Raw genomic sequence first — 57,671 nt, 5'->3', positions numbered from 1 at the left:
CCGGCGACCATGGGTCGAAGATTGAGTCCATGTCGGTCAAAAGGAAAATCACCTCTTGCCATGGAGTCGATAGCCGACCGTTATCGGATCGAGAGAGACGCTTGGCGCCACCGCGGGCGCGCAGCGTTGCCCTCTGCACCGCCTCGCCCGACCAGAAACTCTCGGCCACCGAAAAGGTGTTCCACGTGCCTATCTGGATAAGCCTAAAGCGGTTATCGAGACGATCATAGCTTTACCGGTCCATTCCATGGCAATGACATTGGTGCCGCGAGCGCGGTCGTGAGGCCGAAGCGCCGCCGTACACCCGCCGCAATTAGAATTGGGAGTATAGCCATGAGCAAGTATCGCAGGACAGCCTGCCCTTGAACTCGAGCCCTACTGGATCGAAGCTCGGGGAAGGGAACGTTCGCCTCTCACGAGGAACTCGCCGCGCGCCACAGGCTTCTCTCTTCTTTCAGTGTTGGTGCGGTGGCTACCACTCGCACCGATCTCCAATTCTCCAGGGGTTGGCTCACGATCCCCGCAAATGAGGACCTCGGAAACGCCGCAGTCCAGACTGCATCGAGGGGCCTACGTCAATGCGCGCGACAAGTTGCCCTTCGACCAGTAGCGCTACGGCCCCGGACCCGTCGCCCACGAGGGCCATTCGTCGCGGGGAGTTCTTACCACCACTATGGCCCACTACCGCACCGGTGGCACACCGCGGTTCGTTGCCATCGGACGCAGATCACGCCTTCGCAGAGCGTTAAGGCTGGCGGAGCGTTTTCCTCTAGCGTAGGCCTCCAATACTCTCTGAAGGAGCCGAGCCTGCCGACAGCCGGAACAAATCTTGCTGAACTCAATCCCGAGCAGCGCCGTGGAGCAAAGCCAACACGCTAGCTCGTCGTGTCGCGCACCTTATTGTCAACGGCGCGGATCCGGGCCGAAGACTTCCAATGACCTTCTCGCGACAAGCGGCTACAGAGATGGCCGACCAAGTCCACGTCTTGTCGGTTAGCTCGGGAAGCAATCCATCGCTCTTGAGCGTAGCGCTAGCCGGAACTTTCCACGCCATCCCCTGTCTTTTGCGAAAATTTGCCGAGCGGATACGGTTCGATCCCGCCTTCACCATCTATGACCGAAAGACTCGGCCGACCCGATGAACTTGGTCCGGCTGAGCAGCGATTTTCCACCACTGAGTGCCAATGGCACTTGCCTCGCCATGTACTCACGTTCCGTGAACGCGGAAACGTCACGGAGGGGGCCCTGGACCGGTTCTCTCCTTGCTCCGCCAGTAGGACCAGTGAGCTGAAGCAACCGCTCGCAGCCTACGCGGAGGCAAAGCAGGCGCAGAACGCGAACTTAGGACTGGCAGAAGGGACTATCGACGTAAATTTCAGTGCTCTTCGCTCTTGAGCTCACCGACATGATTCTGGGTGTAAAGCTCGATCCCGATCCGGTTGATCAAATCAAGCTGCGTCTCGAGGAAATCGATGTGGTGTTCCTCGTCCGTCATCAGGTTCTCGAACAAGTCGCGGGTGACATAATCCTTCACGGAATGGCAATGCGTCGCCGCCTCTTGGTACAGCGCACGCGCGCTCATCTCGGCGGCGAGATCGCACTCGATGATTTCGTTGACGTTCTGGCCGATCCGCAAGGGATCGAGTATCTGCATGTTGGGAAAGCCCTCTAGGAATATCACACGGTCGGTGATGCGATCGGCGTGCTGCATCTCCTCGATTGATTCCTTGCGCCAGACCTTGGCCATCTCCGAGAGGCCCCAATTGGCCAGCAGCCGGTAGTGCAGCCAGTACTGGTTGATGGCAGTGAGCTCGTGACGCAATCCCTTGTTCAGATACTCGATGACTTTGGGGTCGCCCTGCATGGTGAACTCCAACAGTTGAGGCGGGTCTTGGACCCTAGGAGTTTAGAATGCTTCTGGCAAAAAACAAGCAAGCAGGCATTCCAGGCGCGAACCGAGCGGCAAATCCACCGAAGTCAGGGCGCTGCGGGCGCGACTTTGGGCTCATCCCCGGCGTCATCCATGATCTGGCTATGCGGGCAGCCGGCCTGACAGGCTAGCGCACATTCCCTGTATGCCTCGTTGATGATCGTCTTGATGGTGCGGGCGCAGCGGCCGCATTCAGCGCTACAACCAAGGCAGTCATAGATCTGCTTGGCATTGCGCGGCGCGTCGTCGGCCGTGTTGACGGCGTGGCGAACATCGTGGTCGCTGAGGACATTGCAGGAGCAAACGATCATGAAGCGCAAGAGACCTCCGGTGATGCGGCGTCGATACGGGACGGCGTCGGAGCGCGTTGAAGGTCCCAAACAACGCGGAGATGAGTGAATGGCGCACTCCAGGGAAAGTGAGCCCTTGATCCTTAGATCTCAGCAGAACTCTGTTTGATGACTCGCGGCGGCGGCCAGCTGCGGAGCCGACAGAGCACACGGCAGCGCGCCGTTGCGTATCGGCGAAAGGTTAATGTTCTCGGTCAGCGTAGACGACACAGCTGGAATCTGTTGGCCCTGGGTAGCAGCCACCACGGCGTTTCGCGTGTTGTTGAAGACCTCCTCGATTCCTTTCGAAGACCCGATGCGCTCAAGAAGAGCGGTCATCAGCTGGCTATGCAGTTCGTCCACGTCTTCGACGACTTGGCCAGGCGCCGCTGAGCTCAGGATGAGCGCGTTTTCACTCGTTTGAATAGGCGCAAGTCCGTGTGAGTAATTCCTGAAGCGTCGCTCGTAGGGATTGCGCCGCGAGGCCTCAATCACTACGAGCCGTACGCGTGCTCCGGAAGACTTGAGTTGCGAAAGGAGGCGGTCAATACTTACGCCTTGTCGGCGGACATCTTCTTCAGTCCAGATCTTCGCATCGACCGGAATCAGATAATTCTGTCCGTCAGATTGGACACCGTAACCTCCGAAATACACTAACACAATTGAGTTCAAATGTACTTTTGCCGTTAGACGATCAATTGCGCGGGTAATGTCGGGACGCGTCGCATTGTCAACGGCGTCGACCAGAAAACCGTCGTTGCGAAGAGCATTTGTCAAACCTTCCGCATCGCGTGTCATTTGAGAAAGAGGAGAGTCGGCATCGGGATAGGTTGAATTGCCAATCACTAGAGCTAGCCGATTAGTACCGACGGGGGCAGATTCACCCGACCCAATGCGCGCGCTCATAGACCGAGGCGTCTCCAACCGCATTGTCCTGTCGAGGCCGGTTGAGAACAAGCCGAGCAGGACTGCGATGCCGGCTAGTATTCTGGGAACTGTCATTTCATTACGGTCTCCAGTTCACCGAGGAAATGCTCCTTTGCGTAAGACTTGGCGTTAACAGCATTCGCGCACTCGCACCCGTCGCGTGCCCGCCGTCGCGTCCTTCAATTGCGGCGCGCGGTCCAGTAGCCCGAGCATCGTGCCATTCCTGAGTGGCCGCTCCAGGTCCCCCGACCGGACGTTGCGAACAATTTGCCCGCACCGGCGGCAACTTTGTCTTGGACCGTTACCGAAGCGCGAACCGCGCCGGACCTTGCGACGTAACCTCGAAATTTTACGAGATTGGGATGCGTGACAATTCCGTTAGTCACATCGACAGTAAAGCTGTAACTGGAATCGCAGGTTCCCCTTTGCGTCACGAAGACGAGGTCCCAAGAGCCGTCGTAGGCCGAGCGCCCATATGCTGCCGGTGCAAATGCAATGAAACAGCTTGTGGCTGTGATCATAAGCGAACGTTTTGTCATGATAGTTCTCCTATCTAGTTAGCAAGAGTTTGTCTCGATCGGTCCAGTAGTGGCGGGCATTCGCCCGGAACCGGTACGGTCTCGGATCAAAGCCATTGGGACGCTGGCGTGGAGATCGCTTCTCAGCTACCACGCGATGCGTACCCAGCCATTTAGGGCCAGGCTCACGCATATAATGACGTTCGGTCCGAAAGGGTTCACAGGCGGTCTCGAGGAGCTTGCTGCATCTGCTTTTGATACTCACCACGCATTGGCGAAGCGGCGCTATGTATGACTGAACCGCCGAGCATGCTGACTTCGATGCGACTTCTTGCCGTTTGCCGCACCTACGACGCGGACCGCCTTTGGATCGCCAACGGCACTTGCGATCATCGCGTATCAGCGTGTCTTGGCGAAGTGAAGCACTAGCAGTGACTTCCAGATGCCCTTCTGGAATGCGGAGCCGACGAGTTCGAGGCTCGATGTGGAAGGACCTCCGTGTGCCCGCCGAGAAATGGCTGAGCTGGTCCTCCGCGCGCTCAAGGATCGGGTGGTCAACAGCCTCCAAGAGTTCGCCAAGGCGCACGCGCTTTAGATCGAAGGGTTCCGAGGCCACCGCTAAGGTTTTGTGGCTCATGAGTTTAAGGGGGTCCCCCGGTGTTTCAACAGCTTTATAGAAAAACGTCACGTCGACCTCCGTTAGATTGACCGCGCCGTGTCAGCGTTGCGGCTTTCGGACGGGCCGTTGCTGTTTCGTACGCACGCGGTAGTCCTTCAAGCTTTGGGTATATTGAGGAGACGACTTCGAAGGCGTGAAGTGCACTTCAGGCTTTGGCGGGGGCACGATGTTTCCATGAACTCGGTCATCCTGTTTCGCTGTCGAGCTTGTCGAAGCATGCGAATAGCGGCTCGCTGGAAACGGCGATGTAGAGACCAGACTTCCTGTTGTCCCAGTATTCGTTGGAGAAGGGAACGCTCGGTCCCATCAGTCTGCGTCTCGCGATACTGCTCGGAGTCAACTTCGAGACCGCTTCGGCGGTGTTCCTGTAGGTCGGCATCCGCCGTACTCCGTGGTGTGCTACATTGAAGATATGTACCGGGTCGTCGACCGTCCAATCACCTCCAGCTATCGAAACGATGCCATGAGTTTGCGCGAGCGGTCGCCGGCGGCGACGGCGTCTGCTTCGATCCCGGCTGAGGTCGGGTTAGGCTCTTTGCGTCCTGCGAAGTACCGGCCGAGAAGTTTGTCGCGTTTGTTCTCGGGCATGTCCCCCGGTCTCACCGCGGGTTTAGGAAAGGCTGCGCGGTTTCGTGCGACGTATGCGCACCGCCCGCGCAGCGAGCGCGGGGGTCAATTCGCCCCCTGATGCTCTGAAGGATCATTTCTGAGCCCGGTGCCAGAGCCATCAAAGCGGTGACCGAGGCGAGCGCCGCCGCGGTCCATATCACGTGCCGGCATGCCTGAACAACAGTAACGGATGCAAAGGGCTGACGCGCAGTACAGGATCGGCAATGGCGGGGCCAACGACAGTGCCGCCGTCATGCTGATGGACTAGCCCAACGCCGGCGTCTCGAGATCTAAAGCGCTCGCGGAATTGAGAGAGTTGAAACACGACGCCGATCTGGCGCGGCGCGTCGCGTAACTTGGCAACAGCGAAGGTTGATCACGGGGTCTTGCTACGGCTTAAAGTGCCCGCAGCACATCACGCCCGCTTCCGCGAGCTCGAGCAAGCGCTGATCCGGTCAGGTACTGCATCTTTGACTGGAAGGCGAGATGGGGGCGTTCAGAGCCGCCGGTTCCACCCCGGTCAGCGCGGCGAGCAGCTGAGCACGAAGTCTTTGACTGCGACATCAGTGCCCGATCGGCGCTCGGCCGATGACCTGCCGTTATGGACTGCATGATCAACAAACATGAGCGCCGCGGTGCGACGCGTCCTAGTCTTCGAGGCGGTCCGGTCGCTACCGGTAGCTGAAAAGTCGGCGTTGGTTGCTTCGTCACCAACCGAATAATCGTTGGCGGTCTAATGGAGGATCAAATGCCACGCATTTCCATTCCGAAACGCGAGGACGCTCCGGCGGGCTCCAAGCCGATCCTCGACAACGTCGACAAGGTGCTGGGCTTCGTGCCCAACCTGCACCGCCTCATGTCGATCAGCCCGAACGTGCTCTCCGGCTGGGCTACCCTGATGGCATCACTTGCTAAGACGCTGGACATCAAGACGAGAGACGGGATCGCGCTGGCGGTGTCTGAGGCGGACGGGTGCGACTACTGCCTGGCCGCGCACAGCTTTATGGCGGGCAATCTAGCCAAAATCCCAGCGGATGAAATCGAGTTGAACAGGGAGGGCCGCTCGACCGATCCCAAGCGCCAGGCTGCGGTCGCCTTCGCGAAAGCGCTCATCGAGACGCGCGGCAAAGTTTCCGACGCCCAGTTTACGGCCGTCAGGGATGCGGGGTGGACAGACGCCAACATCGTCGAGATGATCGCGCTGACTGCTCAGTTCTTGTTGACGAACTTCATCAACAATGCGGTGCAGACCCCGATCGATTTTCCCGAGGTCAGTCCCGCGAAGGCGACCTAATGCGAGTTGCCCTCCTTTACGGAGGAGAGGACTGGAGAAACCAATGTCTCGACACTCCTGTCGGCTTGGTGTTAAACGTGTGTACGAGCTGCCCGAGGGCTCGGACGGCACGAGGGTGCTCGTCGACCGCATCTGGCCGCGCGGACTCACGAAGGAGCATGCCAGCGTGGACGTATGGCTGAAGGACATCGCTCCGAGCGGCGGCCTCAGGACCTGGTTTGGTCATGACCGGAACCGGTGGCGCGAGTTTCACAAGCGATACTTCGAGGAGCTCCGCGCCAATCGCGCCGCAGTCGAGCACCTGACAAATCTTGCATTGACGGGCAAAGTCACGCTGCTCTTCGGCGCGCACGATACCAAGCGCAACAACGCCGTAGTGCTCGCGGACTATCTCGCGGCCCGCTAATCGGGGGTGATGTACGGAATCGGAAGCTCGCTCAAGTTGTCGTCATAGCTTGCCGCCGGCCCGATGCCGACGTTATCGTTAGCGCGGATCTCGGCGCAAGGCCCAGCGTCCGCTTGGCGAGACACATGTTCGCAGCCTGCATCAGTTGTGCGCGGCCTCGTCGCCAGGCGTTCCTTCGAGCTTGATGGAGCGCTCGAAGCAGTCGCAGCCGCCATCCCTGACATGGTGGTACGACACGGCTACTGCGACGTCGGATAGCGGCATTTTCCGCCTTCGCGCCTGCAGCCGTGTGGTCATCGCCGTGCATGCGGCGAGCGAAGCACTTAGCAACTCGTCGGGGCCGCCCCCCGGTGCCGCCCCTGCTGTCGGGGCCGCGATTGAGAACACCGATGCGCCGGCACGGCCGTTAAGCGTGCCAGCGTCGTCAAGGTCTCCGGCCACCTCAGCCTGTGGCGGAGAGGTCCATCATCGTTCGAATTCGTCATCGTGCTTTCCTTTCAGAGTTTGACTTGGGTCTTGGCTGGCGAGCCGAGCAGGTCAGTGCACGATCGGTTTACACGGACCTTTCCGCGCGCCTCCGGCTCACGCTCGCTAACGACGAGAGCACGTAAGCCCTGATCACCACTGGACGACAGAAGGACGCTTCGAGGGATCGCCCAAGCCAGCGCAACGAGGCCGCTATGATGTTCGAGCGGAACACGATGAGGAGCCAGACGAGCGACGCGTTAGCAGACCCCGGATTTCAGCGATGCCTCGGCCTACGCCGTCCTCATTTCGGCGGGTCTCCTTGATCGTGTTCGTCGCTGTCACCTCGCGAGAGCGACGCTGGCTGCTCCGCGGCTCGCGACTTCGCCGACGCACGGTCTAATTCGCAGCTGGGCGGCCTTCACGACGGAGCGGTTTCAGGCGTAGAGGGTCTTACCGCCCTGGGCCTCTGCATAGTACTGAGGTGCCTCGCGACGGTCGTATTTGCCATAATCGCGTACGATCCGCACTGTCCGAACCCGTGCCGTCTCATTCGGCGCGTAAGCGTCCTCGTAGGCCCGCGCTGCACCGGCGTCCTTCCAGGATATGAGCAGAATCAGGTCGCCGGGCGTAAGTACGGCCTCGAAGATGTCCCAGGACGTGGTGTCGGGAGCCCACGGGTTCAGGCCGAGCCACTCGGCGCAATCGTACGGGTTGTCGGTTTGCTTCCACTCCCCGGGGCGAGTCGCGTTGATAAGCGTCACCGTCGTTCCCTCCCCGACTTCGGTCTCATCGAGCCTTTGCTCAGTGACTGCGTACCCCGTCGGCACCTGATTGTCGGCAGTGATCTGGCCGACGCGCAGGTGATAGTCCGCGAGGATTTCCTCGCGCCCCTTCTGCTGAACCTCATGATGACGCCGGTGGGAGCGCCAGCGGACAAGCGACTTCTCGTCCCGCCAGTTTGAAAGCGAAAGGATCCAGCCCTCGCGAATCAGGCTCTTGTATCGGATATTGTCGACGAAGCCATCGACCTGCTCCAGCTCGGGGTGCAGCCTCTTGGCGTTGTCGAAATAGTCATCCCGGCTCTCTTTGTTGGGGAGCATCTCAAAAATCACTGAAAACATACTCGTATCTCGCTCCTAGAGTGCTGCGACGCAGTCGATTCTCGACGTAGAATTGCCCGGTCGATCGAGGGTCTAAGCACGGCAGTGTAGCCGTTGGCCCCATCAGCCGCACGGAAACATGCTGTCCCTGGGTGTAGCCGGACGTTTCGGATACGGTTGCGAAAGAAGCTCTTCATAGCGGCGTCCTCCGGGATCTCGACCATCGCGCAGCTCTGCCATCGCCCGGGTTGCGAGAACCGCTTCAGTCATTCGCGTATGGCTGCTCTCTGCGGGCGAGAGCCGCGTAAGCCCGCTAAGCGGCCGTGCGCCGGATGAGCAAGGTACCGTTATGCACTTCCGCGCGGCGAATGAAAAATGACATCACGCCATGAAGTCGATAGTCGCTGGTTATGACCGCCCTCCGCCTTCCGCATCGGACTCGCGTGCACCCGACGCCGGCTCCTCCAGCAGCACGGTCAGCGTCCTGACCGCCTCCGTTAGCTTGAGGATTTCACGCTCGCGCAGTTGGTCGATCTTCTCATGCAACAACTCTATCTCGAGCTCCGCCTTCACGTTGATCCGTAGTCGTTCTCCGCCGCCTCGCGATCGATGTCCTGCTGCCGGTTGTGGCTCATCATGATGACTGGCGCGGCGTCGGCCGCCTGGAACGAAAGCGCGAGATTGAGAAGAGTGAGCGGGTAAGGATCCGAGCGCCTGATCGTCCCACCAGGTTGCCCATGTCCAGACGCACAGGATCACGCTCTGGATGATGATGAAGGTCCACGATCCCATGACCGCGGCGACCGCGTCCGCTATCCGTGTGGAGTCAGGAGCGCAACCGTCGGTGGCTCATCGATATCCTGAAGCCGACGTGAGCGGCGCGTTCGTCTGAGGTCGACGAGCAGGGTTTGCTCGGCCGGCTCCATGCCTCCGAGACGTCCCGCCTTGAATTCCACGCAGCTAGCACCCCTTCCGCTCGACCGCGAGGTCGACGCGGCCAGGCAACTGCCACGTTCTGATCGCGTTTGGTGAGCCGTGGAGGTTCGTGGCGGTCTCCGCGAGGGCGCGTCCCGGTACCTGGCGCCGGCAGCTGACGTCCTCCCCGAGCACGACGATCAGCTCGGATGCAGAGGCAACAGGCCGCACTCCCAACCGGCACTGGAGAAGTTTGCTGGCGTGCCCCCCGTCGAGCGAACACTCTGAGTGACGAGAGCCGATCGTTTATCTCTCGAGACGCTCGCGGCGAGCTACACGGAATCAGAAGCGAGCGCGAAGGCCGTCAGGATCACGATGGAGCGCGGCGGTGAACGCCACTTCACCGCAGACGGGAGCGATCCTAAGTCGCCGTGCCCGGCTGAATCGAAAAACGTCAACTGCGGTCTCGAGTGCAGCTTTCCATGCGTTTCAACTCTCCTCGGCGGGTCGATGCTCTCCGCTCCCTGGGGAGATGCCCGAGAACAAATTCGCCTGGCTAGTATTTCGCAGGACGCAAAGAGCCTCACCCGACCTCGGCCGGTCAAGGTTGAAGCTGACGACGTCGCCGCCGGCGACCGCTCGCGCGAACGGGCTGGATTCGCTTTCCGTGAAGACTTCCGCCCGGTGACGCCGTACCGCAGTCCCTGGTACACGCCTTCGCCGTAGCCCGATTCAAAGTCCTGTTGCAGCAGTGTCAGACCCGCCTCCTGGGAGAAGTTGAATAGGCCCTTGCAAATTGAAACACCTCCAATGTCGATCCTCATGGCATCGTTTCGATAGCCGGAGGTGATTGGACGGACGACGACCCGGTACATATCTTCAACAATGTAGCACACCACGGAGTACGGCGAATGCCGACCTACAGGAACAACCCCGAAGCGGTCTCGAAGTTGACTGCCGAGCAGTATCGCGAGACGCAGACTGATCGGATCGAGCGCTCCCTTCTGCAACAAATCCTGGGACAACAGGGAGTCTGGTCTCTGCGTCGACGTTTCCAGCGAGCCGCTCTTCGCATGCTTCGACGAGCTCGACAGCGAAACGGGATGGCCGAGTTTCACGGAAAGCGCGAGCGCCCGCCAAAGCCCGAAGTGAACTTCACGCCTTTGAAGTCGTCTTGTGCCCATTGCGTACGCCGTTTCTTGGTCAACGCGAAAGCGGAATGCAAGCAGCAGTCCTGACTTCACTCTACCAGAACGTCGGCGTTTTCCGCTCGCTTCTGCACTATCCCGGTGAGTCGTTCTTGAGTATGGCCGAGTGATTGGATGGTTGACACACCCAAGACTGACTCCACCCCAACGGCCCCAATCCAAAGGAGCCGGTTTTGGGAAGTCCGGATGAAGGGGACCGTAGTGTCGAGTGTTACCCCCGAAGAGAACTGCGGTCCTCTCATTTCGGCTTGTTACCTGATCGTCAGGTGCGTGCTCGCGAGCGCCCTAATGTTGACGATGAACCTGCCATCTTCCAACGGCCATGATGCAATGCACCCGGAGCTGAACCCGTGGTTTGCGAAACTCCGTAGTAAGTCTGGCCCCTGCTGTGATGGCTCCGACGCCCTACATCTGCGGGATGTCGAATGGACCACTCAAAACAAGAAGGAAAGCCATTACAGGGTTATGGTGCCCAAGACCGCCGACCTCTACAGATCCGCCTCCAACGGTCAGGACATGAAGAAGGGCGATACCGAGTGGGTTGATGTTCCCGACGATGCCCTCGTTACCGAGCCGAACATGGACCATAGCACGTTGGTATGGGTGTGGTATAGCTCCGGTTTTCAGATGACCGACCAACCGCACATTCGCTGCTTCATGCCGGGAGCGCTGACATGACCGGCGATGTTCATGATTGCGCCGCGCTCGAAATGAAAAGCGGCATCTCGAGGCCGCAAGTGTCCTCCAGAACGGTGACAGCTCGCAGGCATACACGGAGACAGAGGTCCGCTCCAAGCACTGAGACAGCCACCTCGGCCATATTTTACCTGACGGGGCGTTGCCACAAGGAAGGGCTGAGATACTGCGTCAACTCGGCCCCCCTTCGCGTAATCCACCGCGACCAATTGGGGTGTGAGCGATTCGGCGAGTACGTGAGGTTCTTTGCAAAGCAGGAGGCCTGAAAATGGCAGGGACTACAGAACGCGCGATCCTGGCAGGCGGCTGCTTCTGGGGGATGCAGCAGCTGGTGCGGCGCCTGCCCGGTGTGATCTCAACGCGGGTCGGCTACTCCGGCGGCGACGTCGAGAATGCCACGTACCGCCACCACGGCACACACGCGGAAGCGATCGAGATCACGTTCGATTCGAGTCAGACTAGCTTCCGCGACCTGCTTGAGTTCTTCTTCCAGATCCACGATCCGACGACTCTCAACCGGCAGGGAAACGACCAGGGTGCAAGCTACAGGTCGGCGATTTTCTACATAAACGAGGATCAGCACCGCGTCGCACAGGAGACCATCGCCGACGTCGAGGCCTCAGGGCTGTGGCCGGGCAAAGTGGTGACCGAGCTTTCGCCCGCTGGCGATTTCTGGGAGGCGGAGCCAGAGCACCAGGATTACCTGGAACGCTATCCGAACGGCTACACTTGCCATCGTGTTCGTCCACAATGGAAGTTGCCGCGCAGGAACGCCGCCTGACGGGCGATTGCGTTGTCGGTGGCCTGCGGCGCGCGCGCAGCCCCGCGGCGGGTGTGTCGTAAGCGTTTGCAAACTGCTCTCGCCGCTCCTGCGAAGTCGCTCAGAACGCGACAAGGTGGTGAGGTTTGGACGGCCGGGCAAGGCCTCAGATTCTCGGCCCTGGATCATTCCATGACGTTTGGCGTGCGCGAGTCTATGCGCGTTGAATGGCCCATTTGATTTCTCGTGAGGACTTGGAACTGCCTTTGCGCATCCGTTCCAATCGGCGCTCGTGCTCAGGTGGCCTTGAGCAGTTCTAGCGATAGTCCGGCACACGAACGAGTAGGACGGAAAACCGATTTCCGTCGCGGGCGCAACGGACCCAGTCGATGACCGATGCGGGCTCTGCGAACCTGGCACCTCACATACGCGACCTGCTTTTTGTGGCGATCGCTCTCGCTGATCTGACGGACTACGGCCATTCGATGAGCGGTTCACATTCCTGTTCAATGCCTAGTACGAGACACTGAGGCGCGGCTGCAGCGTCCTCGGCGCGTCATGATCACGCGGGCCGGCAATGGACGAAGTCTAATAGCGCGCGCATGTCGACCCGAGCAGTCGCTAACTTGGTTGCTCCCGGGCCGGGGAGGTCGCTGGGCTGATCGAGCTCGGATGTAACATGAGCGGCCTAAGGGCCGGTCGGGGCCGCGTAAGTGGCAGACCCCGAACGGCCAGCACGGGACGATGACGCTGAAGTCTCACCTCATCGATCCGACCCGCCCGTCGTGCACGTCAGCTACTTCGAGGCTCATGCGCTTGCCAGGTGCTCTGGAAATCGGCTGCGGAGCCAGAGCGCAAAGGGTCGAGATGGACGGCAACCTAGGCCCAAATCCGCGTCCCTACCGAAAGCTGGGATGCAGCAGATGTTCGACGACGTCTGAGAGTGGATGCCCAACCCACTCTCGCCTTACACGCGCTTCGGCGTGGTTGGTGAGTAAAATTAGGCCTTTTTGCGGGGCCGCTCTTGCGTGACGGCGCGGGGCCATGGCCGCGCGTAATGCATAGAAAAGCGCGAGACGGCAACAAGGAAGCGAACACGAAGCTGAAGCGGCTTCTGGCTGACGCCATGTTGACAATGCGGCCTTGAAGGATCTCCTGGGAAGGAAATGGTGACGCTCGCGGGGAAGCGGAAAGCTGTCGCTCATCTGGTGGATGCTCACGGGATGAGCGAACGGCGGGCGTGTAAAGCGGCTGCTGCCGCATGACCATGAGATATCAGACAACCCAGGCTGACGCTGCTAACCGCCGCCAGCGCCTGAGGGCGATTGCTCACGAACGCCGCCTGCATTCGCAGCTCGGATGGAGAACCCGTCCGAGTTCGCCATGACCTGCCGCCCGCGCCAGGATCTGGCGCTGCGCTACCCGAAAGGCTCCGCGCCAGCTCCCGTCGCTCGCACCGCCCAACCGGGCAAATCCGCCGGCAAGAGCGAACTCAAAACTGAAAAAACTTGGGGGCAACGTCAAGGGCAGAGCGGCGACGCGAGACGCGCCGCTGCCACAGGGAATTGGCAGTTAAGTGGGCAAGAGGTTATTCATCGGTGAAGCCTACGACCGGACAATTCACGAGATTCCCCGTCGTCTTCACGGGCCCGCCCGCAGGACTCACCAGCAAGCCTGACGCACTTTTTGCTTCGAGATCGTCGCCGTCAGTGATCAGTTTCCGTTGATCCTTCGAGATAGCCTCCTGGGTCCACTCGGCGAGTCGTACGTCCCACATCGGAGAGTATCCGGCGCTGATCTCCTTGAAGTGCGCGAGGATGTCGAGCGAGGGGCCCTCTCCGTTGATGGCACTGTCGAGCCCCTGGCGGTTCGGATCGTTCTCACCCATCTTGCCGTTCACAATCGTATAGATCACCTCAATCGCGCCGCTCTGAAGAATGTCGCTTTCCGCAGGCGCAAAGGTGGACGACTCGAGGGTCGCCGACTCCTCGGAGTTTGCGTCAAAACTAAGATAACGCAGGTGTTTGCCGTTTGCGAAGCCAAACCGGAGTTTCAAGTCAACGGTACCTTTGTCGGGACAGATGCTCGCCACGGAGTCCGTCACGACAGAGTAATCAGGACTGCCGTTGCAGAACGCGATTTTCGCGGGCTCGACATTAAAAGCGATGACTGGAGCGTTAAAGACAATGTCCTTGCGATTAGCCACCCGAGCCAATGGGCTGTAGTGCACATCCCCGACAGATCCGGCTCGGGCCGTCCTAGGCGGAAAAAAATGGGGCGCCTCCCCCCCCACCAACGTTTGTGACGGTGAGAAATCGACCCGGCCCGATTGGAACGTGAAGTTACCCGACTCATCCATTTCCGCAACCCGTGTGCTCGTCAAGTCTTTTGCCTTAGCGAGACTCGGCGCCCATGTGAGCCCCATGTCTTTCGAAGTAGCGTAGTCACTTACGTCGGTAAGCACGAACCAAACAGTTTCTCCCGAGGCAAGACGGCCGCGATGGAGCGGCAGGGTCACCACCTCCCGTACAAGGTCCACTTTGCCCGACGTGAGGAATTGCTTTGTGATTTTTTTGTAGGTTACCGGACCGGCTGCTAGACTCCCTTGGGGTGCCGAAAACGACAGAAGAAAGATCATCATCGATCCACAAATGCATCTGCTGAACTTTTTACTGTGCTTCATGACCCTACCTTTTTCTGCATCCAGTCTGGTATTACCCACGCATCTGGTCTTACCCACGACATCCAAGCGGACGTGGCTAACGATCCGTCACTTCTTTAGCCCGGGATAGCCATGGACATAGATCCAGTCAGTCGCCTTGGCTGGGATGTGGCAGCCCAGGCAATCTGAACGAAAGTTCGTTGAGGTCGTTTTCACGGAATCGCCCGCGTCGAACCAAGACCAGCCCCAGCCGTTGCCCCACAACTTATTATCGGGGTGGCTGTTCTTACCGTCCTTCACCATCATGAACCAACCTTTGAGAAGTTCTTGATGGCTGACCGTTCCAGTCGTCATATCCGAAGTGGCCGCGTCGTAAACCTCCTTCACCAGGATCGAACCTTGGGGAAATTCGCCCGTTGTGCGATAGCTTGCCGCAGTTCCGGGCGAAGCGTAGACGACGTGAATTTGCTTAGCGCCTTTGTCACCTGCGACAGACCAACTCCCAAGGAATTCGTAGGTGGTTCGGTAGTTCTTCGGGATATGCATGTTGCCTGCCGCATCAACAAGTTGTTCCTGCGCAGGGGCGGGCTGGCTGGCTACGGGCTGCGAAACAAGACACCCGACCGTAACTACGATGAATGACGCGGACGCCACGGCCGCACTTCTGAGAAATGTCATCACAGGGTTTCCTACTTTGTAATCGAAGGATTCTGGCTGGGCGGCATTTTTTTAGAAGAGTTCTGGCCAGGCGGCACCGGCACCTGGTCGAGCAACACGTAGAACTGCGTCCATACGTCATCCCGTTTCGCACTCGCAATGTGGCAATAGGCGCATTCCTCGATTGGCCGGACTTTCGCGGTGGCTGCCTTGGGTTCATGGTGGTTGAAGTTGTAGTAGCCCCAGCCGTTGGTTGCCTTATATCTCTCGCTGTCCTTGACCGTCACATCCGCGCCGTTGAAGGCGCCCGGGAAGAATCCCTTCCCAGATGGCTCAGTTCTCGAACCATCCGGATGAGTGGCGGGCTGCATGAGCTGCAGTTCTTTCACGAAGATTGTTCCCTCGGGGAACAGACCTGTTTTCTTGTAAATATCGTAAGAACCAGGCTCGATATAGACGTTGTGAAATTCAGGGAAGTTTGCTTGAGGGGGGTTTAAGAAGTTTGGCGTCAGTGGCGAACCGACATAAACCCATTCGTGGAAGTTCTTTGGCAGAATAAGCTCGCCATCTTTCGTGTATTCAGGAAGATACCGGCCGGTGGCGTGCCAATCGTCGGGTGGTGGTAGCTGTGGTTGCTGTGCGAAGACTGCGGTCGCTATAGCGCTAGCACCGAGGACGGCGGATAGTGCTAATACTGTGCGTCTCATGATCTCTCTCCTCTGACCAGCTATAATGTCACCGAATGCTGTAGTAGCGGCATTCGTGCGCAGGCGGTCTCATCAACTACGCACAAGTCAGATTAAACGTGCGTGCCTATGTGCGGAAGCAACGATGGGGCATGCAATTGATACCCGTCGGGAATGATGTCCTCTCGAACTACCTATGTTTGGCGATAACGAGCGTTTCGCCCGCGCAACGCATGCCGAAATGATTCGGAGTCACCGGCGTGACAATCGATTGATTGGAGAGATTGCGCTTTGGCAATCTAATCCGCGCGATGTTACTCACCGCGAAGCGTGCGGCGTTGTGCTCCATCGTCCAGCTAAAGCACTTCGTTTCGAGTAGGCCTGGTAGCGTAGCCTGCCCGAACTGTTTCGCGCTTCCTGTCCAGCTCAAGAGCCTGCTTTTGCAAGCATGCCTTGCATGCTCACCGCTAGTCGGCCGGCGAGCCCCACCTTGGCCTTGCTCATGTTGGCGATCCGCAGCGGCCCAGCTCTTCAGTTGTGAACAGCCCCTGAGCGGCTTGGTAGCATGATATGGGCAACATCGTAGAGTGCCATGCGCAACGAACCATTGCCCAGCTTGCTGATCCGGCCCGTGTAGTCCGATCTCGCTGGACTGATGCTATTCCGGTGCTCAGGACAACCTCGTGACCCTAGTGGCGTTTGCATCTGCGCGCCGAGCGCATCGTGCAAGGCCTCGAAGGACGAAGGCACAGAAGCGCTTCGCTGGAAACGAATGTTGATGCGACCCGCTTCGCCGCAACTGACCGCGCGACGCTGGATCCCAGCACCTCAGGCGGTAGTTCGCCCTCGTGCATAAGGATCTCGGATCTTCTCCGGCAGCATCGCCGAGAAGATCCGCTTTGTCGGCGGGAGGCCTGATCGACCAGGTGCGCAGGGCGTGACCAAAGCGGCAGCCGATTGTTTCACCACGCGCCGCCGCCAGAAGGATACGACACGTCGGTCGGCAGGCGCGGAGTGACTCTCTCAATCGGTCAACGCCAGCGCCTCGCTATCGCCCGCGCGATCGTGAACGGCGGCTTCCACGCTCGACTCGGGAACGAGCGAGTTGGAGTAGGCGCTGATCGCACAACGACTGACGCACCACGATCCTGGTTGCTCATCGGCTTGCCACCATACAAAGGGCGGACCATACCGTCGTCATGGAAAGGGCCGCATCGTAGAACAGGTATGCATTCTGACCTCGCGCAAGGCACGTCTCTACGCTCTGCAATTCAGCCGCTGTCACGGAGAGGACGGCAAAGCCGCCTCGCTGATAGTTGCACCAGAACGGGCGTGCGGTTTTCCGAAATGGACGCAGGCGGGCCAGTTGTAAGCTGGCTCAGGCGGCACCCGACCATAACCGGACCTCATGCAAACTATAACTAATACGAGCGCGAATGCGTGATGAGCTACGGTCGAGGGACGGTCAGGAGAGATTGAGATGGACGATCTGGACGTACCAGCGAGTTGGCAAGCAAGGCATCGGCCACACGGAAACGTCAGTAGCAGACGTTTGTGTGTGGACGTAGTGCCGGGGGAACGAGCATTGACGCCGCCCAACGGGACGTTCGCTGCGGACGATCACAATTGTGCGGCCGAAGCTTACGAGCGTCATTTCCACGGCTGTCTTGAGCGCCTGCACGGGGAGCAACGTTATCGCGTCTTCGCCGACATCGAACGGATCTCCGGCCGCTTCCCAGCCGCGAAATGGCGCCGGTCTGACGGAACTGTTAGGGAAATCACGGTTTGGTGCTCGAACGACTATCTCGGTATGGGACAGCACCCGGAAGTCGTGAGTGCACTGACCGCAGCGGCACACCGCTGCGGCGCAGGAGCGGGTGGAACGCGCAACATCGCCGGCAATAATTCCCCCTTGGTTGATTTGGAGGGCGAGCTCGCTGATCTGCATGGCAAGGAGGCGAGCCTCGTCTTTACCTCCGGGTACGTATCGAATCAGGCCAGCATCTCGACGATCGGTAAGCTGATCCCAGGCTGCGTGGTCTTATCTGATGCAGATAACCACAATTCGATTATCGAAGGCGTCCGCCAATCAAATTGCGAAAAGCGGATTTTCCGGCACAACGATCTCGGTCACCTTGAGTCGTTGCTGCGCGAGGCAGGAGACCGCCCCAAGCTTGTCGTGTTCGAGTCCGTATACTCGATGGATGGCGATGTGGCGCCGATCGGCGCCATCTGCGACCTCGCGGACCGGTATGGCGCGATGACCTACCTCGATGAGGTTCACGCGGTTGGCCTCTATGGCGGTCACGGTGCCGGGATCAGCGAGCGTGATGGCGTGATGCACCGCGTGACCGTGATCGAGGGTACCCTCGCCAAGGGATTCGGCTGCGTTGGCGGCTATATCGCGGCGTCGCGATCGATTTGCGACGCGGTGCGCAGCTTCGCGCCCGGATTCATCTTCACGACGGCACTCCCTCCACCAATTGCCGCCGCAGCCCGTGCGTCCGTTCGTTACCTGAAGCACTCGTCTGCCGAGCGCGAAGCACACCAACGGCAAGCCGCTGCAACGAAGCGGGCGCTCAAATCCGCCGGGCTTCCAGTCTTCCCGACCGACACCCACATCGTGCCTGTGATTGTCGGCGATGCGGAATTGTGTAAGGCGGCAGCCGATCGTCTTCTAGAGCGCCACGCCATTTACATCCAGCCGATCAACTATCCGACCGTTCCCCGTGGGACCGAGCGTCTCCGCATCACGCCCTCGCCATATCACGGCGATAGCCACATAGCGGAACTCGCAGCTGCGCTCGCTGAGACTTGGGAGACCCTCTCTCTTGCCTGAGACCCGTGCTTGGGAGCGCCCCCTTCGCAACCGCCTCCCCCAACATTGTGCATCGGAGGGGCATCGGCTACCCGGCGGGCGCGGACCGCGCTGGGAAGGCCTCGCGCCTCCCAGGTTGCGGCCGAGGCAGCCAAGTTGGGGCGACGGACCAGCCAAAGAAAGCCGTTTGAGGAGAGACCCGCCCCTTTTCGACACGCTTTCGGTTAAAAGATGTGATGCGACCCAATCCACTCCTTCTATCACGCTGCTACGTTGCGTGGGTCATCGCGTGGCAGATCTTGCTGCTTACGATCACAATAGGGCTCGCATTCTTCTGATGGGCAGCCCCGAAGAATTGACCTTCGTCATCCTGTTGGGCGGTTCTCCCCAACGGCGCCGCCCTTCGTTCGAACATGCTGATCCAGAATCGTTCATTTCGATAAGCCCTCCAACCCGGCGTTCGAAAGCGATCCGAGCGAGACAACGGGCAACCGGAAATAAAAATGGATATCACGCAGCGGTGTCATCTCTTGATCGAGGATCTGTCCGTCGCGCGCGGCGAGCGCGTGGTGTTAGGCGGAGTGTATTTGCAACTTGGCTCGAGCCAACTCGCCGAGGTGACGGGTCCCAATGGCGTGGGCAAATCCACTCTTTTGCGCGCTATCGCCGGTTTCTTGCCATTGGGATCTGGTCGCATGTCACTGGTGGAGTCCGAAGCCATGGATTCAGCGCCCTTGGCAGAGCGCCTCCACTACGTGGGTCATCTCGACGGGCTGAAATCAGCGTTGACCGCTCGCGAAAACCTCGAGATCGGCCTGGGAATTTTGGGCCAAGGTCGGCTAACCCCGTTAGACGCGCTGGAGCGTCTGGAGTTAGCCCACGTTCTCGATCTGCCCGTTGGCTATCTCTCCGCGGGGCAGCGTCGCCGTGTCGCATTGGCCCGGCTCCTGGTTGCCGATCGCCCTCTATGGCTGCTCGACGAGCCGCTAACCGCGCTAGACCGGCACGCACGAGCCTTGCTCAAGACTATTGTCGCCGACCATCTCGGAAGCGGAGGATTGATGCTCGCCGCGACCCACGAACCACTCGGTCTGCCGGGGACAATCCAAGTCAGGCTCGGAGCGAGGTGAGTGTCTTCCCGCTGAGGGGCGGCCGGCATCCTTATAGCCGTCTGTCTCAAGGTCGGGGGAGAAGAGGTCACGCCGCTTTTCCGAGTTCCCCGGAATGGTCTCGACGCAATGGCGACGCCGGATCGGGGCCATGATCCGTATTCTCCTCGTCGTCTTTCTTCGCGACGTCACGCTGGCGCGTCGCATCGGCGGAGGCGGAGTTCTTGGCCTGGTCTTCTTCCTCAGTCTCGTAACTGTGGTGCCTTTCGCGATTGGACCTGACCTGCGCTTGCTATCGCGCATCGGTCCAGCCATTCTGTGGATAGCGGCGCTCCTCGCGAGTCTATTGGGCCTTGACCGTCTGTTCCAGGCGGATCACGAGGACGGTTCGCTGGAGCAGATGTTGTTGTCGCCGACGCCGCTAGAACTCATTGTTCTGGTGAAGTGCGTGGCCCACTGGTTTGTTACAGGGCTACCGCTCGTTCTGCTCTCGCCTTTGTTTGGCCTGATGTTGGACTTGGACGGCTCGGCGCTCTGGGCGGTAGCAGCGACCTTGTTGGTGGGTACGCCAACTTTCACCTTCCTGGGAGCGATCGGTGCAGCGCTTACCGTCACGCTGCGGCGGGGTGGTCTTCTGCTTTCGATCCTCGTTGTACCGCTAGCCGTACCAGTGCTGATCTTCGGTGTCTCCGCCGCGCAGAGTGGCACAGCGCCCGTTCTGACACCCTTCCTGGTTCTCTGCGCTCTGGGACTTGCATCCATCGCCCTCGCCCCAATCGCCGCAGCCGCGGCACTTCGCGGGGCGGGAGAATGACAAGCGCATGCAGCGGAAGGGTTTGCTTGGGAGCTCCCCGTCGCGGAGCGACTCCGCACGCTTCCCAAGCTAAGACGACTTGATCATCGGGCAATGCCTATAGCGGAGTATCCGCGTCTAACAAGGCCGCGAGCCGATCCCGCTCGGCTTGGCTCAAGGGCGCCGCCGGCGTAGGTTGCAGGCGTCGCAATCTGAACAGGAGAGCGATCCCGCCCGCTGCGAGCACCAAAGCCGGCATTCCCCAGAGGAAGGTGGTTTCCAAGTCGAGCGGTGGTCTCAGCAGGATAAAGTTCCCATAACGCTTCACCAGAAAGTCGCGGACCTGCTCGTCGCTCTCGCCGAGGTTAAGGCGTTCGCGCACCAGCAGTCGGAGGTCCCGCGCGAACTCTGCTTTCGAATCGTCGATCGACTGGTTTTGGCAGACCAGGCAGCGCAGTCCGGCGGAAATATCGCGCGCGCGCGCCTCAAGGTAGGGGTTGGGCAGGACCTCGTCTGGCTGCACCGCCCTGGCCAAGCCAGGCGCGAGGCCTGCGTATACGATCGAAAGCAGAAGAATGCGACGAAGCGGCGTCATTCGGCGGCCTGCGGCGTTGCTGCCGGGTTAGCTGGGGCGCGGACGCGAACCGCGCGGCGCGCAAAGCCGATTCTGAGGCGTCTATCAGACAACGACACGATCCCTCCAAACGCCATGATGACGCCGCCTATCCAGATGGCCGTCACGAGCGGCTTCCAGAACATGCGCGCATCGATCGAACCATCCGCGTGCTGGTCCCCAATCGAAATGTAGATCTGGCCAAAACCCAGCGTCACGATGCCTGCCTCGCTGACGGTAGTCTGTCGTACGGGAAAACTGCGCTTGGCGGGCTCGACGGTGGCCACGGCCGCGCCGCCCCGGCTTATGACCGTGTAGGCCAGGACTTCGGAGTAGTTCGGGCCCTGTCGCGATTGTAGATTTTCGATAGTCGCTTGATAAGGCCCGAGATCGATCCCCTGACCTAGCTTGACGGTCGCGATCCGCTCCACGCCCCAACCGGTCGCCGCCAAGCCCATAAGTGTCACGCCAAGGCCAGCGTGAGCGATAGCAGCACCCCAGGCGGAGCGCGGCAGCCCGACCGCGCGGGCCAGCATCACTCGAATGGGCTGCCCACGTGCCCAGATACGCGACATCACATCGGCGAACGAACCGACTATGAGGTAGACGGCGAGGCCGAGGCCAACCGTGGCGAGGACAGGGCCGCCTCGGATGACGGCAACGAGCACAAGTGCGACCACGAGGCCCCCCAAGGCTGCAACCGTCGCCCGTTGCGCCGCGCCGAGCAGGTCGCCACGCTTCCAGGCGAGCGACTGACCGATCGGCATTAGCAGAACGATCAACGCTAGTAGCGGACCGAGGGTCAAATTGAAAAACGGTGCACCGACCGAAATCTTGTCCCCGGTCAGAGCCTCAAGCGCGAGCGGATAGAGCGTGCCGGTCAGGACCGTAGCGCAGCAGGCGGTGAGCAGCAGGTTGTTGACTGCGAGCGCGCTCTCGCGTGACACGGGCGCGAACAGACCACGTTGGCTCAGGGAAGGCGCACGCCAAGCATAAAGCGCGAGGGAACCGCCGATGAACATAGTCAGGATGATCAGGATGAAGACGCCGCGCGTCGGGTCGCTGGCAAACGAATGAACGGAGGTCAGCACCCCTGAACGCACCAGGAAGGTGCCGAGCAGCGATAGCGAGAATGTAAGTATCGCCAGGAACAGTGTCCAGATCTTGAGGGCTTCGCGTTTCTCCATAACGGCGGCCGAATGCAGGAGCGCGGTACCCGCAAGCCAGGGCATGAGTGACGCGTTTTCGACCGGATCCCAGAACCAGAACCCGCCCCAGCCGAGGGTGTAATAGGCCCAGTACGAGCCCATGGCTATGCCAAGCGTTAGAAAGATCCAGGCAATCAGTATCCAAGGCCGAACGTAGCGGGCCCAAGCGGCGTCCAACCGTCCGCTGATCAGCGCCGCCACCGCGAACGAGAACACGATCGAGGAGCCGACATAGCCGAGGTAAAGGAGCGGTGGGTGTATTGCAAGGCCCGCATCTTGAAGCAGCGGGTTGAGATCCTGGCCTTCAAAGGGCGCCGGAAACCGTCGCACGAAGGGATCGGAGGTGAACAGGATGAAGCAGAGGAAGGCAAAAGAGATCCAGCCTTGGACCGTTAGTGTATTGGCGCGCAATTCCTTTGCCATGCCGCGCCCGAGAATCGCAACTGCCGCTCCGAAGGCCGCGAGAATCAGAACCCAAAGCAGCATGGATCCTTCGTGGTTGCCCCAGACGCCGGCGAGTTTGTACACGAGTGGTTTGGTCGTGAGCGAGTTCTCGGCGACTGTCACGAGACTGAAGTCGGACACCACATGAGCGTAAGTCAGGGCCGCGAAGGCATAGCCCAACAGCAGGAACTGGGTGATTGCAGCCGGGACCGCAATGGAAGTCAGCCCAGAATCGCCACTGCGGGTCCCCCAGAGCGGCAGAACTGACTGAAGCAGCGCGACGGCGAGAGCCAGAGCGAGCGCGTAATGTCCGGTTTCGACGATCATCCTTTCGGTCCGTCCCGTTGTGGTGTTTCGTGGAAGGCCGCGCTATTGCGCCCACGCGGATTTTCGTTCCGCCAAATGCCTGATTGCTTGAGTTTGTCGGCTACGTCCTTGGGCATGTATCGCTCGTCGTGTTTGGCGAACACGGTATCGGCATGAAAGACGCCCGGTCCCTCCACCGTGCCCTCGGCCACGACGCCTTGTCCTTCACGGAAGAGATCCGGCAGCAATCCGGTGTAGCTGACCTGGATGTCGTACTTCAGGTCGGTCACCGCGAAGACGACAGTCGACGATCCACCATAGGTAAGTGAGCCACGTTTCACCAGGCCGCCGATGCGCAGACGGGTTCCTCGCGGCGGCGCCTTTTCGGCCATCTCGGTCGGCCCGTAGAAGAAGACGATACTGTCACGCAACGCAAACAGGACGAGCCCAACCGCGATGGCCAAGGTGAAGCCTGCTGCGCTGATGATAGCGATGCGCCTGCCCTTTCTGGTCAAAGTCTACCTCTTCAAACCAAGCTGACTGACGAGTTCATCGATGCGCTCTGGCGCTTGCGCATCTTCTGCTAACTGGGCGCGCGCACTTGCGACGGCCGCCTCGGCCTTCTGGCGTTCACCCAATACGACGTAGGACCTAATCAGTTGCAGCCATCCCTGAAGGTCATGGCCATCCTTCGAAAGCTTCTCGGCCAGTCCTCCCACCATCCCGCGGATCGCGTCTCTCCGCTGCTCCGGTGGAAGCGCCGCGACTTCAGCCCGGCTTCGGCCGGCTTCTGCTTTTGATTGAGTTGGCCTAGAAGACTTATCCAGGTGTTGGCGGACGGCATCCATCCACGGGGCGCCGGCTGGCGTATCGGCCTCCAGCGCCTCCCAAAGTTGTCTCGCCCGATCTGTGTCGCCATCTTGCTCTACTGCGAGCGCATGGAAGAATCGGGCCAGAGGCTGTTTGGGATCATCCACGAGCGCTTGGTCAATGGCACCGCGTGCTTCTGCAGTCACAACGCCGTCGGCAGCCATCGTCAGGGCCTGCCCAAGAGACGCACGCTCCTCCGCATTTTCGCCGAGCAGCCGTAGCGCCGCCCTATACGCATGCGCCGCATCCTGAAACCTTCCCATGCGCAGGTAAATTGGCGCGACAACCTGGAATCCGCGGCCATCATTGGGGTGGCCCTTCAGACGCGTCTCGACTTCGGAAATCGCGGCAGCGAGAGTGAAGTCCTCACCCGTGCGCCTCGATGCGATCGGCATATCAGGCTGGTTGGGAGCGCCGACCTTGAGATACGACGCGAGAGCCACGAGTGGCAGCACTAGGGCGATCGCCAAGGCCGCGGCAGTGCGTCTCGGCTGCCAGCGCGGCCACGCATGCGGCCGGCTCTCCGACGCGGAGTCGAGTGACGCAAGCAGCCGGCGCCCGATCTCGGCACGCGTGGCCATGGCATCCTCGGGCCCTACGAGTCCGCAGCGGACGTCATCATCCGCCTCGGCCAGAAGGCCGCGATAGAAGGCCACGTCGGAATCGTGACCGCCAAAGCTCTCACGCCGCTCGGAGAGCGACCGGGCCAGCGCCAGCACGATTGCAAAGGTCATCATTGCGAAGACGGCCCAGAGCACGTTCAAGGCCTCCGTCCGTTTTCGCCAATCCGTAACGTACCACGTTTTCGGGCATCCGGCGCGCTTGAAAATCGGACTGCTTCTATGTGTGCCGCTCCCATGGTCCGATCGGCCACTCCCGAATGATGTAAATGGACTTGCAAGGCAGTCGTCATGGACGCTCTGCCCCGGCAATTGCCGCCATCAAAGCAGGTCGACTTGCGTCCGAGATGCCTCCAACCAGCTTGTAGGCGATTGTGCCATCCCCCTTGACCACATAGGTCTCGGGGACGCCATAGACGCCGAAATCGATGCCCGTTCGGCCGGACAGGTCAGTGCCGACTTGTGCGAAGGGGTTCCCATTCGCGGCGAGATAGGCTAGCGCGTTTCTGGGATCGTCTTTGTAGACGATGCCGGTAAGCGTCACCCCCTGCCGCTGCAGCATCCGGTCGCTCGCCAACGCCATCAGAGCCCCTTGTTCTTCCCGGCACTCGATACACCATGATGCGAACACGTTCACAATTGTCACGTGCCCCTTCCGCAGATCGGCGCTCGACAAGCCGGGTGGACCAGGCGTGCGAAGCCCCTCGAGCGGCTCCAGTGCAAACTGCGGTGCCGGCTTGCCGATCACAGCGGAGGGCACGAGCGACGGGTCTCCGGCGCCGAGCCGCACCAGGAATAATACCGCGATTCCGAAGAAGACTAGAAGCGGGATAATCACCCACAGGCGGGCCAGCGCGCGTTGACGGGCCGTGGTGCTCGCAGGGAGGTGAATCGAAGGTGTGATGTTGCTCATACGCGGCCGCGCGGATCCGAGTGACCAAGTCGCAGACGACGCAGGGTACGGCGCTGAACGCGATAGTCGATGAGGACCGCCGCGATCATCCCGGCAAGCACGGTGCCCGTCACCAGAAAAGTCATTGTGATGAATCCGCTATGCTGCATCACAATCTGCTCAGGACGCCATTTCGACAGGCAGTATGCAAGCCATGGCAGGTTCACCCGCAGCCGCCATCGTGATCGCAAGCCGCCGGATACGGCGTCGCATGATTTCGTTACGGACTGCCATTACGTGGAGAGTCACGAACAAAAGCGAGTATGCGAGCGCCATCACAATCAGCGGCCATAACATCGTGCCGGCAATCGCCGAGCCCTCCATGCGAAATACCGATGCCGGTTGGTGGAGAGTGTTCCACCAATCAACCGAAAACTTCACGATTGGGATGTTGATGAACCCAACCAAGGTCATGATCGAAACTGCTCGTGCCGCCCTGTTCGGGTCCTCGATCGTCTGCCAGAGCGCGATTAGACCGAGATAGATCAGAAACAGAACCAACACGGAGGTGAGCCGGGCGTCCCAAACCCAATATGCGCCCCACATCGGTTTACCCCAGAGGGAGCCTGTGACGAGGCAGATAAAGGTGAAAGCCGCGCCAAGCGGCGCAGCCGCCTTTTGTGCTGCATCGGAAAGTGGATGACGCCAAACTAAGGATCCGAGCGCAAACACCGCCATGAACGTGTAGGCAAGCATCGCTGTCCACGCTGCGGGAACGTGGATGTACATGATGCGCACCGTCTCGCCTTGCTGGTAGTCGGGCGGCGCGGCGAATGTTCCAAGCAGACCAACTGCGAAGGCGAACGCCGTCGAACCCCAAAGCCAAGGCAGCAGCCTTGCGGCGATACGCACGAAATTACCAGGATTGCTGTACGCAGTGAAGTTCAGACTCAAATTCCGATCTCCTCGAACTCAACCTGCAGGCCGGGATTGCTCGCGCTCCCGACGAAAGTTCGTGCCACTCGGGCGTCTACAAGCCGATGAGTATCGCATCACACCGGAGACGATTTCACAAATTACCTCCAGTTATTGTTTTGATGCCCGCTAGGCGCCCAGAGCTGAGCGGCTCCGATTTGTATACTTGGAGTGCCGAAATCGTCCCGTGCAGACGGCACAGCAATTCGAGAGACCGATAGTAGGTGGGAGCCGCGCGCTATTCGATCGCGTGCGACGTCGAGATAGCGGTTAATGCCGCGCTCGATGCTCGTCGTAATGAGCTAAAAGTGACGGCGCTCGTCTCGTGTAAGCGGTCCGCTTCAAAGGGCGCCTTCTTCGTATAGGTCCCTTACTCCGTTTGGATGCCCGACCCGTACGTAGGGTCAATTGAGCAACAATCGCGATCGTCGTATCTATAACGCGTGCGGTGGCCCTCCCAGCTATCGCTGCCCACCTTGGGCGTTTCCTCCCTAGACTTAGGCCGCTTGTGGCAACGCAGGCGGCCCTTTTTTTGTGTGCACTCATTTGGAATTGAACCGAGGTCTGGTCGACCTATACCTCGGCAGGGTCACTTCATACCCTCGCGCAATGGCAACAACTAAGCGCTCGGTGCTACCAGATGATACGGAGCGAACAGCAACGGAACCGGCCCGCGAGCAGGCAGTTGCAGGACAAGGTCGGCCACGTAATGCTCGACCGGTCTTTCCCATCATCGAGCCGTATGTTGCCAGTAATTACTGTTTACTTCCATGGTTGCGGAGAGCCCCCCATGATAAGCATCGCCGATCTCTTAATCCGGTTCCGGCAAGGGAGCCGGCCCGCGTCCAATGCTCAAGTTGCGGTTGTGACCGATCGGGATCGATCCAGCATGGCCGAGTTTGTCCGCATCCTGCAGGCCTACGATCAAGGCCGGTACGGCAGGAGTTAGAGGGCGACCGCGTCTCAAGCAGCGAAGAAAATCCGGGACACGGGACCGTCCACACATGACTTCAATCAGTCATTTCGGTTTCGCAATGCAGGTGCCATCAGTTGCTAATCGGCGATCCGCTTTCGAGGCCATGATCGAATTCGTGACAAAGGATCGTCGCCCAACCACGATGAGCCGCGGCTAACGTTGTTGTGACCACGACAGCTCGGCGACGCGTTTCGGTCGCCCCGGTAGTAACTCGCAAGGCGAGCTGCTGAGGTGCCGTCGCCGCCGGATAATGGGAAATGCCCTGCGACTATCTATCCGATAGCCATTTATCATAAGCTTAATTCAGACGCGATCTCATCACGGCGGCGTTTGGCTGCCCTCACCACCTCGCCGTATGTTCAATCGGAGTTCTGTCCATCACCCTCAGATTCTTCCGGAACGTATCCATGCACTTGGCGAAAGGCACGGAGAAAGCTACTGTAGCTCCTGTAACCGACCGCCCGCGCGATCTGCTCAACTGAAAATGTCCTCGCGGCGAGCATATCGGCTGCACGCTTCATCCGTATTTGCCGGAGCGCTACCATTGGCGAACATCCTATCGTGCGCACAAAGCGCGCCATGAATGCGGATCGGCTCAAGCCGGCCTTTTGCGCCAAGGCCATGACAGAGTGATCGGCCGCCGGCCGCGCTAGCATATCGGCGAACGCAAGAGCGATTTGACGGTCACTCAAAATAGAGAAGCGTTCGAGCCAAACGCTGGTCGAATTGAGACTGCGACGGACGAGCGTGACGAGCACCTGCTTGAGAATGGCGGTTGTCATCGCCTGCATTCCAACCCGCCGGCCGCTGATTTCTGCCAACGCGGCCTGCAACTTTGACCCCACTTCATCGGCTGGTTCGAAGCGCTCGACAATCGGCGTGGAAAGGCCTGCAAAGAGGTCGATCGACGAGCCGTAGGTAGCGCGAAAGTACCCGCAGATCAGCATGACCATCGGGTCCAGGTCCCCGGCGACGAATCGCTGGATTCGCTCGCCGAAGCGCGGATCCCATTGCGCTTCGACCACATTCACTCTCTTGGCCGCTGTGCGGTCATCGACCTCGATGTGAAACGGCTTCTTGGCCGGTGTGATGACAAGGGTGTGAGGTACTAGAGGAAATGCGGAGAAGCCACCCACGACCATTCGTCCGGTCCCGGAAAGATTGTAGTGGATAGCCGGCGCCTCCGCGCTTCCGAATGACAGGCGCCAGCCTGGGCTAACCAAACACTCGATGAGCCCAATGACGTCGACATCCAAAGTTGCCATCAGCACATCGAGATGGGATCGAAGCAATGTAAGATTTGGACGATCGGACATGTGTTTCGGACTCTCGGATTGAGCTGATGTCCTAGTCTTAGGACAGGACAATTGCAAATCGTGGAACTGCATTATGGCTAGGATGATGCGCATCTGCTCGCCATGACCAACTGCCTAAGCGAAGTTGGGAACCTCTTCGACGAGCGTGAGCGTGCCGCGCTTCCCGCGGCCCTCATTTCACTGTCCAGAACTGACGCCTTAGGAGATCCCAAAATACAAAAAGCACTTAATGGAAAGGTAGGCGAGGCGATCCCAATGCAAACCTGACATTAAACTGGTCTCGCGTACGATGTTCTAGCAACCGCGACCTCAATAGGAAACAGCATCGATGCGAACGCTTTCAGCAAGACGCGGCCGGCAATTCCGAGCCGGCGCACAATACCTGTTTCCTCGGAAGCTCCGCGAGCAACCGCTTGATCATCACCCCTGCCTACTATGGCAACGAACCGAACGGCCCGTACCGCGGCAAATGTTTCGAGTATGACTATGCAGCTGCAACTTTATCAGGTGCGATATTTCTTAGCCCTAGCAAAGACGCTAAATTTTACGCGAGCTGCGGAGCAATGCAATGTGACGCAGCCGGCGCTGACAAAGGCGATACAAAAGCTGGAGCAAGAACTCGGTGGCGCGCTGATTCACCGTGAACGTCATCTCACCCAGCTCACCGATCTGGGCAAGATGATTTTGCCCACGCTGGAGAAAATATTTTCCGCCGCCGAGGCCGTACGGCTTCAGGCACGAGGCTATCAAAAGAAGACAATAGCCCCGCTTAAGATCGGACTGGTGCCGTCAGTCTCCGCCGCACTCATTACGGAATTGCTCGTGGAGCTCGCCAGGATCATCCCCGATCTTCGAGTCGATCTGCGCGAGGCCGATGCCAACGGGCTGGTTGCGATGCTTTTGGATGGCGAGATCAATGCCGCACTTGTCGGTGACGCCATGGAGCTGCCTGAGCGTATCGACCGCTGGCGCCTGTTCGAGGAACGCTGCGTGCTCATCTTGTCTCGGAAACATCCGATGGCCAGGCAAACCGTCATCCTGCTCGAAGACTTGCATGAGTTGGTCTTTCTCGAAAGGGTCGGATGCGACGTCGCAGACCGATTTAAGCGGGCTTGTTTTGCCGGCCACCCAGGCCCCAAGGTTGTGCACAGGAGCGATCAGGAAAGGCATCTTCAGCAAATGGCATTCGCCGGTTTGGGGGCCATCTTGGCGCCAGAGCACGCTCCCAGACTACCGTCGCTCGCCACTGTCGGAATTGAGGGCGACCCCGTCCGGCGGGAGGTGCAGCTTTTGGCCGTGGCGGGGAGGCAGTATTCGCCGGCGCTTGACGCCTTCATCAAGGTTGCTCGTGTTCGCGACTGGACGAGTGCGTTGGACAAACTCCGCCGCGCATCTGCCCCTGACTCGAACAAGGACAATGTTTGCACCGCTGATGCACAAGGTGCAGGTTCCTTGATCCAAATCACGGGCCCCGGCCCCGCCTCCTCATGCCCGAGCTTGGCACGGGCATCCAACCGTCGTTGCTGAAGTGACGCGAAGTCGTGGATGGCCAGGACAAGCCGGGCTATGACGCAGTTGCAGTGGCCCATGCGCAGCCTCTTGAATTGACTTGTCTCATTCCGGTCGGCTTCGAAGGACGAGGCTTAGGCCCATCCTATTTCGGACAGGGCAGCAAGTAAGGTTTCGGTCTGCGCTCCCGTGATGGAGTCCGGGCCGACAAACGCTCGACGGATGATCCCTCGTTGGTCGAGGACATAGATGGCCGGCATCGGCAACATCCAAAAGGAGAAGCCATGGGGAGCGCAGAGATCGAGTCCGAGCCGCAAGAGATGGCTCTTTACGTCCCCCGGCACCACGGACAACAGGCCGAACGAAAGGCTCACCCCAAGATCTAGGTCGGAGAGGAGTTCCAGATCCAGTCGGTGGTCGCGTTTGAAATTGCGCAGCAAGTCCCCTGTCTCGGGCGTTATCGCAATTACTCTGGCGCCAGCAGCGCGGATACTAGGGATGGCCCCGTGAAGAGCGCGTAGACCAGCTGCGCACATTGGGGACCAAGTCCCGTAAACGAAGATGACAATTAACGGTGCAGTTTGTCGCAATTCCAAAGATGAAACGAGCTTTCCATTTGCCTCGGGCAGAAGAAAATCGGGGGCAAGTTCGTTCGCCTTCAGGGCGCCGTCAGGAATACCGGCCTCTTGCAACCATGACGAAAGCAGGCGGTCGGTCCGGATGTCCAGCATGCGTAAACCGCTCAAGGTCTCCGCAGAGGGTTCGACCTGCGTACTAGCCGGGCGCCCCTTTGAAACTTCATCGCCCATTCTGGTCCTCCCCGGTGCGCCCACGGTACTTGGCAGCGGATGTTTCTTCCATGGTGACCGAGCGTTTTGGAAAGCGAAAATTCAACTTTGGAATGGTAACCGTCCACGAATAATCGTTAGGAATAGTCGCCGCCCCCAGTATCGCGATGCGCGCGGGCAGACGAACAAGTAGGCGCAGCTTCCGTTGAGGAGGTCACGACCCTTTCACCGCGCCAGGGCTCCTGCATACCGAGCGACACGATCGAGGAGAGACAATAGCTAAGCATCGAGCTGGACGAGCTGGTACACCAAGAGTGTCCTTCGAACCGATACCTGATCGCTGCACGACGCATTGGGTCCCATTTGCGGAGCGCGTGCCCTATTCGGCATTTTGTCAGGAGTGCTTCTGCAAGATGCAGCCGCGAGCCACGACAATCGGTGCAAGCCAACCTCCTCAGTCGAACATCTGTTGCTGATAACGTATGCCCCGACCGACAGAGGCGCCTTCTAGCCCGCACGGCGTTGAGGGAGACAGACGTAACCAAATTGAGGTTTGCTTGCCCGCCGCTTCAAAAATCAGAGTCGGTGAAGTGACGCCGCGCGCCAAATAGGTCGGAGCCGGGATATCCAAAAGTCGCAGCCCTGCTCCGCCAAAAGTCTAATCCCGTTTTGCCCTTTCTGTCAGACATGCAAACGCGAGTGCAATTGGCGACTTCCGTGTCGCAGGGCAGGCTCACCTCGCATCCCTTGTAGCAGCTTTCGGGGAGGATCTGCCGCTCGGCCCGGCGCGACGCCCTACTCCCAAAGCAGGCACCGCGATCGCGCAACGGTATGGATGAATGCAGTCCTGAATCGGAGTTCGAATTCCATGCGTCCAGCCAATGATGACCAGTTGATGCCACGAGTCAAATTCCAGCAGACGGGTGAAGCGATGTTGGAACGCCGCCGACCACTTTCGCCCTCCACGCCGCGACCCGAGCTCCAGCAAGTCCCTTTTTGCAAGGAGCTTGGAAAGCCACGCGATTGGCGCCACGGCCCTGAAGATCGGCAACAACTTTCAAGATCACGAATGTTGCTGCCGATAGCTCAATCTCCGATCATTGTTTGCGACCATGAGCCACTCATTTTCGATCCAATTCGCCAATTGGATGATCAGGTGCCGGCGGACTTGATCCATCCCGTTGTTGAAATTTCTCCTCGCGAGGCTGTGGCACGCCTCACCATAACGGGGCACGGCATGACGGCCGAATCTGTGCGATCCACAAATCGAGGCAAAATCCAACATCAGTATCGGGCTCCAATGCATATGCTCGTCATGTACGAGAAGGGGGAGCGCCGCGATGGAGAAACATTTGTGGAAGGTCTGCCGCCATCAGCCCTCCGGAACCTCGAGCGGAAGCTGACATTCGTTCCTGCTGGCCGCGAGTTTTACGATTGCCACGAGCCGCGCGGATCGCAGATGCGGCTCATGTACTTCTACTTCGACCCTGAGAGGCTGAGGGCTCTTTCTAAACGTGGCATCACCGGCCTGCCGGACTCCCCACGCCTACTGTTCGAAGACGAAACGCTATGGAACACCGCGCTCAAGCTGAAGACGTTCGTCGATAGCTCTGCAGGAGACCCGGTCTACTTCGAGAGTCTCGGTAGTTTGCTCATGCATGAAGTCGTGCGTTTCACTTGCGGGATGCCCAGCATTCAACGTCAACTCCAAGGTGGTCTTGCACAGTGGCAGCAACGGCTCGTCACAGCCTACATCCAGGAGCATCTCAATGAGCGGATACCGATTGGCACGTTGGCGCAGCTCGTTCGTCTTAGCCCGTATCATTTCTGCCGGGTGTTCAAGCAATCTCTCGGAATGCCGCCTCATCGGTACCAGACCAAACGTCGCGTTGAGCAGGCCAAATTACTGCTGGCAAACCGCGCAGGCTCTATGACGGAAATCGGTCGGGCGGTCGGCTTCAGCAGTCGTAACGCGTTCGCCACAGCGTTTCGGAAGGCGACGGGAATTGCTCCCGCGGAGTACCGCCGAAGCGTGGCCCCTCCGATAACCGTATGAATGAATTGCGCCGTCGCGCTCAACTTTGCCATTCGAAGGTAGCGTCTCGGTGTCACATTGCGATGAGGACGATCGGGCGTTGGATGCCCGTCAAGAAAGCAGGTTACGGACCTTAAGAAGGCATGCATCTGCCGCTGGTGGCGAAGAGAGGCAGAAAGCCCATCGCGGGACTTGGGCAAAGCGACCGAAAGCAAGCGGCGCCGGGAAAAGGACCCGCCCAGAGCGATCCTAGGGACGTTTCGCAAATCTGTAGCTGCTGATAGGCTGGGCGCGAGACTAGGTCGATTGTAGTCATCACCCCTATTTTAGTCCGACCGATGAAAGGTCAGATCATCTTCACGCGCAAACGATCGCGTTCCACGCTGGAACTCGCGGAGTGTCATTTGTTGAATGGTCTTCGTGAAGATGATAGTTTTACACGGAATCGTCGGTTTTGGCGGAGTATCCCGTGGCGCAGCATTCAATTCAAAAGCGTGCGGTAGCTGAGGAGCCAACTATCGTCGTGGTTGACGACGACAACGACTTCCGCGCCTCACTCGGGGACCTGTTCAACTCGGTTGGCTTCAAGGTCAAGATGTTTGGCTCGGCAGCGGAGCTGCTGCAAGGCGAATTGTTGCCCGACGCGGTGAGCTGCCTCGTACTTGACGTCAGATTGCCGGGCCTAGGCGGTCTCGACGTCCAAGCCGAGCTGTCGAAAGTGAACGCTTCCATTCCCATTATCTTCATGACCGGCCACGGCGACATTCCGATGTCGGTCAGGGCCATGAAGGCAGGCGCTGTGGATTTTCTAACCAAGCCATTCCGCGATCAAGACATGCTGGATGCAGTCACGATCGCGCTCGAGCGCGATCGGACGCGGCGGAAGACCCAGCAGTGGCTCACGGAATTGAACTCGCGTCTTGAGCGATTAAGCGCGCGCGAGCGAGAGGTGCTGGCTCTCGTGACGACTGGCTTAAAGAACAAGCAGATCGCTTTTAAGCTAGAGATAGCTGAGATTACTGTAAAGGCGCACCGCGGTCATGTTATGCAGAAGATGGGTGCGCAATCGCTGGCCGAGCTTGTCAAAATGGCGGAGACGCTCGGTATAAAGTCGCCCCGGTCTTAATCGCTTCCTGCTTGCACGTGGGTCCATCAGCTAAGAGGGTTATTGTTTGGGCAAATCAACTGACGGCTTAATCGCTTGCCGCTAGGCCCTGCTGCCGCGTCAAGCGCGACGGCCCGACATCAGCGCACGCGTTCGGACGCGGCCCAAACTGGGCTGAACTATTCACATGGTCTGCATCGATTATTCCTAAGTATAGCATCGGTTGTTCCAAAGTGTAGCACCGCCCGTCCGCCGTACAATCGCCAGTTCAGACCCTTGTCGTTAGGGTCCAATGGTGTCCGCGCAGTGCGCTTCCTGAGATGGACACGGAACGCGAGATGCGGCGGGCCACCTCCCCAGTGATGAAGGCGGGGATATGTCTAGCGAGATTCAAATTTCGATCATCGATGATGATGAACAATCTCGCTCAGCCTTAGCGGGTCTCCTGCAAGCGATGGGATTTACGACTGAGACCTACTCGTCCGCAGTGGAGTTTCTGGCGTCTCCAAACGTGCGCGATAGCTCCTGTTTGATCGTTGATGTCCACATGCCGCGCATGACCGGGACTGAGTTGCATAGCCGCTTGGTAGGATCCGGCTATAATATACCAACGATTCTGATCACCGCTTACCCCGACGACAGCGCGCGAACTCGGGCTCTGGATCAAGGCGTCGTTGGCTACCTGACCAAACCCATCGACGAAAAGGTTCTACTCGGATGCGTCGAATCGGCTCTACAGCGCGCGAAATCAGATGAAAATCCCTAATCAGCAATCGATCGGCTGCCGCGCAGGAAACGTACCCTTCAGCTCGAAAATCGTTGCTCTTTGAACGGGTCCCCGTAAATGTGAAATCCGTTAAATTCCCACAAGCCCGGCGATTCGCGATCCAAGAACTGGATCCCGCGCACCCATTTCACGCTCTTATAACCATAGAGGTTTGGAACCACGAGCCGGAGCGGGTAGCCATGTTCGGCCGTAAGGGGTTCGCCGTCATGCCGCAAGGCGAAAACCGTCGTCGGGAGCAGAAAGTCCGAGATTGGCAGGTTCGCCGTGTAGTTGTTCTCGCCATGGATCATCACGTGCCGCGCCTCTGGCCGCAACGTTACTCGCTTCATCAATTCTGCGGCGAGAATCCCTCCCCAATGGTTGTTGAACCGGCTCCAGCGCGAGACGGAGTGCAAGTCAGCAAACACTTCACTTTGCGGCAGTTTGCAGAGCTCTTCCCAGGAAAGCCGCAGCTGCTCCTCTACCCGGCCGAACACGCGAAAATCCCACGTCGTGGGAGCAAAGACCGGCACCGAGCCCACATGCAGCACCGGCCACTTGAGGGTCAGCGACTGCCCTGGGGGCAGCCGCCCAGCGTCACGCATCTCACGCTCCCGTTCGCGTCGCTCGTTCGGTTGCACGAATAGCTCCTCCGCAAAGTATAGCGCGGCCTAGTTGGCGCACGCGGTGATCTCCGGGGCATGAAGAGCGGTCACCCGGGTTGCGTCGGGCATCACGGAACATAGGTTCTTGGTACCCTACATTCCGAGAACCGAACTACCAAGGCTCTAGTCCAGCCCAAAGTGGCGAAGGAGGAGGCTCACTCCTCCCCGTCACCGATCTTGGAGTTAGAAATACTTGCAGGCTCGGAGAGTAAGCCAGGAACAGTCTTGCTGGTGTTGTGACGGAAAATGTTGACGGCTCCGATCACCTCGTCCTCGTCGTCGCGAATCGGAAAGACATTAACGAGGGCCAGAAGACGATTACCGTTGGGCTGTTCGCAGATGACATCGGCGTTCCGAACGGTGCCGCCGTTGTTGATCACCACGGAGGGGGGTGCAAGTTCGTGCGGCATCACTTCTCCCGAGGGGTAACGAAGAAGGTGTGACCCGCAATACTTTTCTGAGGTTCCCAGAGAAGGCGTGCGTCCCCAACCCGCGATTGCAGCTTTGTTGCACTTGACGACGGTGGCATCCTTTTCGAGAACGTACATCCCGACTGGGATAGAATCCATTGCCGCTTGGTCCGCAAGAATCCCTTTTGCGACGAGATGTCCGTCGACCAGTTCTCCTCGGAAGTCGATTTTGTCGAAGTCGCCATCCAAAATCATCTTGCTTGTTGCCATGTTCAACCTCCTTCTGCGAAAAAAAGCTCCAGTGCATTTAACGGAGTTTCCATTTCGCGGCCGTTGACTCAACCCCAACATGCTAACTTGCACAGCCGGCCGTCGGTACCTACCATTTTGTAGTCGCAGATAAACAATGAGAGGGCAGTCCTTTCGTTTCGTTTAGGCCAACTACGATCGGGTTCAGAACCCGGCCTCTTCGCTTATGCGACATTAGAAAAACGCCCGCTTCAGTTCATGAGCCCGCGCGGACCCGTGGGGCCTGGCAGCGGACTCATTGGGAGCGCAGATGGTGGAGCCATCCAAGTCTTGTGGTGGGGTCCAGATGAACGCCCGCATCACGCCAATGGGTTCCTCGAAGATGGTCAAAGAGTCACTTCGTTATATCGCCGCGCCCCTTCTGTTTCCCTGTGACGTGCTTCGCCGTGCGAGGCAGTCCTTCCGGGTCCGCGGGGTTTTCGTCATCCGCCTTGAGCCGATCCGCAATTCGTACCAAATCCGCCAGCGAGCGCGCGTCCATTTTTTGCATAATTTGGCTACGATGAACGCGGACAGTTACTTCGCTGACGCCAAGTTGGCCGGCAATCTGCTTGCTTACGCGCCCCTTTGCAAGCAAAGTCATGATTTCCGTTTCTCGATCGGTCAGGCGCGCAAATCGCTCGTGGATTTGCGCCCGAGCGCGTCCTTGCGCGGCGAGCGCACGGTGGCGTTCAATCCCTTGGCGTACCGCATCGAGCAGCTCTTGCTCCCGGAAAGGCTTTGACAGGAACTCTATTGCACCTGCTTTCATGGCCCGCACTGACATCGCGATATCGCCATGGCCGGTAATGAAAACAATAGGCGTATCGACGTGAGCCGCGACTAGTTGTTTTTGCAACTCAAAGCCGCTTGCACCTGGAAGTCTCACATCCAGAACGATGCAGCTCGGTAGTACCGGAGGGTTGGTGCCCAAAAACGCCTCAACTGACTTGAAGAGCGCGACCTTCACTGAGATCGTCTCCAGAAGGGCACCCAAACTTTCGCGGACGAATTCGTCATCGTCTATGACGGCAACGACGGGCTGGTCACTCTCGTTCATGGTGCATCTGCAATGGGTAAGCTGAATTGAAAAACTGCTCCAAATGGAGCACCTGGGGTCACCGAAATCTGTCCATCGTGGGCTTCGATTATCGAACGACAAATTGCCAAGCCCATACCCGTTCCGTTGTGTTTTGTCGTGAAGAACGCGTCGAAGAGTCGATCGATCACCGTGGAATCGAATCCAACGCCGGTGTCGTGGAATGAGATCTCAACCATTCTGTCATCCAGCACCCGAGACCTTATCGAAAGGGTCCTTGGACGATCCTTCACAAGCATCATTGATTCGATGCTGTTCAGTACGAGATTCAGAATGACTTGCTCCAATTGGACGCGGTCGCCGTTGATCCGCGGAACCGACTCGTGCAGATCAGCAAGCGTCGTTATACGGTGCTTGCGAAATTCCTCTTGCGTTAGCTTCATGACATCACGAATCGCCTCAATAATATCGAGCGGGGCCTTTCCAACCGGGGTTTTGTTCATCAACGCCTTAATGCGGGCGATTATATCGCTCGCGCGTCGCGCGTCCTTGGCCAACCGCTGGGCAGCCGCCTTCGCTCTGGTGAGATCCGGCTCCTCCGTGCTCAACCAGTGGAGGCACGTATCGCTATTGGCTGCAATGGCCGTCAGAGGTTGGTTGATCTCGTGAGCGATGGACGCAGACAGCTGCGCCATCGCAGTAAGACGGGTCACCCGGGTCAGCTCTTCCCGCGCTCCGCGTAGCGCCTCCTCCACTCGTCTCTGATCTGTCAAATCGCGCACAAACGCGGTGAAGTGCCAGGTTTCCAGCCGAATAGCAGTGACAGTCAGTTCGACGGGGAATTCATGTCCAGCGCTGTGGAGCGCCGTTATGTCGATGCGTCTGTTTAGTATCGGGCCTTGCCCGGTTGCGAGAAAATGCTCACACCCTCGCGAATGAGCCTCGCGATACTGCATGGGGATAATCGTATCCACGATCCGCCTGCCGACCGCTTCATCGCAGGACCATCCAAACATATGTTCGGCGCTTTTGCTCCAGCCCGTAATTATATCACGCGCGTCAATCGTGATGACGGCGTCGAGGGAGGAATCCAAGATCAATCGCGTTTGGTCCTCGGCCAGACGAAGGTGTTCCGCCGCGCTTTTGCGTAGTGTGACCTCCGTCGTGATGTGGGCGGTCGCATAGATTCGACCGTCCGCATCGACGATTGGGAACTTCTGAACTGCGCCCCAGCGCGGACCTATATCGGTCGTAGCAAGCTCCTCAAGCATCACTTCGCCCGAACGAGGCACTTCTCGATCGTTCGTTCGAAGTGCGCCCGCTCCGCGCAATTTAGATAGGTCATCCTCGGTTTTACCAATAATTTGATTGCGGAAGACACCGGTGACCTTTTCAAATTCGCTGTTGACCAGCAAAAAGCGACCATCAGGGTCCTTAAGAAAGATCGGGTTGGGGCTACCATCGATGATTGCGAGAAGCCGTCTCTCCCTATCCACCAGCGCGTCCCTCTCCGACCTCAACTCCTGAATATCCGAACTAGAGCCGACGAACCGGAGTACCTTGCCCCGGGCGTCTCGCACCGGGACCGCACGATCAAAGTGCCAACGATAGGAACCGTCTGCATAGCGAAACGGTGCCTCAAACGTCCAGCCTCCGCCAGATCGGACACCGTCCCAAAATATGCGGGACACACGTTCCTTATGGTCCGGATGCAAAGCGGAAAGAAAGGGCGGAAGATCGCTTGGACTCTTTCTCCACGTTTTTAGCGGCGCCGTGCAATAATCCGCCGATAGGCCGGTCGCATCCAGATAGAATTGATTGACAAAGTCACAACTGCCATGCCGCGTAACTGTCCACGCGACCGCGGGCAATTTATGCAAGACCTCGAGTTGCAACCGTGATCGATCGAGGACTTGCTTATACTGGTCTATTTCGTACGAAAGGGCTTCCGAAGCGGTTTTAACCTCGCCCATGCGACGGCGTTGGGCTCGTCGTTGAGCCATGATGTTCTTCTTTACGCTGCGGATCTGCTCGGGCGTTAAACTGCCTTCCTCCCAAGGCTGCCCTTGACCCTGCCCACTTCCGCTCGGTTTCGAGGAACCGACGTGGCGATCATCGACAGCAATCTTCTTGGAAGGTCGCGCCCGTTGGCGCGTTGCATTTGCGCGTCCGATTACCGTCCGCGTTTTCTTCCTCGACTTGGACTTCAAACGAGTCATTTGTAGCTGATCTCGTGTCCAGTATCCGCGCAGGGCTATTTTGCCGTCACGCTTGCACTCAAGTTACACACTAATCTCTTTTCGGCGCGTCGGCTCTGTCCCGGGCGACCTACCATGAACCTGCCGAGGAGCAGGCGCAAATCCGAAGGGCCTTGTTGCGGGCATTGCCCTTAAACGGCAGCGATGGATCATAACAGATCGCCCATCAAGATGAATTGAAGCGCCGGATCAAACTGCCGAAAGCCTACATATAACCGCTGGAAAGTCGATACGGGATGCGCCAGTTGCTCGCCTATTCCTATCTCATGGAACCGATATTTGGCCAATCTGCAGCAGTCTCGCTGGGATGCCAGTCCCATTCGAACTGGTAGCTAGTGGCGCAGGCTGCGACGCGGTGGGGCACAGAATGCGAGGCCCGCAAGCGCAGATTCTTCCATCGCCGCGCCCTTCAGGTCTCGTCGCGCGATTCCGGCGGACTCGTTGGGATTTCCCGCGGACGGGCGGCTTTGCTGTATCGAGCTACACCACCACCGGGGACACGACCTCGCCACGGATGATCATCTGGTCACCATGAGCCTGTGAAACAGCTCCATCCGCTCTTTGAGGCATTTGCAAATAGACAATCAGACGGCCGGCTTCATGTTATCGCATCTTGCCTCAGAAATGCGTTCCCTGAGCTGATCGCCGCAGTTCAGTTACCAAACGTTCAGACGAGTCACGCCGGAATGCTTGCGGGAGCTCTTCAACACTAAACCAAGTAGGTCTCCAATTGCAGGTTCAACAAGTTGCTGGAGGCGCCGCTGAGGCTATGCCGGAATATGGCCGACAAGCCACAATTCAAGAATCGGAGTTCTGTCCCGCAGCGGTGCTCCTGCTCACCAGGCAAGTGCGCCGGCTTCCGCCAACCCGCTGCGCAGTTGTCCGGATAAACTTCAGCCGGGCATTTGCTCATAAGACGGACCTAACTCTCGAGCAATCCCGTCGATGAAGAGACTCTTTTCAGCTCTTAGAAAGTTCCAGTTCGTTAGAAAGCTTGAACCAACTCTGCGGCCCCGCGGCCATTGATGTTTCTTCCCTGTTGACATCCTTTTAGCGTCCTGCCCAAATCAATGTTCCGAGGTCGTGATGCCATGGCAACAAGAATGTCACCTCTCGGGGTACGTGCTGGTGCCCCTGCGCGAAAGCGCGGAATTTACCCTTTACCGCGGCCGAAAGCACGACGACCCTTTGCCAGTCCTAGCGGTCGCACTCTTTGAACAGTCGTCGCCTCAGAGTGTCAAGCGGCTCATGCACGAATACTCATTCGCAGCCGAACTCGATCCCGCGTGGGCTGCCAAGCCTCTGGCCATTCTTCGTCACGAAGGGCGGACGATCCTCTTACTCAAGGATCCCGGCGGTCAGCCGCTGGATTGGATTCTTGAGCGTGACCATGGGCAACCGTTGGATCTGACTCGCTTCCTGAACATCGCTATTGGGCTGGCAAGAACACTGGGTCAAGTCCATCAGCAGGGCCTCATACATCGCGATATCAAGCCTTCGAATGTCCTCGTCGACGGCACCGGAAACGCATGGCTCACCGGATTCGGGATTGCGTCCCAACTTCCGCGCGAGCGCCAGTCGCCCGATCCTCCCGAGTTCATCGCAGGAACGCTCGCCTACATGGCACCCGAGCAGACGGGACGAATGAATCGTTCGATCGACTATCGGAGCGACCTTTACTCGCTTGGAGTGACTTTTTACGAAATGCTGACCGGGAGTCTTCCATTCACGGCCTCCGAACCGATGGAATGGGTGCACTGTCATATCGCGAAACAACCCGCCCCACCGAGAGCGCGGGTGGGAACCGTACCGGTCTCGGTCTCCGCGATCACGATGAAGTTGCTCTCCAAGACCGCGGAGGAGAGATATCAGACAGCGGTGGGAGTTGAGAGCGATCTTCGGCGCTGCCTATCCCAATGGGAGTCCCACGGAGGGATCGATGACTTCACTCCTGGCGCTTGCGACACCCCGGATCGCGTCATCATCCCCGAGAAGCTATATGGGAGGGACCGCGAAGTTGGCACTCTGCTGACCGCCTTCGACCGCATTGTTGGCGGTGGCCGAGCCGAACTGGTGCTGGTCTCCGGATACTCCGGCATCGGTAAATCCGCAGTCATTAATGAGCTCCATAAACCACTCGTGCCGCCACGCGGCTTGTTCGCGTCGGGCAAATCCGACCAGCACAAGCGGGATATTCCGCACGCCTCGCTGGCACATGCGTTTCAGAGCCTTGTCCGGCCGCTCCTCAGCGAGAACGAGGAAGACCTCCGCAAATGGCAAGACGCAATTCGCGAGGCGGTGGGTCCGAACGGACTGCTCCTCATCGATCTCGTCCCGGAATTGCGGCACGTCATTGGCGACCAGCCGCCAGTGCCGGAATTGCCGCCGCGGGAAGCGCAGAGACGGTTTCAGACCGTCCTTCGACGTTTCATTGGCGTGTTTGCGCGACCTGAACATCCGCTTGCGCTCTTCCTCGATGACATGCAATGGCTGGACGTCGCCACACTCGACCTCCTCGAAGATCTGTTAACACGCAACGATTTGCAGCATTTATTGCTCATCGGTGCGTATCGGACCAACGAGGTCAATGCCAACCATCCGCTGGTACGTAGGCTTCAGGCGATCCGTCAGGCCGGAGCCGCAGTGCAGGAAATCGTTCTCACACCACTCAGTCGCGACGATCTAGGTAAGCTGCTTGTGGACTCCCTTCACTGCCAAATGGAGCCCGCCGCCCCACTGGCAGACTTGATTTACGAAAAGACCACGGGCAACCCGTTCTTTGCAATCCAGTTCATTTCTACTCTCGCGGACGATCGCCTGCTGACATTCGATTATCGCGCGCGCCGTTGGGTATGGGACCTGCCCCGCATTCGTGCCAAAGGCTTCACGGACAACGTCGTAGAGCTGATGGTCGACAAGTTAAAGCGCCTTTCGCCGGAAACCCAGAGGGTACTGCAGCAGTTCGCATGCATGGGCAACAGTGCAGAGTTCGAGATGCTACGGATTGGGTATCAGGGCTCCGTCGAGGACATGCACGACCATCTATGGGAAGCAGTGCGATCGGGCCTGATCTTCCGCACGGACAATTACTACGGCTTCCTGCACGACCGGGTGCAGGAAGCCGCCTACTCGCTTATCCCGGCGGAGCTTCGTGCGGAGGCTCACCTGCGGATTGGAATGCTCCTCGCCGAGCATACGCCCGCAGAAAGACGTGAGGAGGCGATATTTGATATCGCCAATCAACTTAACCGTGGCTCCCATCTTATCAACCTTGTCGAGGATCGCGAGCGCGTCGCAGAATTGAATCTGATCGCAGGTCGGCGCGCGAAACTCTCGACAGCATACGACTCGGCTCTCATCTATCTCAGGGCCGGCCGCGCCCTTCTTACAGAAGAGACTTGGGAACGCAATTACCGGCTTATCTTCTCCATCGAGTATCTGACAGCCGAGTGCGAGCTGCTGACCGTCACGGTTGGCCTCGCTGCCGGGGATCCACTCGCGGAAGTGCAAGAGGAATGCGAGAAGGGCTTGGCATTTGCGAGGCGGGTGCGTTTCGGTCCGCTCATCGAGCGCTGCGGAGCCCAACTTGGTTTGATCCGCACCTTGCGCGGGCTGACTGAAACGTTCGGCTGCCTGGATCATGAGGGATATAGCCAACTCGATACCGAACGCCGCTTGGCCAACAGCCCCGATCTGGTGCTGGCGGAGTTCTATTACTGGACGCGAAAGCTGCAGGCGCATTTTTTCGCCGGAGAACTTGCGGCGGCGCTCGATGCATCGCTGCACGCGGAACCGCTGCTTTGGACGTCGGCGGCAACGTTCGAGTCAGCGGAGTATCGCCTCTATGCCGCGCTGGCGCATGCGGCGGTGTGGGATCACGCCCCACCGGAGCAGAGAACGACGCATTTCGCATCTGTGCTCGAGAACCACCGGCAACTCCATGCGTGGGCGGAGGTCAACCCCGAAACCTTCGAAGACCGCGCCGCCTTGGTCGGCGCCGAGATCGCCCGCATGGAGGGCCGAACACTGAACGCGCAGGAGCTGTACGACAAGGCGATCCGCGAGGCTCGCAAATACGGGTTCGTGCACATCCAGGCAATTGCCAACGAGATTGCCGGGCGTTTCTACGCAGAGCGCGATTACGAGAAGATCGCGGAAAGCTATTTGCGGGCCGCGCGGGCCTGCTATCAGCGCTGGGGAGCCGATGGAAAAGTTCGCCAACTCGAGGAACTTTATCCGCACCTCAAAGTGGACGAGTCGGTCCGGAATTCCACGGCGACCATAGTAACACCCTTCGAGCAACTCGATTTGGCTACCGTAATCAGAGTTTCGGAAGCGGTGTCAGGCGAGATCGTTTTCGAGAAGTTAATGAACACGCTCATGAGTTCGGCAATCGAACACGCGGGCGCGGATCGAGGTCTCTTGATTCTTCCGCGAGCCGACAAGTATCAAATTGAAGCAGAAGCCACGGCCAGCAGTGACAAGGTGACCGTGGTCCTGAAACAGGCCCGCGTCACGACCGCAGATCTACCAAACTCGGTCTTTCAATACGTGCTTCGCACAAAAAAAAGCGTTCTCCTGCACGATGCGTCCAGTCAGAACTTGTTTTCGGCGGATGACTATATTCGCGACCGTCGCTCACGGTCAATGCTCTGCCTGCCGATACTGAAGCAGGCCAAGTTGATTGGCCTGCTGTACTTGGAGAACAACCTTACGACTGCCGCGTTTACTCCTGCTCGGATGGTAGTCCTCACGCTGCTCGCTTCCCAGGCCGCTATCTCAATAGAGAACGCCAGCCTGTATCGCGAGCTAGCTGAGCGGGAGGCCAGAATCCGACGGCTAGTGGATGCCAACATCATCGGCATCTTCGTCTGGGATGTTGACGGTAGGATCATCGATGCCAACGAAGCGTTTCTCCGCATCGTCGGATACAGCCGCGACGATCTCGTCTCCGGTCGATTGCGCTGGCGGGATCTGACACCCACGGAATGGAGCGATGCCGACGACCGACGACTAGCCCAGCTGGAGGCAACCGGAGCCACGCAACCCTACGAGAAGGAGTACTTCCTGAAAAGCGGCGGTCGCGTGCCGGTGCTGGTCGGGGCAGCGACGTTCGGCGAGCGATCGGACCAAGGCGCGGCCTTCGTGGTAGACTTAACTGAGCGCAAGCGGGCGGAGGAGGAAATTCGTGAAAGCGAGCGGCGCTACAGTGAGGTGCAGATGGAGCTCGTGCACGCGAATCGAGTTGCAACAATGGGGCAGCTCTCGGCTTCGATCGCCCATGAAGTCAACCAGCCCATCGGGGCGACGCTCAACAATGCCTCTGCGGCGTTGCACTGGCTGAGCAAAGAACCAGCAGATCTGGAGAAAGCTCGGGAGGCTCTCAACCGGATCTTTGCAAATGGCAAACGCGTCAGCGAGGTTGTCGGCCGCATACGAGCGCTTTTCAAAAAAGCACCTCTACGGAAAGAAGACGTGGACATCAACGAAGCAATCCTTGAGGTGATCGCCCTGACCCGCGGCGAAGTCGTGAAGAATGGCATTTCGGTGCAATCACACCTCGGGGACGGTTTGCCGCTCATTCAAGGAGATCGGGTCCAGCTGCAACAAGTGATAATGAACCTGATCATCAATGCCGTTGAAGCATTGAGCTCGATCAGCGGGGATCCGCGAGAACTGGTGATCACCACCGGTAAGGGCGAGCCGGACGGCGTGCTGGTAGTACTGCGGGATTCCGGGCCAGGTCTGAGTTCACTGGGTCTGGAGCGCATCTTTGACGCCTTCAACACGACAAAGCCCGGCGGCTTGGGGATGGGCCTATCGATCTGCCGCACCATTATTGAAGCGCATGGGGGCCGACTGTGGGCCACCGCCACTCAACCTCGGGGCGCGACGTTTCAATTCACGCTGCCCGCACGGTCAAATCAGGCCTCGTGAATTGAACAGTTTGCAGCGCGTCTGCAACGGAGCGGATCGCTACCGGCGTCACGAATTGTGATATCAGTCTCACGTCTGTTCTGTTGTGCGGAGATGGTGCAGCGGAGTCATCTTAGCTCGTATGTGGCGCATTAAGATGGCCAATCGGGGTGGCCAAATCACAGCGCCATGATCCCTAACGGAAGAACTCTGGGCTCGCACGCACTGGAGTTCCGCCGGCGCAGCCAGCGCGCTATTCATCATTTAGGAGGTCGTCATGCTCGTGGCTTGTTCCTTGGAACGGCTCATGTCCATGTCGTTCCACGTTCAGCGCAGCTAAGGAACCACGAGTCTGAGCACTCGGATTGCGGCGACGTCGGGTTGGCCACGGCGTTGAGAGAGGTCGCCGGGGGCGCCTCAGAAATCGTCAAGCACCTCTCCGTGACATGCCCGAGATCGACAAAGCAGAGGCGAACTTCAAGATAAATGCCGATATTGTGTCGCCGCATGGGAGCGGTGATCGGAAGCATTGACGCGCTAACCTGACCACCGTCGCCGTTCCGGGCCTCGTGCGCGGTCATTGCATTCGCTAGGTCCGGTCAACGCCGGAACAAATTCGATTTGGCAAGCGAGGAGCGCAAGGTACGTTCCTTGATTATGAGTATCAGTGGCGTGTGTCGCACCTTAGCGAACCCGTTTTAACGGACGGTCGCGCGGCCCGAACAGCGCGACCGTTACTCACCTCTATACTACGGCGGATTGTGCGAGCCATTTGGGTCGAGCTGGTGTCCAGACCTCTGAGTTGTCGGTACGCAACGGACGTCGGCGCCATAAAATACGCGCTCAACAAACCGCAAGAATGAGAACGCCGTAACAAGAACTGCGCTTCACGCAGTGATTAACCCGTTATATCTGTAGTCCGCAAGAGCATCAGGCTTAGCGGCGACAAGGAGAACAATGATGCCGGCGATATTCACAGCGACTAGTTGCGACGATGTGACCGTCACGTGCACCACGCGCTATGTCGACACTCACGGGCGAGGCTACCGCAACTTCAATCAACATGGGCAGAGCCATCGCCATAGACGGGATATCGGCGATGGTCGCTTTGCAACCGATCGGCAGCTGGACACGACGCGTGCCGCGCAAGGCGCAAAGTCGATGCTCTGTCCGCGCGACTGGAGGTTTTTGGTGCCCGATGTGATCCGACCATTTGATCGGATCCGCCTTCAAAGGAGCTGTATATTTCTACGCTTAGCCGAACTGTAGTTCCCTATCGCAAGGATGGACGTTTCCCCGATGCCATTGCCCCTCCACGACACTCACTCTCTTCTGCTGTCAGGTCATCGAACCGGATGTGAAACGGCTTCCCGGTCGATGTGATGACAAGTGTGAGGAATGCGGAGAACCGACCCGATCCCACGACCATTTGTCCGGCCCCGGAAAGTGCAGTGGATAGGCTGTGCGTGCACGCTCCGAGTGACATATTCACACTTCAGCTGACCAAACAGGCGATGACGCCAATGACGGCGAATTCAAGGTCGTACCAGTACGTCGAGATCCGAGCGAGGCAATGCAACGTTCGTACGATTACGCGTCTTTGGGACGCTCAAAAGCGGATGGCGTGGTCCGCAACGTTAATTCAAAGCAGTGTCGGTGAGGAAACGTTCCGCAAGACGCGGGTCGAGATGCCGAGCCGGCACACAATACCTGTTTCCTGGGAGGCTCCGCGACAAACCGCTTTATCATCAGCCCTGCCCGCCCCGGCAACGAACTGGAATGGTCCGAACCACCTCAACCCTTTCGAGTATAAGTATGCAGCTGCAGTTTCATCAGGTGCGATATTTTTTAGCCCTGGCAAGGACGCTCAATTTTACGCGGGCTGCGGAGCAATGCAATGTGACTCAGCCGGCGCTGACAAAGGCGATACACAAGCTGGAGCAAGAACTCGGTGGCGCGTTGATCCACCGTGAACGTCACCTCACCCAGCTCACCGAGCTGGGCAACATGATTTTGCCAACGCTGGAGGAAATATTTGCCGCGACGGAGTCGGTACGACTTCAGGCGCGAGGCTATAAAAAGAAGACCATCGCTCCGCTGAAGATCGGGCTGGCGCCATCAATCTCCGCCGCACTCATTACGGAATTGCTCTTGGAACTCGCCAGGATCATCCCTGATCTTCGAGTCGATCTGCGCGAGGCCGATGCCAACGGGCTCGTTGCGATGCTTTTGGATGGTAAGATCAATGCCGCACTCGTCGGCGACGCGGTGGAGGTACCTGAGCGCATCAACCGCTGGCGGCTCTTCGAGGAGCGGTATGTGCTCGTCTTGTCACGGAAACATCCGATGGCGAGTCACACAGTTATCCCGCTTCAAAACCTTCACGAGCTGGTTTTTCTCGAAAGGGTCGGGTGCGACGTCGCAGGCCGATTCAAGCAGACGTGTTTTGCCGACCATCCCGGCCCGACAGTTGTGCACAGGAGCGATCAGGAAAGGCACCTTCAGCAAATGGCATCCGCCGGTTTAGGGGCCATCCTGGCGCCAGACCATGCTCCCACGCTGCCGTCGCTCGCGGCTATCCCAATCGAGGGCGACCCTGTCCGGCGTGAGGTGCAGCTTTTGGCCGTGGCCGGGAGGCAGTATTCGCCGGCGCTCGACGCCTTTATCAAGGTTGCTCGTTTTCGCGACTGGACGAGTGCGCTGGACAAAACGCGGGGCTCGACGGTCGCGTCCTCCGACGCGGCGTGAATACGGGGCCGGCTGCGAGGTGCGGCACATGAGCGAGTACCGCGAAACCGTGCGATTCAGGTGACGTTAAGGCCCAGAAGCACCCAGGTACGAATTTGGGGAGCGCGTTGAGGGTTACGGATGTTCCGACAGAGCCAGATCAGGGCCAAGAACGCGAGTTCGTCGCGCGCGGGAATGAATGCCACGGCATCGTCCGCTCATCACCCCGATCCTGGAAAACCTATTGCGCTTCGTCTGGCGGCGGCTACAGCATATCGGCAAGCTCATCCGCGTCAGCATTCACCGCCACACTTGCAACGAGAGCGCACCGATTACCGTCCGCAGGGATAGATCGTGTCGGGTGGGCAAAGCGCCGCGTGCCCACGATTCAAGACGCCGGTGAAGGATGGTGGGCACGGCGCGAGGGCGCCTTTGCCCACCCTACGGGTTGGTTCCTTCAGGATTTTGGATATGGACGTTTCAATCATTGAAGATCGCAAAGCCCGCGCCCGCGCCTGGTTCGAATCCTTGCGGGACGGCATCTGCGCGAGCTTCGAGCGGCTGGAGGATGACGCGCCGCAAAGCCTCTATCCGGGCGAGGCCGGCCGCTTCAAACGCACGCCGTGGCGGCGCACCGACCACACCGGCGCGCCCGGCGGTGGCGGCGTGATGTCGATGATGTGCGGCCGCCTGTTCGAGAAGGTCGGCGTGCACTGCTCGACCGTTCACGGCGAATTCGCGCCCGAGTTTCGCGCGCAGATCCCTGGCGCGGCGGAGGATCCGCGGTTCTGGGCCTCCGGTATCTCGCTGATCGCTCACTTACGCAATCCGCAGGTGCCGGCCGTGCACATGAACACCCGCTTCGTAGTCACCACCAAGGCTTGGTTCGGCGGCGGCGCCGACCTCACTCCGGTGCTAGATCGCCGGCGCACCCAGGACGATGCCGACACTATCGCTTTCCACGCTGCGATGAAGGACGCCTGTACCGGAGCGAACGGCGTCGCCGATTACGACAAATACAAGAAATGGTGCGACGAGTATTTCTATCTGCCGCACCGGAAAGAGGCGCGCGGCGTCGGCGGCATTTTCTACGACTGGCACGACAGCGGTGATTGGGGCGCCGATCTCGCCTTCACCCACGACGTCGGCCACGCCTTCCTGAAGACCTATCCTGACATCGTGCGTCGCAATTTTGCGACGGCATGGACGGCCGAAGACCGCGAGGAGCAATTGATCCAGCGCGGACGCTATGTCGAGTTCAACCTGCTCTACGACCGCGGCACGATTTTCGGACTCAAGACCGGCGGCAATGTCGACTCGATCCTGTCGTCGCTGCCGCCGGAGGTGAAGTGGCCATGAGCGCGGGCAAGCGTCTCCCCCGCGCCATCCTGATCGAGATGGACAACGGCATCCTGTCGGCCCACGGCCGGCCCGAGATCGCGTGGACCAATGCGGACGCCTCATGGCGACTGAAGCTTGCTGAAGCCCGGCATCTGACCGTCAAGGGCGGCTTTGCCGCGCTCGCGGCTGCGGGCCACCGCGCTCTGCCCGACGATCTCGCCATGAGCCCAGCCGATGAGTCTTAGCACCACACCAGCGATTATCTCCGCGCCTGGAGACAATATGCATCTCCTGAGATCGAATGGCGAAGTCGAACAGACACGTCCGCCGTGGTGGTCATTTCTAAGCGAAGGGTGACCAGCGGTCGATCCTCATCATGAGGGTTGGCTCGCCCCTCGACCCCGACCGATCGCCGCGATTGGGGCCGACACCATCGATCCCTGGGCACGCGCTGGCCGGAGTGGTCACCGCTCACTGCTACGGCGCGGCAGGCGCAGTCCGTTCGCCTGTGTCATCGGTACCGGACCCCCGCCGACTGTCAGATAGCATTCGACTTCGGCGCGAAGGAGTTCGTTGACCTCGAGAAGGACGGCTTGGAGGGCGTCGGCGGGCCCGATCCGGCGTTTGACGTCATCGGCGGCGACATCCAGATGCGGTCCGCAGGCGTATTCGTGCCGGAGCAACGCTGGTGACCATCATCAGACCGGCGAGGCGCGGCCCTCTAAGACAGCGATTATCATGAAGCCGGTATTGATGCGCGGAGTTCGTGGTCAGTGTCGGAAACCCCAGCCACTCCTTCCGAACATATGAGTGTGGGAGCATGAGGGTGCCTAGGTTTGGTGGCCAGCACCGTGTTGTACGGGTTACCGAACACAAATACCTTCGACGTGCGCCAGATGATTCGCTCCAGTTCCACGAATGTGCGCATCTTCAGCCGGTATTTCCACAACAGCATGTGTTGAATGAAGTTCCAGGTTACTCCCCACGCCAAGAATGGTAGGCGCCGATAGTGGATTGGACCGAAGCCAAGTCGGCGCATCTTGTAGACCAGAAGATTGGCGCCGACAAAATTGTAACGCCAATTCTCGAAGAAGGCGGTGACACTCAGGTAATCCTCGGTACGGCGACAATGATCCAGCGACCCCGGCGAATGGATCAGCAACCGTCCTCCCGGCTTGAGCATCCGCCAGCACCTAGCTAGCCACGCGTCCAGATCTTTGGTGTAGCCAATCGATTCTAGCGCATAGATGCCGTCGAAGTATTCGTTCGGGAGATCGAGGCTGTCGAAGTCGATGACTATCACCTGTCCACGTCCCCCAAGCCTCGCAAATTTGCGCCGGCAGATCTCCGCCTGGACAGAGGAATTGGTCACGCACACAACTTCGATATTGCTCCGTCTGGCGAGGTATTCCGCTGCCGCGCCGGAGCCGCATCCGAGATCGAGGAATCGCATCCCGTCTCTCGGCTTCAAAAGCGCATATTCGGCCTCGTAAGGGTGCGAAAATGCCAAACGGGGGAACACACACGTGCTGTAGTTTGATTGTTCGTCGCGATACCTGCCGAACACGTCATCGTATGTGCGCGTTTCGTCGTCATGTTTCAGAAAATCGCTCGGCTTTGGTGTCCACTCGATCAGTTGGCGCTGCTCGAACTCATTCAGCTGGTGGCCGATTTTACTCGCGTCCTTCGGTCGGGTCACCAAAAGGAACAGTACGTAATGAAACAAGTTATATGCCACAAAGGACGCGACGATGACGCCCGCTACCAACTGAGACATTAAAGCGATATTCAAGGTGTGCTCCGGTGATAGCTGCAGAAATTCTACGAACGGGCTGGAAATCACAGCAGTGCCGCATCATCCCAGAGGCAAATTTCCGGGTTGGGTCATTCGCGTCAGTCTGACCGTGAGCCGCCCCTGGCGCCATTCTCCGGCAGCTGGTCGAGAGCGATTTGGAGCCAGGCCATCCAATTGCGATCACTCCGAGTTCTGAACCGGTCAACGCATTTCTTGGAGCAAAGGGGGGTTCGCCACGAGTAGTGCCGGACGAGACCAAACTTGCCGTCACAAACTGCGCATCGCGCGGCTCTGCCAGATCTAAGGCTCGGAGAGCAGTGGGGCATTGTGCCTTCCTTCTGGTACTTTCGATCGAGTGGAAAAAGCGGGCGGTGAAGTTGGGGGACTTCACCGCCCTTAGACCTTCCGCGGGAGGGGGCGTATTCCACCGGAAGGCGGGAGCGAGCTGTTTTGAGCGCCGCGCCCTTTAACGCATGCAGCCTAGATAGTCGCGATCGGCGATTCAATTAGACCTAGGAAATCGTCGGGTATCCAAAGTCGCCATGGAACGATACGAAGGTTCATTGCGTTCGCCCTTAAAGCCGAGCCAGTTCGGCAATGCCTCAAAGTAAACCGCTCGAGTGGTAGAGCATGAGAGCCGGCGGGGCGGCTAAGAGCATAGCGCAGCGAAGCCTGCTCTCTTGAGAAGGGATTCGTAACCTTCACCACCTTAGAGAGGAGCCGCCCATGACCAACGAGGCAGTGAGCCCGCTGCGTCGGCGTGCGCATGATCGATGAGATGACGATACGCAAGTGCGCGCCAAACACCCAACATGACCACCTTCAACTGGTCAGACAGTCGCAGCGTTCCTCAGATGGTCTTCGGCTCCGGCAACCTTCCAAGAGGTGCGCCGCTATCAGCTTCATCTGGGATCGAGCGCTCTCGGCGTCCCGATCGACCAGAGTATCTCGACCTTACGAGTCTTCTTCAAGATCACCTTACGGCGTCACGATATCGTCGAACACACCCACTTCATCCAAGAGCCGTGCAGGCTGCCGGTGATGTGATGCACGATGTGAAGGCGGTCGAAGCCGTAGACACGCTTGATGGACCGGCCGTTGGTGCCAAATGCGCGAGTCGCCGGTGAACGATCGTTTCACGTGGGCCAGCGGCGGGCTTGTATTTGGGCCCCGGGCGGCATCGAGCAGCCGCGCCACTCCTCGACGCTCAGCTGCTGGTCGGCGCCGAATTGGCGGCTATCGTTCCGCGACCGCTGGCGCGTGGGCCCGAGCAAGCCCATGCGATCACGAACTATGAACTGCCTTACATCGCGAGGTCCTTGCAAGCTCGGCTGCTCTGGTACGAACACGCGCAGGACGAGCCGTCCCACGAATCGCCTTACGAGGTGCTCCGGGCGCGCCATCGAGGAACGCAGGCACGCGCTAGCTAAGGATTGCGACTTCAACCCAAAGACCGGTGTGCAACCCATTGCGCAGCGATGGCGCGCGATATCGGAACCGCACGCTCGCCCTCGAAAGGCTGCGGCCTGCGATGCGCGCACACACTAATCGTGCGGGCTGGTGACCGTGCTGGCCCGGAAGCGCGCGGAATCGTTAGCGTGGTCGCATGCTTATTCATGTTCTGCCGCGAAAGATCGTCACTGCAACGGACTAGCCCCAAATGTCAGTACAATCCTGTCCCCGAATAACGGACCGGACGTCCGTTTTCCGTGTCCGCAAGTCTACGCGCCCGATATCAGCTTTGACAGGCAACTCGCCTAGCCGCAATGGTGGAGAGGTCCGCGACAGAAGTTGCGAAATCTGGAAAGAAGGCCCACACATCCCTTCGTACAAGGTCAAGGTCGGCCGCCAAGCTTCGAATCGGTCGTAAAAAAGTGAAGGACACCGGCATGGAAAAGTCCCCCCAAATCGGCGACAGGATTACTGACAAATCAGCATCGCCCGATGATAGCACCGTTCGGGACTGGATCGGACCGGGCACGTTCAAGCATTGGGCCTCTCTGCAGAATTGGATTGAGAAAAGTTACCCCGGGGTCTTCGCGCCGGAATGGCTCTATGGCGGCAAGAAGCGCGGCTGGTCCCTACGCTACAAGAAAACAAGGGCATTTTGTACCTTGCTGCCGGAATACAAGCGGTTTTCCGCCGTGGTGGTCTTGGGTGAGCAGAACGAGATAGGTTTGAGGAGCGCCGTAATGCCTGGCGCTCGCAGTTGATCAAGCTTTACGATAAAGCCAAGACATACCCGGATGGTAAATTCCTGACAATGCCATTTCATCCGCAGATGATCGGCATGATGTGACGGAGCTTTTGACTATGAAGCGCCCTCCACGCTCGCGCGCTTGAATGTCGCGGAAGTGTTAAGTCTAACGAGGAAAGACGCTGGATAGGTGTAAAGAAACTGGCTAGCAAGTTTCGGATATTGACCATTCGGCCGACGAACCTCGCGACGTCTCGTTGCAGATGCGTTATCGTGTGAAGAGTTGCTCGGGCACACCAACTACCGTCAATATGCTCGGCCAGGAGTGTGGTTACGATCTGCCCTATATGACCAGTGCTGTCAGCGCTAACGCGCGGTTTCTATGAACAAGATGTAGGTTCTGCTCGACCGGAGCGACGCATGCGCCGCGGGCGGCGGGGTTAGTCATTGTTCCCCGATCACATCCGCAGCCCTTTGGCATCAGGTATTCCGTAGGTTGATCGACCAAGTAAATGCTGACTCCAAACGACGTCACGCTGAGCGAACGCGAGAAGCGCTCGTTCTCCCTCAGGCTGTCATCCGGCAACAGGTCTAGGCGCGCGGCGACACCGAAGCGAACACTGGCTGCGTTGATCGTCTTCTTAGCTATCCGGTTGGCGGCATTCCCCGCTGGTATGAAAACTATACATGCCGGTTATTGGAAAGCGTCGTCCCTTGTTGCGATCAATGTGTGAGCTTTGGCGGATTTCATGAGTGCTGTTGATCGACTCATGGCTGACGCCCTAGGCGGATCAAGAGGCATTCATGGCTTTCACATTAAAGATCAACGGCTCACCCCATGAGATCGATGTCGACGGCGACATCCCCTTGCTATGGGTGCTGCGCGATGTGCTCGGCATGACCGGGACCAAGTTTGGTTGCGGCCGAGCATTGTGTGGCGCCTGCACGGTGCATATCGACGGCCGACCGGCCCGCTCCTGTCAGACGTCGGTCGATAGTATCGGCGACAGCGCGGTTACCACCATCGAGGCGGTTGGGCGCACGCCGCAAGGCGCCGCCTTGCAGAAGGCCTGGCTGGATCTGGAAGTAGTGCAGTGCGGCTACTGCCAATCCGGGCAGATCATGTCGGCGGCGGCATTGCTAAAAGAGACTCCTAAACCTAGCGATGCGGATATCGACTCGGCGATGTCGGGAAATGTCTGCCGTTGCGGTACCTACCAGCGCATCCGGGCCGCGATACAGCTAGCAGCGGGAGTGTGAAGCATGGATAACCACACCGAGGGTGAAAGCGCCATGTCCCGGCGCGCCTTTTTTCAGGGAACAGGTTTGCTGCTCGGTTTTGCTATGACCGGTGCACGCGCAGAGCCCGTGTTCGCAGCGCGTGCTTCGCAGGTAACGGAAAACGAGGTCACGGGCACTTTCGCGCCGAACGGATTTATACGGATTAATCCAACCGGCGTCGTCACCCTGATTATTCCGATGATCGAAATGGGACAGGGGGTTTACACGTCGCTCTCGATGCTTCTCGCTGAGGAACTGGAAGTGAAGCTTGACCAGATTCAGGTTCAGCATGCGCCGCCGAATGATGCTCTTTACGTCAACTCGATCATAGGCATTCAAAATACTGGTGGTTCCGCGTCTGTCCGTGCCTTCTGGACACCGCTTCGTCAGGCAGGGGCAGTGGGCCGTAGTCTGCTGATCGCGGCAGCGGCAAAGCGCTGGAATGTCGATCCGGCAACTTGCCGCGCTAGGGACGGCGTGGTGTTCGATGCATCAGGCTCGAAGGATCTGAGCTACGGCGAACTTGCGACCGCCGCGGCGAAATTGACTGTGCCGCCTGCAGCAAAAGTGAAATTGAAGGATCCGAATGAGTTCACCTTGATCGGCACGCGTGCCAAGCGTCTGGATTCAGCAATAAAAGTCGATGGGCGCGCGATCTACAGCATCGATGCGCGACTGCCGGGTATGAGGGTTGCGGCGGTTGCTATTGCGCCCGTGCTCGGCGGCAAGGCGAAAGCATTGGATGAGAAGGCCGCGCTGGCGGTAAAGGGCGTTCGGCAGGTGGTCAATATAGATGAAGCCGTTGCCGTGCTGGCGGACCACATGGGTGCGGCGAAGAAGGGGCTTGAGGCCGCCGCCGTCGCCTGGGACGACGGGCCGAACGGCAAGGTCAGCAGCGCCGATATCGTGAAGCAATTGGAGGAGGAATCCAAAAACCCGGGCGCGGTTGCTCGTAAGGTGGGTGATGTAGGGAAGGCAATTGCGGAGGCAGCGCAACGGGTTGACGCCATCTATCAGGTGCCTTTCCTGGCGCATGCGGCGATGGAGCCGATGAACTGTACCGTTCATCTGCAGAAGGATCGTTGCGATATTTGGGTCGGTACACAGGCGCCTACGATCACGCAGGCTCAGGTGGCCGAGCTCACCCGCCTGCCGATGGATGCGATCAAAATTCACAATCATCTGATTGGGGGTGGGTTTGGCCGAAGGCTGGAGGCCGATGGGACGATCCTCGCCGTCAAGATCGCCAAGCACGTCGACGGGCCGGTTAAGGTGATCTGGAGCCGCGAGGAAGACATCCAGCACGATATGTATCGGCCGTATTATCTCGATCGGTTATCGGCTGGACTTGATGCCGCCGGCAAGCCGGTTGCCTGGATGCATCGAATTGCCGGATCCTCAGTCATGGCTCGCTATTATCCTCCGTACTTCAAGGACGGACTGGATCCCGATGCCATAGAAGCGGCGGCCGAGCCGCCCTATGCGCTGCCAAATGTCCACGTCGACTTTGTCCGGGTCGAGCCACCAGGTGTCCGGACGTCTTGGTGGCGCGGAGTCGGACCAACTCACAACGTTTTTGTGGTCGAAAGCTTCATAGATGAACTTGCGCATGCCGCGAAGCAGGATCCTGTCGCTTATCGCAAGCGATTGCTTGGCCACAATCCGCGAGCACTTGCGGTTCTGTCGCTTGCCGCGGAAAAAGCGGAATGGGGAGCACCCCTCCCCGCGCGGCATGGCCGCGGGATTTCGGTGCAATTCGCATACGGAAGTTATACATCGCAGGTCGCCGAAGTCGAAGTGGCCGCGAATGGCTCTGTCAAAGTCAAGCGGATCGTCTGCGCGATTGACTGCGGCATGTACGTCAATCCAGACACGATCGAAGCACAGATTCAAGGTGGAACGCTTTTCGGTCTGACCGCCGCTCTCCATGGGTCAATCACGTTCAAAGATGGTCGGGTCGAGCAGAGCAACTTCGACAGTTATTTGCCGATGCGTATCGACGAGGTGCCGGTCGTGGACACGCACCTGGTTAAAAACGCGGAAGCTCCAGGTGGTGTCGGTGAAGCTGCGACAGCCATTGTCAGTGCTGCGGTGACCAATGCGATCTTCGCCGCGACCGGCAAGCGTCTGCGCAGCCTGCCGGTTGATACAAATTCGCTGAAATCGTCGTCTTAGTCCTTGCCCCATCATTCCGCGCGCGTCGCAGCGTGGACGGGTGACGGTGCGGTCTAACGTTCTTGCGCGTAACGACCATGAGAGTGGCCGCCTTCTCCGCTCGGAGAAAATCACCTCTCAGAAGGAGCCCGTCGGGCTGCAAATTCGATCCGATTCAAGCTGTCGCGTCGGCTTCCTAGTAGGCCAGCAACGGAAGTACAGGACAGTCCATTCAGGGTAATATTTCGGCTCCTTAGCCTGCCGCTGTTGCCTAGCTGATTCGAATGCCGCACATACCCGCGATGGTCGCTGCCGAGATCAAGGCGCTTATTGCGATGCCCGCGCCCCAAAGACGATTTGCAGCGAACCGATCGACGCCATGCGCGATCAGTACCATCCGTAATCCCGACGCAAGGTGACTTAGGACAAAAAACACGCCCAGCGCGTAGTGAGGCAAAAGGCGGATGTTCCATGCGTCGTGAATCAGCCCGCTCGGGGCGCCGATCGCGAAATTCCAATCTGTGGGTATGCCGAGAAACCCTCTTGCGTAGATGAATACCGAGTTCATGTGCCCAAGGATATACACCGAGAGGTAGGCCCCCGAGGCGACCTG

At 58.8% G+C, this 57,671-nt stretch carries 43 protein-coding genes and 3 pseudogenes (1 of these 46 only partly in view); 22 read left to right on the top strand and 24 right to left on the bottom strand.

The annotated features are described in order from the left end of the window. Nucleotides 1-899: 899 nt before the first annotated feature. Nucleotides 900-1,142, top strand: a complete 243-nt coding sequence (locus ABIB90_RS31300; protein ID WP_354202046.1) for a UvrD-helicase domain-containing protein — start codon at nt 900-902, stop codon at nt 1,140-1,142. A gap of 233 nt (nt 1,143-1,375) precedes the next feature. Here ABIB90_RS31300 and bfr read toward each other — a convergent pair whose 3' ends face one another. The 3 genes from bfr to ABIB90_RS31285 all read right to left on the bottom strand — a co-directional run bounded on the left by bfr (nt 1,376) and on the right by ABIB90_RS31285 (nt 3,165). Continuing rightward, nucleotides 1,376-1,864: a bacterioferritin gene (gene bfr, locus ABIB90_RS31295; RefSeq protein ID WP_009859347.1), complete on the bottom strand. Its 489-nt coding sequence runs from the start codon at nt 1,862-1,864 to the stop codon at nt 1,376-1,378. Between the two features lie 113 nt (nt 1,865-1,977). Then, on the bottom strand, nt 1,978-2,241 hold the full coding sequence (locus tag ABIB90_RS31290; protein WP_028141268.1) for a (2Fe-2S)-binding protein: 264 nt from the start codon (nt 2,239-2,241) through the stop codon (nt 1,978-1,980). Between the two features lie 129 nt (nt 2,242-2,370). Then, nucleotides 2,371-3,165 carry a caspase family protein gene (locus tag ABIB90_RS31285; RefSeq protein WP_354202016.1) on the bottom strand — a complete coding sequence of 265 codons (795 nt, stop codon included), beginning with the start codon at nt 3,163-3,165 and terminating at the stop codon, nt 2,371-2,373. Between the two features lie 2,575 nt (nt 3,166-5,740). On the opposite strand from ABIB90_RS31285, the gene ABIB90_RS31280 reads away from it, so the two are divergent. Both ABIB90_RS31280 and ABIB90_RS31275 read left to right on the top strand, forming a co-directional pair. Further along, a complete protein-coding gene (locus tag ABIB90_RS31280) occupies nt 5,741-6,286 on the top strand; it encodes a carboxymuconolactone decarboxylase family protein (protein ID WP_009859354.1) in 546 nt (181 codons plus the stop codon). 43 nt (nt 6,287-6,329) lie between these two features. Then, nucleotides 6,330-6,692, top strand: a complete 363-nt coding sequence (locus tag ABIB90_RS31275) for a DUF488 domain-containing protein (protein WP_009859355.1) — start codon at nt 6,330-6,332, stop codon at nt 6,690-6,692. Nucleotides 6,693-6,833: 141 nt separating this feature from the next. On the opposite strand, the gene ABIB90_RS31270 is transcribed toward ABIB90_RS31275, so the two are convergent. The 3 genes from ABIB90_RS31270 to ABIB90_RS41685 form a co-directional block, all read right to left on the bottom strand. After that, nucleotides 6,834-6,956 (bottom strand): hypothetical protein, encoded by a 123-nt coding sequence (locus ABIB90_RS31270; RefSeq protein WP_256375782.1) that lies wholly within the window; start codon nt 6,954-6,956, stop codon nt 6,834-6,836. A gap of 638 nt (nt 6,957-7,594) precedes the next feature. Then, the gene (locus ABIB90_RS31265) at nt 7,595-8,281 is read right to left on the bottom strand and encodes an antibiotic biosynthesis monooxygenase family protein (RefSeq protein ID WP_009859356.1); all 687 of its coding nucleotides are present in this window, start codon (nt 8,279-8,281) and stop codon (nt 7,595-7,597) included. 387 nt (nt 8,282-8,668) lie between these two features. Next, nucleotides 8,669-9,052, bottom strand: a complete 384-nt coding sequence (locus ABIB90_RS41685; protein WP_502918248.1) for a hypothetical protein — start codon at nt 9,050-9,052, stop codon at nt 8,669-8,671. Between the two features lie 411 nt (nt 9,053-9,463). Between ABIB90_RS41685 and ABIB90_RS31255 the strand changes: the two genes are divergently transcribed. From ABIB90_RS31255 to ABIB90_RS31235, 5 genes and pseudogenes are all read left to right on the top strand, one after another. Next, nucleotides 9,464-9,901, top strand: coding sequence for a hypothetical protein (locus ABIB90_RS31255; protein ID WP_354202015.1), 438 nt, complete (start codon nt 9,464-9,466; stop codon nt 9,899-9,901). A gap of 228 nt (nt 9,902-10,129) precedes the next feature. Next, the gene (locus ABIB90_RS31250) at nt 10,130-10,327 is read left to right on the top strand and encodes a peptide-methionine (R)-S-oxide reductase (protein WP_198288221.1); all 198 of its coding nucleotides are present in this window, start codon (nt 10,130-10,132) and stop codon (nt 10,325-10,327) included. A 344-nt stretch (nt 10,328-10,671) separates the two neighbouring features. Continuing rightward, nucleotides 10,672-11,061 (top strand): hypothetical protein, encoded by a 390-nt coding sequence (locus ABIB90_RS31245; RefSeq protein ID WP_035992376.1) that lies wholly within the window; start codon nt 10,672-10,674, stop codon nt 11,059-11,061. A 286-nt stretch (nt 11,062-11,347) separates the two neighbouring features. Continuing rightward, the gene (gene msrA / locus ABIB90_RS31240) at nt 11,348-11,860 is read left to right on the top strand and encodes a peptide-methionine (S)-S-oxide reductase MsrA (protein ID WP_009859360.1); all 513 of its coding nucleotides are present in this window, start codon (nt 11,348-11,350) and stop codon (nt 11,858-11,860) included. 1,063 nt (nt 11,861-12,923) lie between these two features. Continuing rightward, nucleotides 12,924-13,181: pseudogene (locus ABIB90_RS31235) on the top strand (IS3 family transposase); the annotation flags it as partial. Nucleotides 13,182-13,427: 246 nt separating this feature from the next. Here ABIB90_RS31235 and ABIB90_RS31230 read toward each other — a convergent pair. The 3 genes from ABIB90_RS31230 to ABIB90_RS31220 all read right to left on the bottom strand — a co-directional run bounded on the left by ABIB90_RS31230 (nt 13,428) and on the right by ABIB90_RS31220 (nt 15,865). Beyond that, entirely contained in the window at nt 13,428-14,477 is a 1,050-nt protein-coding gene (locus ABIB90_RS31230) for a hypothetical protein (RefSeq protein WP_354202014.1), read from the bottom strand. A gap of 132 nt (nt 14,478-14,609) precedes the next feature. Next, nucleotides 14,610-15,179, bottom strand: coding sequence for a cytochrome P460 family protein (locus tag ABIB90_RS31225; RefSeq protein WP_354167095.1), 570 nt, complete (start codon nt 15,177-15,179; stop codon nt 14,610-14,612). Nucleotides 15,180-15,190: 11 nt separating this feature from the next. Further along, the gene (locus ABIB90_RS31220) at nt 15,191-15,865 is read right to left on the bottom strand and encodes a cytochrome P460 family protein (RefSeq protein WP_354167099.1); all 675 of its coding nucleotides are present in this window, start codon (nt 15,863-15,865) and stop codon (nt 15,191-15,193) included. 1,459 nt (nt 15,866-17,324) lie between these two features. On the opposite strand from ABIB90_RS31220, the gene hemA reads away from it, so the two are divergent. The 3 genes from hemA (at nt 17,325) to ccmB (ending at nt 20,585) form a co-directional block, all read left to right on the top strand. Beyond that, nucleotides 17,325-18,683, top strand: coding sequence for a 5-aminolevulinate synthase (gene hemA, locus ABIB90_RS31215; protein ID WP_009859364.1), 1,359 nt, complete (start codon nt 17,325-17,327; stop codon nt 18,681-18,683). Between the two features lie 482 nt (nt 18,684-19,165). Continuing rightward, a complete protein-coding gene (ccmA, locus tag ABIB90_RS31210) occupies nt 19,166-19,792 on the top strand; it encodes a heme ABC exporter ATP-binding protein CcmA (RefSeq protein ID WP_009859365.1) in 627 nt (208 codons plus the stop codon). A 130-nt stretch (nt 19,793-19,922) separates the two neighbouring features. Beyond that, nucleotides 19,923-20,585 carry a heme exporter protein CcmB gene (gene ccmB, locus ABIB90_RS31205; protein WP_009859366.1) on the top strand — a complete coding sequence of 221 codons (663 nt, stop codon included), beginning with the start codon at nt 19,923-19,925 and terminating at the stop codon, nt 20,583-20,585. Between the two features lie 97 nt (nt 20,586-20,682). Here the strand turns inward: ccmB and ABIB90_RS31200 are convergent, their stop codons facing one another. The 8 genes from ABIB90_RS31200 to ABIB90_RS31165 all read right to left on the bottom strand — a co-directional run bounded on the left by ABIB90_RS31200 (nt 20,683) and on the right by ABIB90_RS31165 (nt 28,784). Continuing rightward, nucleotides 20,683-21,159: a cytochrome c-type biogenesis protein gene (locus ABIB90_RS31200; RefSeq protein WP_354202012.1), complete on the bottom strand. Its 477-nt coding sequence runs from the start codon at nt 21,157-21,159 to the stop codon at nt 20,683-20,685. Further along, nucleotides 21,156-23,156 carry a heme lyase CcmF/NrfE family subunit gene (locus ABIB90_RS31195; protein WP_354202011.1) on the bottom strand — a complete coding sequence of 667 codons (2,001 nt, stop codon included), beginning with the start codon at nt 23,154-23,156 and terminating at the stop codon, nt 21,156-21,158. Before ABIB90_RS31195 ends, ABIB90_RS31200 begins: the two co-directional genes overlap by 4 nt. Beyond that, entirely contained in the window at nt 23,153-23,650 is a 498-nt protein-coding gene (ccmE, locus tag ABIB90_RS31190; RefSeq protein WP_009859369.1) for a cytochrome c maturation protein CcmE, read from the bottom strand. Before ccmE ends, ABIB90_RS31195 begins: the two co-directional genes overlap by 4 nt. Nucleotides 23,651-23,653: 3 nt before the next feature. Then, nucleotides 23,654-24,763 carry a c-type cytochrome biogenesis protein CcmI gene (gene ccmI / locus ABIB90_RS31185; RefSeq protein WP_354167356.1) on the bottom strand — a complete coding sequence of 370 codons (1,110 nt, stop codon included), beginning with the start codon at nt 24,761-24,763 and terminating at the stop codon, nt 23,654-23,656. Nucleotides 24,764-24,914: 151 nt separating this feature from the next. Further along, nucleotides 24,915-25,538 carry a DsbE family thiol:disulfide interchange protein gene (locus tag ABIB90_RS31180; RefSeq protein WP_009859371.1) on the bottom strand — a complete coding sequence of 208 codons (624 nt, stop codon included), beginning with the start codon at nt 25,536-25,538 and terminating at the stop codon, nt 24,915-24,917. Beyond that, nucleotides 25,535-25,687, bottom strand: coding sequence for a heme exporter protein CcmD (gene ccmD / locus ABIB90_RS31175; protein ID WP_083869754.1), 153 nt, complete (start codon nt 25,685-25,687; stop codon nt 25,535-25,537). The genes ABIB90_RS31180 and ccmD overlap by 4 nt, the downstream gene beginning before the upstream one ends. A 10-nt stretch (nt 25,688-25,697) precedes the next feature. Further along, a complete protein-coding gene (locus tag ABIB90_RS31170; RefSeq protein ID WP_247334976.1) occupies nt 25,698-26,471 on the bottom strand; it encodes a heme ABC transporter permease in 774 nt (257 codons plus the stop codon). Between the two features lie 1,356 nt (nt 26,472-27,827). Beyond that, nucleotides 27,828-28,784, bottom strand: a complete 957-nt coding sequence (locus tag ABIB90_RS31165; protein WP_009859375.1) for a helix-turn-helix domain-containing protein — start codon at nt 28,782-28,784, stop codon at nt 27,828-27,830. Nucleotides 28,785-29,270: 486 nt separating this feature from the next. Between ABIB90_RS31165 and ABIB90_RS31160 the strand changes: the two genes are divergently transcribed. Then, nucleotides 29,271-30,311: a LysR family transcriptional regulator gene (locus tag ABIB90_RS31160; RefSeq protein ID WP_009859376.1), complete on the top strand. Its 1,041-nt coding sequence runs from the start codon at nt 29,271-29,273 to the stop codon at nt 30,309-30,311. A 116-nt stretch (nt 30,312-30,427) separates the two neighbouring features. On the opposite strand, the gene ABIB90_RS31155 is transcribed toward ABIB90_RS31160, so the two are convergent. Beyond that, nucleotides 30,428-31,102 (bottom strand): redoxin domain-containing protein, encoded by a 675-nt coding sequence (locus ABIB90_RS31155; protein ID WP_009859377.1) that lies wholly within the window; start codon nt 31,100-31,102, stop codon nt 30,428-30,430. A gap of 847 nt (nt 31,103-31,949) precedes the next feature. On the opposite strand from ABIB90_RS31155, the gene ABIB90_RS31150 reads away from it, so the two are divergent. The 3 genes from ABIB90_RS31150 to ABIB90_RS31140 all read left to right on the top strand — a co-directional run bounded on the left by ABIB90_RS31150 (nt 31,950) and on the right by ABIB90_RS31140 (nt 34,987). Next, complete coding sequence (locus tag ABIB90_RS31150) at nt 31,950-33,137, top strand: AraC family transcriptional regulator (protein ID WP_354202010.1); 1,188 nt, start codon at nt 31,950-31,952, stop codon at nt 33,135-33,137. A gap of 448 nt (nt 33,138-33,585) precedes the next feature. Continuing rightward, complete coding sequence (locus ABIB90_RS31145; RefSeq protein WP_009859379.1) at nt 33,586-34,242, top strand: response regulator transcription factor; 657 nt, start codon at nt 33,586-33,588, stop codon at nt 34,240-34,242. A gap of 355 nt (nt 34,243-34,597) precedes the next feature. After that, a complete protein-coding gene (locus tag ABIB90_RS31140) occupies nt 34,598-34,987 on the top strand; it encodes a response regulator transcription factor (RefSeq protein WP_354202009.1) in 390 nt (129 codons plus the stop codon). A 38-nt stretch (nt 34,988-35,025) separates the two neighbouring features. Here the strand turns inward: ABIB90_RS31140 and ABIB90_RS31135 are convergent, their stop codons facing one another. From ABIB90_RS31135 to ABIB90_RS31120, 4 genes are all read right to left on the bottom strand, one after another. Continuing rightward, nucleotides 35,026-35,592 (bottom strand): molybdopterin-dependent oxidoreductase, encoded by a 567-nt coding sequence (locus tag ABIB90_RS31135; protein WP_354202008.1) that lies wholly within the window; start codon nt 35,590-35,592, stop codon nt 35,026-35,028. A gap of 215 nt (nt 35,593-35,807) precedes the next feature. Next, nucleotides 35,808-36,332, bottom strand: a complete 525-nt coding sequence (locus ABIB90_RS31130; RefSeq protein ID WP_354132359.1) for a PAS domain-containing protein — start codon at nt 36,330-36,332, stop codon at nt 35,808-35,810. A gap of 373 nt (nt 36,333-36,705) precedes the next feature. Continuing rightward, nucleotides 36,706-37,410, bottom strand: coding sequence for a response regulator transcription factor (locus ABIB90_RS31125; RefSeq protein WP_354202007.1), 705 nt, complete (start codon nt 37,408-37,410; stop codon nt 36,706-36,708). Continuing rightward, nucleotides 37,407-39,608 (bottom strand): PAS domain-containing sensor histidine kinase, encoded by a 2,202-nt coding sequence (locus tag ABIB90_RS31120; RefSeq protein WP_354202006.1) that lies wholly within the window; start codon nt 39,606-39,608, stop codon nt 37,407-37,409. The genes ABIB90_RS31125 and ABIB90_RS31120 overlap by 4 nt, the downstream gene beginning before the upstream one ends. Before the next feature lie 1,125 nt (nt 39,609-40,733). Here ABIB90_RS31120 and ABIB90_RS31115 point away from each other — a divergent pair. From ABIB90_RS31115 to ABIB90_RS31100, 4 genes and pseudogenes are all read left to right on the top strand, one after another. Then, on the top strand, nt 40,734-45,584 hold the full coding sequence (locus tag ABIB90_RS31115) for a trifunctional serine/threonine-protein kinase/ATP-binding protein/sensor histidine kinase (RefSeq protein WP_354202005.1): 4,851 nt from the start codon (nt 40,734-40,736) through the stop codon (nt 45,582-45,584). 1,794 nt (nt 45,585-47,378) lie between these two features. Next, entirely contained in the window at nt 47,379-48,311 is a 933-nt protein-coding gene (locus ABIB90_RS31110; protein WP_354202004.1) for a LysR family transcriptional regulator, read from the top strand. Nucleotides 48,312-48,761: 450 nt separating this feature from the next. Then, nucleotides 48,762-49,649: an oxygen-dependent coproporphyrinogen oxidase gene (gene hemF, locus ABIB90_RS31105; protein ID WP_354167149.1), complete on the top strand. Its 888-nt coding sequence runs from the start codon at nt 48,762-48,764 to the stop codon at nt 49,647-49,649. Further along, nucleotides 49,646-49,867, top strand: a pseudogene (locus tag ABIB90_RS31100) (HAD family hydrolase); the annotation flags it as partial. The gene hemF and the pseudogene ABIB90_RS31100, both read left to right, overlap by 4 nt. Nucleotides 49,868-50,367: 500 nt before the next feature. On the opposite strand, the gene ABIB90_RS31090 reads toward ABIB90_RS31100, so the two are convergent. After that, nucleotides 50,368-51,423 carry an SAM-dependent methyltransferase gene (locus ABIB90_RS31090; protein ID WP_354167152.1) on the bottom strand — a complete coding sequence of 352 codons (1,056 nt, stop codon included), beginning with the start codon at nt 51,421-51,423 and terminating at the stop codon, nt 50,368-50,370. 1,892 nt (nt 51,424-53,315) lie between these two features. On the opposite strand from ABIB90_RS31090, the pseudogene ABIB90_RS31085 reads away from it, so the two are divergent. The 3 genes and pseudogenes from ABIB90_RS31085 to ABIB90_RS31075 all read left to right on the top strand — a co-directional run bounded on the left by ABIB90_RS31085 (nt 53,316) and on the right by ABIB90_RS31075 (nt 57,079). After that, a pseudogene (locus ABIB90_RS31085) lies at nt 53,316-53,769 on the top strand (DUF3788 domain-containing protein). 658 nt (nt 53,770-54,427) lie between these two features. Beyond that, on the top strand, nt 54,428-54,883 hold the full coding sequence (locus ABIB90_RS31080) for a (2Fe-2S)-binding protein (RefSeq protein ID WP_009859391.1): 456 nt from the start codon (nt 54,428-54,430) through the stop codon (nt 54,881-54,883). Between the two features lie 3 nt (nt 54,884-54,886). Then, nucleotides 54,887-57,079 carry a xanthine dehydrogenase family protein molybdopterin-binding subunit gene (locus ABIB90_RS31075; protein ID WP_354202003.1) on the top strand — a complete coding sequence of 731 codons (2,193 nt, stop codon included), beginning with the start codon at nt 54,887-54,889 and terminating at the stop codon, nt 57,077-57,079. Between the two features lie 250 nt (nt 57,080-57,329). Here ABIB90_RS31075 and ABIB90_RS31070 read toward each other — a convergent pair whose 3' ends face one another. Beyond that, nucleotides 57,330-57,671 carry the 3' end of a hypothetical protein gene (locus tag ABIB90_RS31070; protein WP_354167159.1) on the bottom strand. It continues 681 nt past the right edge of the window, so 342 of the gene's 1,023 nt are visible here — the last part of the coding sequence; the start codon falls outside the window, past its right edge; its stop codon occupies nt 57,330-57,332.

This window comes from Bradyrhizobium sp. JR4.1 (genome assembly GCF_040548605.1).
Classification (GTDB): domain Bacteria; phylum Pseudomonadota; class Alphaproteobacteria; order Rhizobiales; family Xanthobacteraceae; genus Bradyrhizobium; species Bradyrhizobium canariense.
The sequence above is the reverse complement of the archived record's forward strand: the minus strand, read 5'-3'. Positions and strand labels throughout refer to the sequence as shown.

Bases quoted from the DNA above. Each gene is read 5' to 3' on its own strand.
- ABIB90_RS31270 (WP_256375782.1), bottom strand. From the start codon at position 6,956: ATGCCGCTATCCGACGTCGCAGTAGCCGTGTCGTACCACCATGTCAGG.
- ABIB90_RS31220 (WP_354167099.1), bottom strand. From the start codon at position 15,865: ATGAGACGCACAGTATTAGCACTATCCGCCGTCCTCGGTGCTAGCGCT.
- ABIB90_RS31165 (WP_009859375.1), bottom strand. From the start codon at position 28,784: ATGTCCGATCGTCCAAATCTTACATTGCTTCGATCCCATCTCGATGTG.
- ABIB90_RS31080 (WP_009859391.1), top strand. From the start codon at position 54,428: ATGGCTTTCACATTAAAGATCAACGGCTCACCCCATGAGATCGATGTC.
- ABIB90_RS31280 (WP_009859354.1), top strand. From the start codon at position 5,741: ATGCCACGCATTTCCATTCCGAAACGCGAGGACGCTCCGGCGGGCTCC.
- ABIB90_RS31265 (WP_009859356.1), bottom strand. From the start codon at position 8,281: ATGTTTTCAGTGATTTTTGAGATGCTCCCCAACAAAGAGAGCCGGGAT.
- msrA (WP_009859360.1), top strand. From the start codon at position 11,348: ATGGCAGGGACTACAGAACGCGCGATCCTGGCAGGCGGCTGCTTCTGG.
- hemA (WP_009859364.1), top strand. From the start codon at position 17,325: ATGGACGATCTGGACGTACCAGCGAGTTGGCAAGCAAGGCATCGGCCA.
- ABIB90_RS31130 (WP_354132359.1), bottom strand. From the start codon at position 36,332: ATGGCAACAAGCAAGATGATTTTGGATGGCGACTTCGACAAAATCGAC.
- ABIB90_RS31285 (WP_354202016.1), bottom strand. From the start codon at position 3,165: ATGAGCGCGCGCATTGGGTCGGGTGAATCTGCCCCCGTCGGTACTAAT.
- ABIB90_RS31275 (WP_009859355.1), top strand. From the start codon at position 6,330: ATGTCTCGACACTCCTGTCGGCTTGGTGTTAAACGTGTGTACGAGCTG.
- ABIB90_RS31245 (WP_035992376.1), top strand. From the start codon at position 10,672: ATGTTGACGATGAACCTGCCATCTTCCAACGGCCATGATGCAATGCAC.
- ABIB90_RS31180 (WP_009859371.1), bottom strand. From the start codon at position 25,538: ATGAGCAACATCACACCTTCGATTCACCTCCCTGCGAGCACCACGGCC.
- ccmA (WP_009859365.1), top strand. From the start codon at position 19,166: ATGGATATCACGCAGCGGTGTCATCTCTTGATCGAGGATCTGTCCGTC.
- ABIB90_RS31155 (WP_009859377.1), bottom strand. From the start codon at position 31,102: ATGGGCGATGAAGTTTCAAAGGGGCGCCCGGCTAGTACGCAGGTCGAA.
- ABIB90_RS31195 (WP_354202011.1), bottom strand. From the start codon at position 23,156: ATGATCGTCGAAACCGGACATTACGCGCTCGCTCTGGCTCTCGCCGTC.
- ABIB90_RS31230 (WP_354202014.1), bottom strand. From the start codon at position 14,477: ATGATCTTTCTTCTGTCGTTTTCGGCACCCCAAGGGAGTCTAGCAGCC.
- ABIB90_RS31140 (WP_354202009.1), top strand. From the start codon at position 34,598: ATGTCTAGCGAGATTCAAATTTCGATCATCGATGATGATGAACAATCT.
- bfr (WP_009859347.1), bottom strand. From the start codon at position 1,864: ATGCAGGGCGACCCCAAAGTCATCGAGTATCTGAACAAGGGATTGCGT.
- hemF (WP_354167149.1), top strand. From the start codon at position 48,762: ATGGACGTTTCAATCATTGAAGATCGCAAAGCCCGCGCCCGCGCCTGG.
- ABIB90_RS31160 (WP_009859376.1), top strand. From the start codon at position 29,271: ATGCAGCTGCAACTTTATCAGGTGCGATATTTCTTAGCCCTAGCAAAG.
- ABIB90_RS31075 (WP_354202003.1), top strand. From the start codon at position 54,887: ATGGATAACCACACCGAGGGTGAAAGCGCCATGTCCCGGCGCGCCTTT.
- ABIB90_RS31290 (WP_028141268.1), bottom strand. From the start codon at position 2,241: ATGATCGTTTGCTCCTGCAATGTCCTCAGCGACCACGATGTTCGCCAC.
- ccmB (WP_009859366.1), top strand. From the start codon at position 19,923: ATGATCCGTATTCTCCTCGTCGTCTTTCTTCGCGACGTCACGCTGGCG.
- ABIB90_RS31125 (WP_354202007.1), bottom strand. From the start codon at position 37,410: ATGAACGAGAGTGACCAGCCCGTCGTTGCCGTCATAGACGATGACGAA.
- ABIB90_RS31150 (WP_354202010.1), top strand. From the start codon at position 31,950: ATGCGTCCAGCCAATGATGACCAGTTGATGCCACGAGTCAAATTCCAG.
- ABIB90_RS31135 (WP_354202008.1), bottom strand. From the start codon at position 35,592: ATGCGTGACGCTGGGCGGCTGCCCCCAGGGCAGTCGCTGACCCTCAAG.
- ABIB90_RS31200 (WP_354202012.1), bottom strand. From the start codon at position 21,159: ATGACGCCGCTTCGTCGCATTCTTCTGCTTTCGATCGTATACGCAGGC.
- ABIB90_RS31120 (WP_354202006.1), bottom strand. From the start codon at position 39,608: ATGACTCGTTTGAAGTCCAAGTCGAGGAAGAAAACGCGGACGGTAATC.
- ABIB90_RS31225 (WP_354167095.1), bottom strand. From the start codon at position 15,179: ATGACATTTCTCAGAAGTGCGGCCGTGGCGTCCGCGTCATTCATCGTA.
- ABIB90_RS31110 (WP_354202004.1), top strand. From the start codon at position 47,379: ATGCAGCTGCAGTTTCATCAGGTGCGATATTTTTTAGCCCTGGCAAGG.
- ccmD (WP_083869754.1), bottom strand. From the start codon at position 25,687: ATGCAGCATAGCGGATTCATCACAATGACTTTTCTGGTGACGGGCACC.
- ABIB90_RS31115 (WP_354202005.1), top strand. From the start codon at position 40,734: ATGCCATGGCAACAAGAATGTCACCTCTCGGGGTACGTGCTGGTGCCC.
- ABIB90_RS41685 (WP_502918248.1), bottom strand. From the start codon at position 9,052: ATGGGATCGTGGACCTTCATCATCATCCAGAGCGTGATCCTGTGCGTC.